Below are 57,671 nucleotides of genomic sequence, written 5' to 3' on the forward strand. Positions count from 1 at the left end.
AGACATCTTAACTGTTCTACATTGATAACACCTTGTTCCAGCTTTACTCTTAACATAAAATAGAGTGTAGTGTCATCTTCATCCTGTAAATTTTTATTTTGTGTGTAGAGTCCATACCATTTAAATCTGTCAATATCCTCAGGCTCAATCTCTTTATTACCTTTGGCATACTCATAAATATCAGCCAATACAGACAAACCGTCTTTTTCAACTTTAATTCTTTCTATACGCTGCGCTGCTGTTTCTTTAGCCATAACCTTATCCTATGTGATAATTTTACTTTCCCAGTGAGGAAAGTGCTTTCTTACCAGTGCATTGAACTCTATCTCAAAATCAGAATATGGTGTCTCTTTTTTACCTTGATCTTCTGATTTGTTCCGTATCATTCCTGCACCGACAGTATTGTTCGTAATTCTGTCAATAATAATAAATGACCCCATTGCCTTATTATGATCGTAAGGGTCAAATGCTATGCTTTGTTCCAGATCCAGTTTTGCTCTTGCAATTTCATTAAGCTTGAGCATATTCGTACTCGACTCTACCAGGGTGTTTACATCTGTTTTATAGTAAAAGTGATCTATCGTACCAACGGTTTGTGTTGAGGCTCTTTTGATAAAATAGCGTTTACCCTTGATAAGAGGCTCTTCACCCATCCACACAATATCTACATCCAGACTGGATGCATTGTCAGGCTGTTCATCACTTTTTACTATTACATCTCCTCTTGATATATCTATCTCATCATTAAGTGTGAGTGTAACAGCCTGTTGTGCCTGGGCATATTCTGGGTTTCCCTCATAAGTCACTATCTCTTTTACTGTTGAGCTTTTTCCGGAGGGCAATACTGTTACTGCATCTCCTTTTTTGATAACACCGGACGCAACCGTTCCGCAAAAACCTCTAAAATCAAGATGGGGTCTGTTGACATACTGTACCGGCATTCTGAAATGCGTCAGATCCTGATCCTGGTCTATTTTGATAGTTTCAAGAATATACATGAGTGTCTCACCTGTATACCAGGGAGACTGCTCGCTCAGTGTCACGACATTGTCGCCATTAAGTGCAGAGATCGGTACGATCGTTATATCTTCAGTCAACCCTACCTCCTGTGCAAATGTCAAATAGTCTCTTGATATCTCATCATATCTCTGTTGTGAGAAATCTACCAGATCCATCTTGTTCACAGCAACCACGATATGTTTGATACCAAGCAGTTTGGCAATGAACGAGTGTCTTCTTGTCTGTGTCTGTACACCATATCTGGCATCAATAAGTATGATCGCCAGATCCGCAGTAGAGGCACCCGTTGCCATGTTCCTTGTATACTGTTCATGTCCAGGCGTATCCGCAATGATAAACTTTCGTTTATCAGTCGTAAAGTACCTATAGGCAACATCAATGGTAATGCCCTGTTCACGTTCACTCTGCAAGCCGTCCACAAGCAGTGAAAGATCAAATTCCCCGTCACTGCTGCCGGATTTTCTGCTCTCTTTTTTGATGCTTGCGAGTTGATCTTCAAAGATCATTTTGGAGTCATGCAGGAGTCTGCCAATAAGTGTAGACTTTCCATCATCAACTGATCCGCAGGTAATAAACCGCAATAACTGTTTGTTTTCATGCTCTTTTAAATAGCTTTCTATATCTGTAGCTATTTTTGTTTCTTGTTCAGACATTTTAAAAGTACCCCTCTATTTTTTTCTTTTCCATTGAACCTGCCGAGTCATTGTCTATGACCCTGCCCTGTCTCTCACTTGTTTTTGCAAGAAGCATCTCTTGAATGATCTCCGGCAATGTTGTTGCCGTTGACTCAACTGCACCGGTAAGAGGATAACACCCAAGCGTTCTGAAACGTACCATCTCCTCTCTGATGACATCCCCTTTCTCTATAGGCATTCTCTCATCATCCACCATGATCTTTACACCATCCTTTTCCACTACCGGTCTTTTTGCAGCAAAGTAGAGTGGTACAATAGGTATGCTTTCAAGATAGATGTACTGCCATATATCCAGTTCTGTCCAGTTGGAAAGAGGAAACACCCTGATAGACTCACCCTTATGTACTCTTGCATTGTAAATATTCCAAAGTTCCGGTCTCTGGTTTTTGGGGTCCCATCTATGGTTTTTGTCCCTAAAAGAGAATATTCTCTCTTTCGCTCTGGACTTCTCTTCATCTCTTCTTGCACCTCCAAATACCGCATCGAACTTATACTTGTCCAGTGCCTGTTTGAGCGCCTGTGTTTTCATCACATCTGTATGTACTGCCGAACCGTGTGTAAAGGGGCCAATATTTTTTTCTATACCTTCCGGGTTTGTATAGACTAAAAGTTCAAACCCCTCTTCTTTCGCACGTTTGTCCCTGAACTCTATCATCTCTTTAAATTTCCACTTGGTATCTACATGAAGCAGAGGAAAAGGAAGTTTTGCCGGAGCAAATGCCTTAAGTGCCAAATGCAGCATAACCGCAGAGTCTTTTCCTACAGAGTACATCATCACCGGATTGTCAAACTCTGCCACCACTTCTCTCATAATATGTATCGACTCGGCTTCAAGCAGTTTCAAATGTGTCAATCGTTCTGTACTTATCATCTTTTTCTCCTAATGTTTCGTGTGCAGTCCGCACTCTTTGTGTTCAGGGCTTTCCCACCACCATCTTCCTGATCGTATATCTTCACCCTCTTCAACGGCTCTGGTACAGGGTGCGCATCCTATGCTCGGGAAACCCTGGTCATGCAGTTTGTTATAGGGGACATTGTGTTCCTTAATATACTCCCAGACCTCTTTTTCACTCCACGCTATAAGCGGATTGACCTTGATGACTTTAAACTTCTCGTCATATTCGACCAAGGGCATCTGTTGTCTTGTAACGCTTTGTTCGCTGCGTAGACCCGTGATCCAGACATCCACATCTTTCAGTGCCCTCTTAAGGGGTTCTACCTTTCTTATGTAACAGCAGTTTTTTCGTTTCTCTATACTTTCATAATGACCATTTACACCTTGCGTTCGGTAAAGCTCCTGAACACTTGACTCTTTTGGAAAATACACAGCAATTTTGGTGTTGTATTTTAAATTTGTCGCATCCAGTACATCATAGGTTTCAGGATACAGTCTTCCGGTATCCAGAGTGAAAATATATGCATTGGGATCTATTTTCAAGATCATATCTGTCAGAACCTGTCCCGCCGTACCTGTACTCGAGGAGAGTCCGACTCTATTTTTATACTTTTGTAAAAGATATGTCAGAATTTCATGAGCAGAAGCATTTTGAAGTTGTCTGTTCAACTCATCTATCTCTTTTTGCATGCTTGTCTCCTTTGTGCAGTCCACACTCTTTGTGTTCAGGGCTTTCCCACCACCATCTTCCTGATCGTATATCTTCACCCTCTTCAACGGCTCTGGTACAGGGTGCGCATCCTATGCTCGGGAAACCCTGGTCATGCAGTTTGTTATAGGGGACATTGTGTTCCTTAATGTACTCCCAGACCTCTTTTTCACTCCACGCTATCAGCGGATTGACCTTGATGACTTTGAACTTCTCGTCATATTCGACCAAGGGCATCTGTTGTCTTGTAACGCTTTGTTCGCTGCGTAGACCCGTGATCCAGACATCCACATCTTTCAGTGCCCTCTGCAAAGGCTCTATCTTCCTTACAAAACAACAATGTTTTCTTTTTTCAATACTTTCATAATGTCCGTTGACCCCCTGCGTTCTATAGAGTGCTTCCACATTTGAAGCTTCTGGAAAATACACAGCAATTTTGGTGTTGTATTTTAAATTGGTTGCATCCATCACATCATAGGTTTCAGGATGCAGCCGCCCGGTATCAAGCGTAAATATATGCGTATCCGCATCTATATTCAATATCAGATCTGTCAAAACCTGATCTTCTGCACCAAAACTTGATGAGAGTGATACTCTATCTTTATACTTTTCCAAAAAATACTTCAGTACCTCATGCACTGAAGCATTCTGAAGTTCTTTATTAATACCTTCTATCTGTAACTGCATCTTTTCTCCTATATCACATAATCATCTTTGGTCGGCTTGTATTTACCCAGGCTGATTTTGTTCCATGCTCTTTCATGGTAATAATATAAAATCATCTTGGTAACCAACTCAATTGACCCGATCGAAGCTGCCATGGTCAGATTACCGGTAACAAGGTATGAAATAACAATTGTGTCCAATGTACCCAACGCTCTCCAGGAGACCGTTTTGACAATGGATCTATACGCTTTCTCTTTCAATGTTGACCCTTACTTATTTAATCTATATTTTAAAATTCACAATGAGACTATTTCAATTCCTTTTTTCCAGACAAACTCATATAGTTTGCAGCCAAAACAGATATTTCTGCAAACTTCAAAGCTTTTCCAGACCAACAATAAAAAAACAGACATATATCCCAGACCGGAATGACCATACAACTCCAGAATCAGAGAGAGACTTGTCAATAAAAGTGCCAGATGTGCTGCGAACTCCTTCTGCGAATCTTCACTACTGTTACTTTGATAATTTGATACATAACCTGCCATGAACTCCAAAGGGCTGAACAGAGGACTTATATACAACCGAACAAAAAAATGATAAGTCAATAATATCAACAGAGATATATAGCCAGACAACAGATAGGCCATGACAGTCATCACAACAAACACCGCAACAATTCGTGTATGACCTTTAGCTTCAAATCCGTATTCTCTATGTGTAATACTGTTCATATTAAATCCTTGAATTAAATTTAGCAGTGAATAAATAATCATTCATTATATGCCTGCTTCAATCGAATAGTAGCATGTAAATTTTTATTTGTCAAGTAAATCTATAGTTTTTATCAACATTAGATCCTGGCACACTTCTTTTTTATAGTCCATTATTCAAAAAACAGAATACTCATCCTTCTTGGGAACATTTAACAGATACACTTATGCACAGCAGAAATATCAAATCGGGTATCAGCTCCCAGAAGGTCGCAGACAGGAGGTTGGAAAAGAGACTAACGCAGGTATGGCTTGCAGTTTTTTGTCAGTGATCATACGAAAAACAGACAGAAGTTCAAATAGAGTTGCAGTTACTGTTGGTTCTATATGGAACATTCACGGATATGTGCCATGGCAGAAGAGTAGGTTTTAAAACAGAAAAGTGAGATAAAGCTGCCCATCGAACAGCAGCAGTATCATGACAACTATAAACAGCCACACGGTTCTGTGGACAGCCAACCGTCATCAAAGATCTCAGGCAGACACAATACTGCCTGATATACAGTTAAACCAAAACTTTTGGAATAAGGGAATTGTTCCCAGGAGTTGTTTTGTCCGCTCTCAGAGAACAATATGGACTGTTGTACCCTCATTTAATACAGAAGCGATATGCATTTCTCCGTTATGCAGTTCAACACTCTTCTTGACAAGAGAAAGCCCCAGTCCAAATCCTTTGATCTTTTTGTTTCTTGAACTGTCGACCCTGTAGAACCTGTCGGTTACTTTTGACACTTTTTCTTTGGAAATTCCTATGCCTTCATCCTTAATGATGAAATGTATCCTGTTGTCTTTCCTGTAAAGTGAGATCGAAACACTCTTTCGGTTTGGTGTATATTTCAGTGCATTGTCTATAAGGTTTGTGAAAATGATCGATAAAAGTATGGAACTTGCTTCTGTTGCAACCGGTTCAAGTATTTGTATGTTGAGTTCCAACTCTTTTGCTTTAAGTAGGGCATCATACTTTTCCAGTACGTTCAATACCATAGCATCAAGATGGCACAGTTCAAATGTCTGATCAATGTTCTCTTTCGTGTATTTGGTAAGCAGCAGTAAATTCTCTACAATATGCTCTATCTGCTCTGCCTCATATGCTATGCTCTGTAGACTCTGAATATATTCATCAGGCTCACGCAGTTTACGAAGGGTTATCTCTATTTCCCCTTTGATCGCGGTCAGCGGTGTTCTCAGTTCATGTGAAACATCACTGTTGAAACGGTTTAGGTTTTCAACTCCCTCTTTCAATCTGACGATCATCTCATTAAATGCTTCAACCAGTGCTTTGATCTCATCTTCTTTGTCAGGAAGGGCAATGGTTCCGGAAAAATTGTTGACACTGATCTCATTTGCTGTTTTGGTAATATGTCTGAGAGGCACCAGGATCTTGTCGATCAATTTACTTCCCAAAAACAGAAGTATTAAAAGAAGTACAGGTATCAGTGCAAGTAGCGTATCTATAATATCTTCGATCGTATTATTGATCTCATGGGTTGTTACGATCAATTTGCCAATAAAAGGTTTTGACAGTGTTAAGACATAGACTCCTTTGAGATATTTCTCAGATTTAAGCATCACAAACCGATCAGTGTAATCCAGATAGAATTCAGGGTTTTTCAGATGAAAGTTTCTACTTTTCCCAATCAGTTTACCTTCTCTGAATACCGCTGCTTCATAACCCTGCATCAACTCTTTCTGTAAGAGATGATCTATGGACTCTCCTGCTGTCAGTTTATCTTCTGCTTGAATGGCCTGCTTGTAAAGTTGATTCTGTATTTTTAATGTAATGCTCTGTTCAACAACATAATAAAAAGAAAAACTGAACAGTATTAACAATACAGCACTCACACCACCAAACCAAAACAACACCCTTCTCTTTAAGCTATTGGCTTTCAATTTTATATCCCAACCCCCTGAAACTTTTGATCAGGTGCTTCCCTATTTTTTTTCTCAAGTGATAAACCGTTACCTGTATGACATTGCTGTTGATGACTGTATCACTGCTCCAAAGCTGCTCTTCAATCATGGCATTGGTTACCATATTGTTCTTATGTTTGACAAGAAAAAGCAAGAGCTCAAACTCTTTTTGACTCAAAGTAATTGTTTCACCCTCTTTGTAAACGGTTTTTGCATCAAGATCAAGTGTTATATCCTGGATACTAATGGTATTACTGCCCTCCATAGCACTTCTTCTATACAATGCACCTACTCTTGCCAGCAGTTCTTCATAGGCAAAAGGTTTCACCAGATAATCATCTGCACCTGCTGTCAGAACTGCTACCTTCTCTTCTGTTTCACCCTTTGCAGTAAGCATAATAACCGGTGTTTTTATCTGCTTATTTCGTAAGCTATGCAAGATTTCAAGCCCATTTTTACCAGGCAGCATCCAGTCAAGTATAATGATGTCATAACGATTCGTACTCGACATATACTCACCCTCTTCACCATCCATACTGCTCTCCACAAGATGCCCGTCCTCACGAAATCCTCTTGTCAAAAAAGAAAGAATATGCTCCTCATCTTCTACGATCAATATCTTCATTTATTTTACTGTGGCCTCTATCTTATTTTCTTAATTATAACCATAAAAACATTACTATCATTTGTTTGCTGACCTGCTCTCAGAAACTTACCCCAAAGCCAGACTCAAACTATCAAATCACTACTACAAAAGGGCAAGATTAGAAATTGTTCAGCAAAGAACAGACCGTAAAGATTCTGCAAATGAATACTTTATTTTAATAAAAAAAGAGATGAGATGCCCCTGCTGTCTATCATTTAGAGAATATCTCTATCAGAACAATAGCTATCTCGGTATTTCAGATGGTTCTGAAAAGTAGTAGCCCTGAGAATACTCAATACCCAGCTCTTCAACCACTTTCTGTATTGCAGCATTGTGTACAAACTCTGCAATACAGGGTATATTACTTTGCTTTGCAAAAAAAGCAATACTTTTAGCAACATTGTAACTACGTTGATTAACATCTATATCTTTGATGTATTTTGCATCAATTTTAATAAAATCAACATCAAGTTCAAGTGTTCTTTCAAAATTGGAGTATTCAGCACCAAAATCATCTATTGCCAGGGAATACCCCTCCCTTTTAAGTTGTTCCAGCTGTCGTATATTGTCTTGTTGTCCAGTGGCACTCATCCCTTCAAGGATCTCTAAAATAACACGTTCGGGTTTAATACCATATTGTTTGGATTTCTCATTAAGATATACACATAAATAGTTTCTACTTAGATCATCTTCCGTAATGTTAATTGAAAAAGAGTAGTCGTTTTCAGCCATCATTTTAAAACTTTTGTCAATCATTACTTTGGTTATATTTGGTAAAAATCCCGATAACTGTGCTGCTTCCAAAAACTGGTTTGGAGATATTAGTTGATCATCATTTTCAATACGTGCCAGTACTTCAAATTTTGTAATTGTATTTCTTTTATTGTTCCAGATACCCTGAAAATATGGAACAATTTTATCTTTCTCCAGTGCTTCACATAACAGATTATGCATTGAGATAAAGGCTTCACGCTTCGTATAGTCAATGCTATCCCTTTTTTCATAAAAAATATAGTATCTGTCTTTTCCCCGTTCTTTTGATTTCTTTAGTGCCAACGTAGTATTTCGGATTACTTTATCCCTGTCATAGGCAGCACCGTATGAAAATGATAGATGAAGCGTAATCGTCTCAATTTGAATTGTATTATTGTGAAAATAGTTTTGAATTTGTTTTATTTTTTCTTTAAAGTCGATCTCTTCATTAAAAAGCAAAGCAAACTCATCAGAGTATAAACGATAAGCGGAGTGTGCATCAAAAGCTTCTTTTAGAATATCAGCTACTTTGACCAACAGTTTGTCTCCAATTTCAAAACCGTAAGACATATTAATATAGCTGAAGTTATTGATATCCAACATAATAATAGAAAATGATTTTTCTGTGCTTACTACTTCTTCCAAATAGGTACGGTTGAAAAGTTTGGTCAATTTGTCATGATAAGCATGATATTCGACCTGCTTTAAGAGTGCATCTTTTGCTTCTTTCTCCTGACGTAATTTTTTGTTGGTTCTATATTCACGGATAAAAGAGAGAAGGAGTACAACCATGAAGAGCAGCAAAATGAAAAAAATAACTTCTTCATTCTGCTTAACCCACTTTTGAAGAACTTCAGATTTTAAGTCTGCATAATAGCCGATTTCCAATCTCTTCATCAACTCTTTTACTTTTTGGTAATTATATGGTGCCGTCCAGTGATAGGGAGAATCTGAGTTTTTGGTAATATCACTATTTTTAGGAAGGGATAAAAGTGTAAGAACAACTTTTTTGGCAATATCGTTATGCACATGTTTTGTTCGTGCAAAAGCCCATTCCGGATATAATTCAGTGCTGCAAAGGAAAGGAAAGTTTTTATGTATAAGTTGATGTAAAACAGTGATTTTATTTAAGTCAACCTCTTTTTCTGATTGCAATTTTTCCAAAATCCCTGTTCGAACAATTCCAATATCTGCTTTATTATCAAGTATAGCTTTGACAATCTTTTCCTGTGTACCCAAAAACTCAACATCTTTTTCATTCAATGGTATATGATGATATTTTAATATCTCATAACCTATTAGCCAACCGCCAAATCCAAATGGTGCAATTGCAGCTATTCTGGTATTATTGTCTATTTGAGACAAGCTGGTTATATTAGATGATCTATGAGTAAAAATTACAGATCCAAATTGGGTAACATTGTTCTCTTTTGCCAAAGTGAGCATTTTGGAAGCACCTACTGTTAATTCCAGTTCAACATACATTGCAGGCGGAGAGATAATAAAGTCTATTGTGCCGGCCCTTACCTCTTCTTTTAACTTGGGGAACTGAGTTGGAAGAAACGGAACAAGTTGAAAATGGTGTTCTGGGATTTTTTCATTCAAGTAGGTAATGGTAGGCATCCAGTCTTTTTCTGCCTGATCTATACCGTGATGGGCAACTACGGCAATTTTTATATTCTGTGCACTTAAAAGTATTGGTAAAAACAGTAAAAAAATACGCATAAAACTCATACTTAACCCTATTTTTTATAGTAAATGAATCAAAATTCAAAATTATACTAATTTAAAACATTTTGTTTTATTAAAACTTGATCATTTGAACGTTTTACACTACTCTTTTATGCTGCTCTAGCAGTACACAAGCTACCTGGAGAGAGTATCAATAGTTAATTTGGAGATTTTCAATCTTCTACAAAATGATTTTACAACTGTTTTTATGACGAAGAAGCAGCAAGAACTTCCCTGCCATCAGCAGCAACATCAGTATGATACAAGGAAGTTTTAAATCTTTGTATCATTAAATCTGCTATAGCTTTTTCATCATCGATGACAAGAAGTCTGTTTTTTATGTGCTATTTAAAAAGTTTTTTGAAAATGAGTAAAGAGATAATCATCATTTTTTACACTCGCATGGCACGAGATACACCCCTGTGCTCCTTTAGCCCAGGGTTTGTAGCCATCCTTGGTTTTGACAAAACGGGCATAGCCCCAGTGATCACCATTGTGGTTGAATTTTTTACTATCCTTCAGCATATACTCAACTCTTTGTATTTTATCTGCTTCAAGTGCACCCGGCCATGTTGGCATTTTTTTAACACTCCATCCTATTTTAACAATTTTACTCCCCTCTGGCATAATCTTCTCATGCTGTGTAAGAGCATTATATGCAACAGGATTTGCTAAAACATATCGTATTTCATTTTTATCTGTTCTAAAATGTGTAGCTACAATTTTATAGTTTTGATACCCTTCTATCCCTTTGAAAGGCAATTTGTTATCTGGCATTTTTAAATCCGGTACCCTGGAGTTGTTTGTTAAATAGACATCAGATTGCGCGAACAAACCTGAAACTAAAACTGTTGAGAGTAAAACTTTTGTTACTGTTTTCATAAAATACTTCCTTGTTTTAAAATATATAGTATTGTACAGAACAATTATAGAGATTGTCCAAAGATCACATTAATCTTATACTATTTTCCATCAGATCTCTTTTTGGCAAACTTTTCACACTCTTCTTCCGGCTTTGGAAGTCCGGTCTCAGGAGAGAGACAAGGTGCCTGAAAAAGATATCCGCTCCACATGCCTTTCAGTGTTTTTATAAATACCAGGATCCAAAATACAGCAAGCTGAATGGCAAATAATATACCAAGCAGTTTAAACACTTCATAGTCAGTAGCCTTCCATAACTGCAGAGTTGCTGCCGTAAAGACTCCAACCGGAAATGTAAATCCCCACCATCCCATGTTAAAAGGAAGCCCCTCTTTAAAATACTTTAATGTAATGATCCATGCCATGACATACCACCACAAACCATATCCCCAAAGAAGCAACCCGACTATAAATCCAAATGAATATAAAAACTCTGCAACATTTTCCAGTCCTGTACCCATCAATACTGTCCGAGAAGCATTTCCAAGCAAAAGAAGACCTAATGCCCCTGTTCCAAGCGGCCCCAATGTTAACCAGCTGGTAACTGCCAATGCTTTTTCGGGCAGTTTATGTGATACAAGTCTCAAAAATAGAATAACCAGTACAGAGAGTGCCAACGGTACAGAAAATGCCCATAAAATATAACTGGTGACCAACATGGTTTCAGCTGTTGCAGCAGAAAAATATGGAGCAAGCATTCCACCGGCAGAAGCTGTAACCTCTGATGCCACAATAGGTAAAAGCCATACTGCTGTCATATTTTCAAGCTTATGCTCTTTTTGTATAGTAAACATAAAATAGGGAAGAAGCCAACCGACACCTGCTGCTAACAATGCATCGAACCACCACAAATAAAGAGAAATATCTAAAGCCATATCACCAAGTAAAGAAGGCCCAAAGATAGCGAATCCTTCCAGTATGGGGACAAGTGCCATAGGAATAGCCCCCAAAAACATTGATTGGACGGGGTGTTTGAACATCAATTTAACAGCTTCCGGATAAAAAACTATTCTTGCAATAAATAATACTGAAAACAACACAAAGAAAAAGATGTCAACAAGCCAAAGTATCTCACCCCAAAACATCTGAGAAGCAAATAAGTTTGCTTTTATATTGTGCAACGTTAAAAAAGCGATACCCGTACCCATATTCAAGGTAAACCAGTTTGGTGTAAAGTTTCGAACAACTTCGCTGAGACTATTGTGTGTTAATGGTTTTATCCCCATATGCATTTCTCCTCTTATCTGTTAATCCATGAAGATTCTAGTTACCGTATCAATTTAGATAAAAATATACCTCTACAGGATCTATCATAATCAAGACAGCTACTTAATGGCCAACTTTGCTGTCAAAGACCATAGCTTCTCTATACTATTTTGATACTGAATTATATAATAGAACAGTTGATTTGAAAAATATATTAAATTTAATAAAATATTTTAAATATTCAATAAGTAATAATACAGTGTGTTATCTTTAACACTATTTCTGATAGAATAAGCATAATTAATACATATGCATATGGCTCAAGGTTTGAGCTGACATAAATATTGCTATTATTTTCTGCAAAATTTATAGTCCTATTTTTATGCAAAATAGGAGATATCATCAATGAACAGACGAAACTTTATCAAAACGTCAACTGCTACTTTTTTAAGTATGTCAGCTCTACCTAACCTATTGCTCTCTGGCGAAGAGAAGCATAAAAGCAGAAGCTTTAGACTATTGTATACATTTGACATACAATCAGACCAAAAAGTGTTTCCTGCAAGACTCTGGAATCCTTTGCCTTTACATAATATGTATCAAAAAGTAAAATTTTTCAAATATAGTGGAAACTTTGATGCGAGTCATATAAATAGAAAAAATATTTATGATGCTCAAATACTTTATGCACAATGGCATGCAAGTGACACATCAAAACAGTTAACCATTGAAATGGAGATCGAGACACTTGACAGAAGTGTCTCCTTAAAGAAGATAAAAAAGGCAAGTCAAGCAAACCTTCCTGTACCAGAGGATGTCAGGCTCTATTTACAGCCAACCACACATATACCTACAGATGGAAAAGTGGCACTTAAAACCATGGAAATCACAAAAGGGATAACAGACAGGTTTCAGAAAGTTGAGGCTATTTACAATTGGATAACTGAAACAACCTTTCGAGACCCATCAATTGTGGGATGTGGTGTCGGTCATGCCGGAAAAATGATAGAAAGTGGCTATTTTGGCGGAAAATGTACAGATATCAGTTCACTTTTTGTCGCATTTTTACGCTCAGCCGGTATTCCGGCCAGAGAGGTATTTGGAATTAGAGTTGGCAAATCACATTTTTCAAAAATATTAGGCAAATCAGACAAACATGGATTTGCAGATATCTCTACATGGCAACATTGTCGCGTAGAGTACTATATTCCTGGCGCAGGATGGATACCAAGTGACCCTGCAGATATTACAAAACTGGAGTTGGGAGAGGGGTTGAAGTATAGTGATCAAAGAGTACAGGAACTCAAAAAAAGATATCTGCACTCATGGGAGATGAATTGGATCGGGTTTAATCATGGACGAGACTTTGTACTCTATCCTGAGCCTGAGCAGTATCCTCTTAATATGCTTGGATATCCTTATGGTGAAATAGAGGATGAAGTGTTGGACTACTATTCTCCCAAACATTTTTCCTATCGTATCACTTCTCAAGAACTGGGGTTGAAATGAATGAGAAAAAAACATTTTATACCCTCATAGCGGGGTCTCTCCTATCTGCTGTTTTGGCAGGAAGCTGCTGTTTGGCCCCTTTTCTCTTTTTGGTATTTGGTGTAAGTATGAGCTCTCTATCATTTCTACAAATTTTTGCACCCTATCAAAACTATTTTATCTTTTTTTCAATGATAAGTATCCTCTATCTCTGGTATGACTACTTCAAGAGAAAAAGAAGAAGTGCCATCTGTACCGATAGACTTTGCAGCCACTATCTACACTATCTGCTCATTGGATCTGTCATTGTACCTGTGTTGATAACATACCCCTACTGGGCAACTTATATTTTGGAGTAAATCATGAAAATATTGTTAGTATTCATCATCCATTTTACTCTTTTTGCTGAAGATAAAACAGCTTTAATCAAAGTGACAGGGATGACCTGTCCTATGTGTACAACAGCAATTAAAAAAAGTTTAAAAAAAGTAGATGGTGTGATTAAAGCAAAAGTAAAACTCAATACAGCAGTCGCAACCGTAACCTTTCGGGAAAAAGTCACACAAGGACAGCTGCTTAAAGCCATAGCTGATGTGGGATACAAAGGAGAATTTATCTCCGTAAAGTAGCGGTTAAACGTTTAGGATACAAAAGTAGACCCATTGCATCAATAATACTTTTACAGACAATATCTGAAGCTAAAAGTGTCTCTTTGGCACATCCCTCATCTCCTAAAATAGCGATTGAGATCACAGCAGACTTTAACATATCAACATCATTGTTTCCATTACCAAGGGCGATAGTTCTTTCCCTGTCCAAGCTTTTAAGAAATATTTCTTTCTCCTTTGTATGATTGTCACTCGTTAAAACAACCACTTCCAAATCAAAATCTTTAAGCTCTTCATGAACACTTCCAAAAGTATCGGCAGTAATGACATAGACGTTATACTGTTTGCATATCTTTTGGAGCAGGGATCTTCTTTTTTTACCTACTTTTCCATTTTTTGCCAATGTTCCATTGTAATCAAAAAGAATATTTTTAATCTCAACATTTTTGAAGTTTGGTATTTTTATCATGTGACAACTATGGGAAGTGCTTCTTTTTGACATACTTCTGCAACAATGGCACTATATCCATACCCTTCGTTTTTCAGTCTCTCTACAAGTGCATCGGCATCTTTTTCTGCCACTGCAATGAGCAGTCCACCTGAAGTTTGTGCATCAAAAAGTAAAATATCTTTTTGGGTTTGAAATACTACTCTCTCCTCCAGATACTTCTGATTACTTTTACTTCCTCCCGGGATAACTCCTTGCGCAGCAAAGGTTTTTGCTTCTTCCATAACAGGAATAGCATGATGGTTAAATTTAAGTGTGACACGATTGTCTGCCATCTCCATAGCATGCCCCATAAGACCAAACCCTGTAATATCTGTACAAGCACTTACATCAAAATCCTGCATCGCTACAGAAGCTTTGTAGTTCAGTTGTGCAAGGATGTTCACTACATTCATTATCTTCTGCTTATCTAACTTGTCTGCCTTAATAGCTGTGGTCAAAATACCCATGCCCAAAGGTTTGGTTAAAACAAGCAGGTCTCCTACTCTAGGTTTGTTGTTATGATAAATTCTGTCTGGATCCACCCTGCCCATAACACTCAGCCCATAAAGCATCTCAGGCGTTTTGATAGTATGCCCACCGACAATAGAGCCTCCACACTCCTTTATCTTACTCTCACCCCCTCGAAGTATCTCCTGGAGTACATCAGGAGTCTGGTTACACGCATCAAACCCTACAATGTTAAGTGCCGTCAGTGCTTTACCGCCCATGGCGAAGATATCACTAAGAGAGTTTGCAGCAGCAATTTGACCATAGTAGAAAGGGTCATCAACCACAGGGGTAATAATATCTACTGTTTGCACTATCGCAGTATGTTCATCTATTTTATATACAGATGCATCATCACTGCTGTTTAAATCTATCAAAACATTTTCATCGTTACAGCTCAGCTTACCAATAGCATGTGACAGCTCCCCCGGAGCCAATTTGGCAGCTCAACCGGCAGCTTGAACATATTTTGTTAGTTTTGCTTTGTTATCTAAATCTTTCAAGTTATTTCTTTATTGTTTAATGTATGGCGAGAGGGTGTAGGAATCGAACCTACCTTCAGACAGTCAACTGCCCAAACATCGGGTTTGAAGCCCGTGATGCCCACCAGGGTCATATACCCCCCGTAGAGTGTATGTTATTTTATCTAAATAAAGGTAAATGGATGTTTACCTTTATCATTTTAGACTTTGTGTATTGTGCATATCGTGTCGTTCCAGGCTTGCATACCTACTAGTGGTGCCGGATTTATAGGTATGAGAGTATTGGGGTTGAAACCATTACCCGTACCTCCTTTGCTCTTATCCCACCAGATATTTCCACGGAGATCCAAGTCTTCATAAGCAGAAAAACCGATTGTCTCTTTTTTCCTACCATTTGAAGCTTTTGGCACTCTTCCCCCGTAATTCATACCCAAAGAGTTGCTAACAGCTACTACCTTCGGATGGATTCCCTGTGTTACAAAAGCTTTTATTTTCATACTGCCTACCACCTCATTATGTAGAGATGCCCTAAACCCACTTTTGGGTCTATAGCTTGTAATCTCTACAATATCACCATTTTTTATCTTTAGTTTTTTTGCAGTTGTAGTATTTATCCAGACAGGATTGTCATGTATAATTTCACTCAAATATTTTTGAGGAGCCGTTCTGGCTTGTGTGTGAACATTCCATTTAAATGTTGTAAGAACAAACTCATGTTCAGATATTTCCTTTAAAGATTTTGGCATTTCAAAATGGGGAAAGCCATCATCTTTTATCTGAAGTGCTTTGGCTGTTTGAGAGATAGTACTTGAATAGATTTCAAATTTTCTTGAGGGTGTTTTAAAACCTCTTTTTGCCACACCATTTTGCATAATACCTATAGCTTTTCCTTTTTTACTATAGATAATTCCATCTTTTATAAAAGAGTCTTTTAGTTTTTCAGGGCTTAGTACCTTATTGTATGATTCATAATTTTTCTCTTTATCTTCCACCCAGACACCATACTTTTTCATATACTCAAACCCACTTAAACCTTCCCTTCTGGGCAAAGTATCCAGTCTAAGTTTTATAAACTCTTCATAAGAGTCAAAATCAAAATACTGTGCAACAGGTTTCCCTAGTCTCTTAGCGATCTTTATAAGTGTATCGGCAAAATTTTCACAATCGTAAGGTGGGTTGACCGCAGGCTGTCTCAATGCAAAATAAGGTACAAGTTCATAGGCATTACGACCTTCTAAAGTATACCTTTCAAAATAAGTAGCATCAGGAAGAATCAAGTCGGCATAGTGAGCCATTTCAGAATATACCACATCAGAACAGGCATGAAAACCTATCATCTCTTCATCTTTTAAAGTTTCTACAGTGAGTGTTGGTCCTTCTGGCCAGGTTTGAGGAGCAGAAATAGTATAAGAGAGATATACATCAAGTTTTTGATTTGTATTTTTCAATTTGTCAAAGACCAAATGGCTTACTCTCATTTTTTGCCATTTGTTAGCAAGAGGGTACAACCTTGGATCTTCAAGGTCAGTTGTAAATCCAGGTTTTGGCGGGATAGGTTTTGGCATAGGAAATGATGTATTCCCTTTATTTTTTGACCCACCGAAAGTATAACCTCCTTTTTGACCAATACTTCCTACCAATGCATTCAGCATAATCACAGCCCTGTCATTATTCAAACCATTTTGATGAGCTTGTGAACCTCTGTTTGTAAACGCAGCACAGGCCGGTGCACAGGAAGCAAACTCTGTGGCAATACGAATGATATCTTTTTCATCTATGCCGCTCAGTTTTGAGGCGTATTGTGGTGTATATGGTTTTAGAAATATTTGAATCTCCTCTAAAGAAGTATTACTCCATTCTTTAATAAAGTTTTCATCATAAAGCCCCTTCTTTACAATCACATGTGCCATTGCCAAGGCAACAGCTCCTTCTGTTGAGGGGAAGGGAGCAAACCATTCATCACTTCTCCCTGCTGTATTGGAGAGTCTTACATCAAAAGTGACTAATTTCGCACCATTGTTTCGTGCTTTCACAAATCGTTTAAGTAGCGGAAGTCCTCCTTGATGTGTTTCAAAGAAGTTTGAACCAAAGTTTAAAAAATATTTACAGTTTACCGCATCCACTGTCTCCCAGCTGGTATCTCCAATGGTTGTGTAGTTTGCTGCTCTTTTGTTAGAAGAGCATAGACCTCTGTGATTTAATATGACTGGAGAGCCTATGGCATTCATGAAGCGGTTGGTAATATCTCCCATTTTGTTTCGTCCAAAATGTAATGCTACCTTTTCCGGTTCACCTGCATCAAGATTTTTTTTGATACGTGTGGCAATCATAGCATAAGCCTCGTCCATACTAATCCTCTGCCATAATCCATCACCCCTTTTTCCAACCCTTTTTAAGGGGTATACAATACGTTCAGGATAATCCACAGCAGCAACACCGCCATGTGCCTTTGCACAGAGTTTCCCTTGTGAGTTTGGATCAAGAGGATTTCCCTCTACCCCTAATATTTTTCCATCTTTTACTAAAACATTCATGCCGCAGACCGTTGAACAATTCAGACAGACACTGGGTACTTTTTCTACAGATTTAATATTTTGAGCAAGTGTTTTTTCTGCTTGTAACAGTTGTATCTCAGTTGCTTCTGTTTTGGGAGATAAAGCAATAATACCACCAAGTTGCAATGTTGCCATTGAAACAGCACTTTTTTGCATAAAGGTTCTTCTATCCATGATATTCAGCCTCCCAGTTTTCTATTTCATAATTCAAGGGGGAAAAAGGATGTCCTGCTTTGAGTTTTTGTTTCATGAGCGGATTTGCACCAATATGCAGTGTATGAGGTTTATCTTTTTCATCATTTTTAAAAGGTAAAGCATTTGAAGGAATACAATGGTCACCTTCCACAAGAGTAAGTGCTTCAGAAATACACGTCTCAACACAAGCAGGCTGCATACCTGCCTCCAAACGATGAGAACACAAATTACACTTTTCGGCTATATGCGTTAAGGGGTTTAGGTAGATTGCTCCAATCGAGCAGGCTTTCACACAGTCACCACAACCATTACATTTGGATTCATCTACATGAACAATACCATTTTTACGAAAAAGTGCTTCTTGTGTACATACACTTACGCATGAAGCATCTTCACATTGTCTACACATCAAAGGTAGAAATTCTCTTTTAACTTTAGGGTACTCTCCTGTATCCAAATAGAGTGTAACCGTACGAAAAAATCCTAAAGGTGCAGAAAACTCTTGTTTACAAGCCACTTCACATGCATGGCACCCTACACATTTATTGGCATCAATAACCATACGATAATGTTTCATAGTATTATCCTGACGATATTAAAATATTTTGATTCTATAATGTGGTAAAGAAAGAAGAAATTAACACATATGCTTGATCCTCAAGCCTTTTCAATAAAAACATTATATCAAATAAGAGATAAAAAAATATTTAATAGGTAAATATGAATTTACCTATTTTTCATATTAAGAAGGTGTACTGAATGGTTTGCGGCCAAGGGATCATATACTACCCTATATAGAGCCTATTTACTTTGTCTACAGTAATAACAACTTTGAGATTTTAAACTAAACAAATTTAACTTGTCTAACAATATATTGCATTTTTAAAAACAAAAGGTAAAAAAATATTTACTTAAAATTGACAAATATATAAAATTTAACTATACTAATATGTTTAATCTGATTATAATGATATGTTGTGGGTTAGTGTGTCTAATATTATCCTTACAATATAGTATTTATAGAAGTAAAATATCCAAAACATATTTTACAAGATTACTCAAGGAGTGATTACTTCGTACTTAATATAAAATTCACAAAAGGATAAAACGATGAAAAGAAGAACCGCAATAAAACTGTCTCTGATATCATTAGCATCCAGTTATGCAATGGCGTATGACAAGAGTAAAATTGTAAACACAATAAAAATGAAGAAAAAAGACCCTGAAAAACCTGAAAAAGGTGAACTCAAACATACACCGGATATCACAGTAGGCGAGGTAGATGCAAAAGGGTATATCAGTGTAGAAGTGAATGTGGGTCAGGAGGGAATTATTCATCCCAGTACGGAAGATCACTGGATATATAAAATAGAACTTTATGCTAATGGGGAAAAGGTTGCACAGGTAGATTTGGAACCTTCGATTTCAAGAGGATACCTGGCAACAAAAGTGAAAAAAAATGGTTTAAACGAGTTAAGGGCGATTTCATGCTGTAATCTGCATGGAGATTGGGAAAACGTGCTTAAAGTATAAAAGCTATAATATGGAGTAACATCCGTTACTTCATATTATCTTCAATCCATTTGATAGCTGCTTTTGCTGTTTTAAACTTTTGAGACTTTGCTACAATGGTAGTACCTTCATAGAAGTGTATTCTAATTTCATCTTTAATCTCAGCAACTTTTACACGGGTGATTTTATCTGTGTTTAAAAACACTCTATTATTCAGTTTTACGAACATATTTTATCCTTTATTAAAATGATTTCCAATAGTAGCACACTCTGTCTTTATGTTAATTATTATGCAAAATTTACATATTTTGGGTTATCTCTGGTTGAATCGGTTATTGATAAGTCTAATGGCAAAAAAGACACTAATGGAAACCAATATCATCGATGCCGCAACAGGTGCAGAGTAACTTAATCCAAAATTTGTAAACCTATCATAGATAAGTACCGGTGCAACCATAGGATGATACGCGATGATCACAACCGCTCCAAACTCTCCAAGTCCACGACTCCACATCATTAATGCACCATTTAAAATATCATTACGTGCATTTGGAAGGACAATGGCAAAAAAAGTACTAAGACGGCTTGCTCCAAGTGTTCTAGCCATATGTTCATATTTCACATCTACTTTTTTAAACCCCTCTTTTGCACCATTGATAAGAAATGGTGCTGAGAGAAACATCATAGCAAACATAATACCTGTAGTAGTATCCATAAACTCCAACCCCAAATCAGCAAAAAATTCACCAATCTCTCCATTACCAAAGGTCACAAGCAATGCGATACCTGCAGCGGTATGAGGCACCATCACCGGTACATCCAGCAAAGACTCAATCACAGACTTTCCCCAAAAATCATATCTAGCAATCAGATAAGCCAAAGGGACTCCTGTAAACAATACAAACATAACGGCATAAAAAGATGTTTTCAGTGTCAAAAATATACTCTCATAAACCTCTTTATCCTGTAGGGTAGAAGCAATTTTAAATATGCCTACATTAAAAAAAAGCTGCACCAAAGGTACAAGCAGAAAAAGAGCAATTACTGCAGCCAAAAAAATAAAAATAGTTAAAAACCCTCTGTCTTGTATCATATGAATATTACATCCTTTTTATGCATACATAAATAACACATCAGCCCTTCTTTTAATCCCAGCTTGTCAAACATAGTTTTTGATACCTTTGCAAAAAAAGTAACATCTTGTACATGTGCAAATACTTTATAGTGATCTGTGACACCCATAACCTCATCTATACGGCAAGCAAAACAATATTCGGTAGTGGATGAAAAGTGTGAAAAAAGTATGGCACTGGGATCAATAGAAAAAAACTTTTTATCATGTTGTGGTTCTATCATCCCGGAAGGACATATGTTTTTATAGCCTAAAAATGTAGCCACCTCCATCGTTTTGGGATGGTTTAAAACTTCATAGGCATTGCCTACTTGAAGAATGGACCCATCTATCATCACAGCGATCTTATCAGCTAAATATGAAGCTTCTCTAAAGTTATGCGTGACATGAATAATAGTTGTATCATAGCGTTTAACAATCTCTTTGAGTGACTTCATAATAGTATTTCTGAATGTAGGATCTACCGCGCTGAGTGGTTCATCAAGAAGTAAAAGTTTTGGTCTGGCATAAATAGCTCTTGCTATAGCAACTCTTTGTTTTTCTCCCCCACTTAAATGTTTGATACGCCTCTTTAAGAGTGGTTTGATCTCTAAAAATGTGATTACATCTTCATAAAGTTCTGACGCATTTTCTATTTTTTTATACCGTGAAGCAAAAACAATATTTTCTTTTACCGTCATGTTTGGGAAAAGCACAAAATCCTGATAAACAAAACCAAACCCTCGTTTCTCTGGAGAAAAGTTTGTTATTTTTTTACCATCAAATACAATCTCACCTTTTATTTTTTGTATACCCGCGAGAGACTCCAATAACATGGTCTTACCACTCCCGGTTCTGCCAAGTATCACAAAGTAGGAATTCTTTTTCACCTCAAAAGAGAGATTTTTTAAAGAAAAATCTTCTTTTTTGAGATATAGCTTTTCAACATGTAACATTATCTGCCTAATATACTTGCATCACCTGTGATTACCGGAGGGGTTATAACACCTTGTCCGTTTCTCTTCATGATATCTTGTCCTTCAGGTGAGAGTACAAAGTTCACAAACTTCACAGCACCCTCTCTATTTTTTGGCAACCCCTCTTTTTCATTTTCAACTACAGTAATACCATAAACCATAGCTGAACCTTTTTTTGTAATGTAGCTTCCTGGTTTTTTACCTGTAATCTTAAATGTTGCACCTTTGTATGAATCACTAAACTTTTTATCTTGCAAACTGACTTCAGGTGGAAGTACAATATATTTCAGTCCATGTTGTTCAGCAACCGATTTGTAGATGTAAAGATAATCATATACTCCTGCTTCTATCAACCCAAGCAGGTCTGTCTCTTTTGGTCTTACAATGACTTTCTCTTTACGCTCTTCTCCATTTTCATATGACTCACCGTACCCCATAAGCTTATTGTAAAAACCATCTTGTTTATAGTACTTCTCAGCTATCTTTGTGACCAAGATACTTCTATATCCACAAGGATCCATATTTGGATTGGAGTGCCCTACTTTGACACCTTCTCTTAAAAAAATATCTGTCCAGTTCTTCTCGTTGATCTCATTGGCATACTTTGATTTTGGAGTGTAGGCTATTGCCATCTCATTGGTAACAAAGTGCACATTAAACTTTGCATAATTTGGAATTAGCAAATTGTCAATCACTTTATATGCTGCACTTGCCATCACATCAGCAGGCTTGTGGATATCTGTGATTTTTCTGGCACACGCCCTGCTGCCTGCTGCTTCTCTTACCACATCATACTGAGGGTATTTTGCCTCAAATGCTTTTTCCATATCTGAAAAAGGAACTGCCAAACTTCCGGCATGAAGGACCACTACTTTCTCTTTTGCCAACCCTATGTTGGCAACCAGACTTAATGCTAATAGTACTTTTTTCATATTTCTCTCCTAAAACTGGTAGTTAACTTCAAAACGCGTATCAAGTCCATCTGCATCAACCTTTTCTGTATCCTGATACCCGATTCTAAAACGTACTTGCATGCTGTCTAAACTCGGAAAGTTTTTAACAAACCCTGCATAATAGTACATTTCATCAAAATATCCTTTACTCTCATCCGCATCAGTATAGAGTACAGACATTTGCGTGTACAAATTGTTGTAAATTCCTTTAGAGTTCCCATTACGAACAACTTCCAAACGATAACTTTTTGTATTTGCCATCCAGTTATATCGTGCCATAGAACGTGTATATCCTAATGCTAATAGTACTTTTTTCATATTTCTCTCCTAAAACTGGTAGTTAACTTCAAAACGCGTATCAAGTCCATCTGCATCAACCTTTTCTGTATCCTGATACCCGATTCTAAAACGTACTTGCATGCTGTCTAAACTCGGAAAGTTTTTAACAAACCCTGCATAATAGTACATTTCATCAAAATATCCTTTACTCTCATCCGCATCAGTATAGAGTACAGACATTTGCGTGTACAAATTGTTGTAAATTCCTTTAGAGTTCCCATTACGAACAACTTCCAAACGATAACTTTTTGTATTTGCCATCCAGTTATATCGTGCCATAGAACGTGTATATCCTGATGTTGGAAATGCTCTCCAGGGAGTAATAAGGTCAGCTTCATCCAAGACATAGGAGTAACCAAGATTGACCTTATAGTTATCTATCTTTGTTACGATTCTCGCTGCAATCATTTGTGATTCAAGTGAGGAAGCATCCTTATATCCTTGGTATGCACCTGTATGTCCGGCAAGTTGACCTCTATAGGCAGCACCACCTATCTCTCCTGCACCATTATCAAACTGTTTAATATATCGAACACCCGGAGTAATAGAAAAACCATCCAGTTGTATTTTATAATTGGCTTCAGTCATAACAGAAGAGAGCAGATCAGGTACTGCATAAAAAGAGGCATTGAGTTTTAGATTGGCTATAGATTTGTTTTGAATATCTCCAAGAATGAGTGGCGCATCTGGATCTACACCCGCAGCTTTAAGTCTACTGTAGGTCAATCCTTTATGCATAGCCGTGTCATCATTTTCACTCCACTGTGGGTTGTCTGATGTTGTTGAATTTGCATCACCTACTGCCAATACGGAATGGGCAGTACTGTGATCACGTAACTTTTGTTCATACAAATAACCCAAACGGATTTTGGTATCCGGTAGTACCTTTGTATCCATCACTACCCCATCAAAAGTATTTGGAATCATTTTTGTATCATTTGATTTTGCAAAAAAGCTTTCTACTATTTGGCGCCCTATCTTAATATTTGTCTTCTCTATCCCTGTATATCTTAAATAGGCTTGACCAAGAACAGCTAGATTTTTACTTCCTGTATTGGTATAGTCAAAACGGCTCAAAACATCTTTCCCGGCTTTTAGTCTGTTTACAGGATCGCTATCTTCATCAAAAAATCCTCTGCTGTAATAACCGGCTAAAGTAAAATCGAAATTGGCAAAATTAGCACTTTTGAAAACCAGTGATCCTCCCAAACCAGAGACTAAATGAGAGTTTTGCTTTGGTGTTTCTGCTTCCCATTTAAAATAGAAGGTATTTGAACGTAAACGTCCATAAAACATTCCTTTACTAAAGATCTCTGAAAACCTATCTACCTTTCCCGGTAGTTGATTGTAGACTACCTGATAGTTACTTTTTAATGTATGTTTTGGCACAGTACGTTCAATCTCTTTTACTGTTATTGATTCCGCAGGTTTTATATTACCCCCTGCCATCATCATTGTTCCTGTTATGGTTGACAACACTATTATTTTTTTCATTCTTCTTCCTTTTTAATATGTGTGAAATTTGCATATTTATTTTGACTGATACATTGGTTTTTCATAAGAACACTACATCCCTACCCCTTTTTTATGTATTGGTATTCATACTGTCATATGTTGCAGCTGCAGGAAAACTGTCAAACAAAATAATTTTGATCATTTGATTTTCTTCTACTACTGAAACACTTTGATCAAAAACAGCCAAAGCATTACTCTCTACAATAGGCGTAAGCATACCTGAGCCATATTTGTTGTTTCTTGTTACGGTAAAGACTCCCTCATGAAGATGACCTAACACCACATTGGCTCTACCTGGTCTTGTTTGAAAGGTTTTACAGTTTTTTGCATAGACATAAGAGTGGTGATACCTGTTATTCCCTTGCATTTTAGCAAGGATCGGTACAGAGAGAAGGATCGTATTGACCATTGCAGTCAATGGATTACCGGGCATTGCCATTACAAAGGTATTGTCCATCAGTCCCATCATGGTTGGACGACCAGGTTTTACATCGATACCATGAAAAAGCTCTCGATTTCCATTTTTAGAAAATGCTTCTGATAAAAAATCAGCATCCCCCATACTGATACCGCCTGTTGTTATAATGACGTCATAAGATTTTAGCTTGGATATAAAAGAGATGCTCTTTTCCAGACTGTCTGGCACAGAACCGACATAAGAGGCACTAAAACCATACCCTTTAAGCAATGAGGTAACAGCAAAAGCATTGGCATTATAGATCTCATCTTCACTTGCCTCCTCCCAAGGCTCTTTTATCTCATCTCCTGATGAAACCACAGCTATTTGCAGTGGCTTATAGACTGTAGTGGCAATGATTCCCTGTGCTGAAAGCAATGCAATATGCCCGGCAGTAACTCGTTCACCTTTTTTAAACAGAATATTACCTGCTTTTTGCTCTTCACCTTTGGGTCGGAAAGCATTGCCCTCTTTTATATTTTCCGGAATCGTAACGCTATTCTCTGTTACTTTAGTACAATCTTCAATAGGTACAACAGTATCTGCATCGCCAGGCACCTGGGCTCCTGTCATGATCTTGTAGCACTCGCCTTTTTTCAGTATGGGCGAGGGTACATCTCCTGCAAAAATAGTACCGGCAATGTTAAGCGTTTTACCTCGTTCACAGTGTTTAAAAGCAAAACCATCCATAGCAGAGTTATCAAATGAGGGCAGATTCTTTTTAACGATAATATCTTCAGCCAAAACAGCATGTAGTGTCTGACCTAACGTAATAACTTGTGTACTTTGCTGTACCGGTGCATTTTTGAGTGCAAGGTCATAGGCCTTGGTTAAGGACAGAAAAGTAAATTTTTTCATTTTTTTGCTCCCCTGTCTTTTAGAAACAACTCTTTAAAACGTTCATTTGCATACGCTTCTATATCATCCTGCAACTGTTTGTACTTGCTGATATACTCATCTGCTTTGGGCGTTAGATGGGTTCCTCCTTCTTCACCTCTTCCTTTATGACTCTCTACAAGGACATCATCAAGGTTTTTTTGCAGTATCTTAATGTGTGTCCACGCCTTTTTATAGCTCATACCAAGTATTTCGGCCGCTTTCGAGATAGAGCCATGCTCTTTGATAAGCTCAAGTATTTCTGTTTTTCCTTTACCAAAAAGAAGATCTTTATTTTGATTTTCTATCCATGTTTTGGTTTTTACATACAAACGTGTTCTTTTCTTTTCTGCAAAACATCCAAGCTCACAATAAATCACATCCAGTCCACCTTTTAAAATAGCTGTACGGACAGACTTAAGATTGGATTTTCTGGCCAACTCCCTTGCATCTTTACAATAGACTCTGTCTCGATCATCTGCTATAAATTTAAGATCTTCAAAGACAACATCTTTAAACTCTCCTAGAGGCTGATTTCCAAACTGACCTAAGTCACATGCGGAAATACGCACATCCAAATCTTTTGCTCTGGTACCTACTTCCATTGCTGTCAAACGAAGTTTTGAAGCAACTTTAAAGGCATTGGCACAGGTAAGCTTTCCATCATCACCCCTGTACTTCTCTATCATTTCATCCAATTGACTAGACATTGATCCTCCTTGGGTTTCTATAGATATTCATTCTTTCACCTCTGACAAAACCTATAAGCGTTAAGCCAAACTTGTCTGCTATATTCACACCTCTACAGGTTGAGGCTGTCCTTGAAGCAAGAATAGGGATTTGGTGCATCACTGCTTTTGCAACCATTTCTGAACTAAGTCGTCCACTTACCATCAAGAAACACTTACTTACATCAATGCCCGCAAGCCTGGCTTTTCCTACTGCTTTGTCTATGGTATTATGTTGGGCTATATCTTCTCCTATAAAGTAAGTCTCTTCATCAAAATAAACTTTGGCAGTATGTACACAACCTGTCTGTTCATAAAGAGGGCATTGCCCATAAAACTTGCTCATCTCTTTAAAAAGCAAACTTGCCTCTATACTGAAATCGTCTCGCATGACCTGAGCATCAATAGCTACAGGTGATATATGCGTACTTGCACCTCTTCCGCAGCCACTAACGATAACACCTTCCAGGTCCAATCTATCCAAACTCTCATCAATGACCTCTGCCTGAACTATTGCTTCAAAATTTTTCTGTTCACCATCTTTATCAATAATCTCTAGCTTTGATATATCCTGTACATCTGTGATAATGTTTTCACTGATCAGATAACCAACTGTCAATTCTTTTAGATCAACAGGTACGGACATCATTGCACCGATTCTTTTTTGATTGACAAAAATTGTGAGTTTGACTTCGCGGATCACTTCATCTTTGGAAGTAAACTTTTTGCCATCTTTTATCTTTGTTACTTCGGTCTCAAAAATTGTCCACATTTTTCATTCTCCAGTTTCAATAAATATGTAAAATTAGCATATTTGGTAAATATTGACATTTGATAATTTAAATATGTTTGCATAACAAAATATCATATATTTGTCATAGTATAGGGGAATATTTATAAATAAAATCTTAAAAGGTAAAATATTTTTTACCAAAAAAATATATTTTTTTAATGAGGCTTTTGAAAGTTTGTAGTATTTTTATATAATGCCACCCTCTCGAAAGGGGTAGACATTACTTCTTTTCGTTTTTAATCTCTTCCAAGACATCCGGACGAAACTCTTCCAGATATTCTCTTGGTACTCTTCCTGTAATCACACCCGGTAAATAACCCTTAACCGATACCACATAGGAGTAAATCGTCTCAAATATAAAAAATGAGATGATCGCACTTCCCATAAAATGTTGAAAGAGTACAAGTCTTTTAAACTGAATGACTTGTGCATGTGTTTTGGGATCAGGAAATAGATACCAGAGTATAAAACCACTCAAAACCAATAAAAAACCAAAAGCTACATAGGCTAGATAGTTTATTCTATACATTGGCTTATAAGTACCTCTAAGAAAAATCTTATTCCAAAATTTTGAACTTGGACGAATAAAAAACTTGTGATCTTTAAACGCAATAATGGTCAATATTAGCCAAACTGGAATCCATGCAAGACCGACTACTTCATGTGTCCATCTCATAAACCTTGCTATACTTCCACCACCTGTTATATTTCCAAACGTAATTGAAAAACCTGTAATAAACAGATATATCATAATCAAAATATTCAGTAGTATAACAAACCGTTGAAACAGAGAGTATACCTGAACAGTATCTTCCGGTCTGGTTATATTGGCCTTCTTTCTGCCACCCATTGCAAAAAATGCGATCGTAAAAGCAGTAAACTCAACCATGAAAACATATGGCAGCAAAACCTGTCGCTCTTCATATGCTCTAATGACTTCAGGGGCAATGGTATTGTATGGTCCCCCAAAAACACCTGCTTCCATCTGCTGATACTTTGTCATAGACTCAAGAGGAACAAGCTGGCCAGAAATATCCCCTTGCAATATACGAAGTGTAAACTTGTATACATAGTCCAAATCAGCAATAGTTGCCAGCCAAAAATACCAATAGGTAAGTGCCATAAAGCCCAGGCCTACAAGAATGTAGGCCTTATTTTGACTAAAAAAACTTTTATTTGTTTCCATAAGCTGTATCCCAACCATATGGGGCAGATTGAACACCATGTCCTCTTGACATAACTCTTTCTCTATAGACTTTCGCTACATCTTCTGAATCACCTACAAGAAGTGCTTTGGTTGAACACATAGCCGCACAAACTGGTACTTTGCCCTCTGCAATTCTATTTTGTCCGTACAGTTCTCTCTCTTTAACAGAGTTTGTTTCTTCCGGTCCACCGGCACACATGGTACATTTGTCCATCGCACCCTTGGTTCCAAATGCTCCGTCTTGTGGAAACTGTGGTGCACCAAACGGACATGCAAAAAGACAATATCCACATCCGATACAAATATCTTTATCGTGAAGCACGATACCATCTTCCCTTATATAGAAACAATCCACAGGACACACTTGTTCACAAGGTGCATCTGTACAGTGCATACAAGCTACAGACATAGAAAACTCTTTGCCTTCAACACCTTCATTTAAAGTTACAACTTTTCTTCTACTGATCCCTACAGGAAGTTCATGTGCTTCTGCACATGAGACTGTACATCCGTCACACTGGATACATCTGCTTTCATCACAATAGAATTTCATTCTTGCATAATAATCACTCATCTCTCACCTCCTACGCTTTTTCTATGCGGCATAATCCGCCTTTAGTTTCAGGGATTTGAGTGATAATATCGTAACCATAGTTGGTTACAGTGTTTGCACTTTCTCCATTAGCATATGGCTTGGTCCCTTCCGGAAAGTTCCCCGTTCTATCTTCACCCTGGAAATATCCTGCAAAGTGCATCGGTATAAAGATATGATCTTCACTCACGGAGTGAGAATATTTTGCTTTTACTTTAATCTTCGTACCTTCTGGAGAATGTATCCACATCATTTCACCATCTCTAATACCATAAGTTGCAGCAAGACCCGGATTGATGTCACAGAACATTTCCGGTGTTAATTTCGCCAGGTATTTGGATGCTCTGGTTTCTACCCCTGCACCATTCATATTAACCAGACGCCCGGTAATAAGGTTGACAGGGAACTCTTTACTCCAGTTTTTCTCTGTTTGCTTGGAAATATACTGTGTATCAACCCTGTAATGGTTTGGTTTATCTGCATACGTCGGATACTCTTTCACCAAATCTTCTCTAGGAGAGTGCAATGGTTCTCTATGCATAGGTATTTGATCCGGGAATGTCCATACTTTTGCTCTGGCTTTTGCATTTCCATAAGGTGCGACACCTGCTTCCATTGCTTTTTGTGCAATGATACCACTCGTGTCCACTTTCCAGTTTTTACCAATACGCTTCTTCTCTTCCGCTGTAAGTGTAATACCTAAAACCTTTTCGATATTCTCAGCAGTAAGTTCAGGATATCCACCTTCAACTTTGGAACCTTTTACTGTAATGCCTGCAAGCTGACTTACACCATCATGCTCAAGACCGAACCTGTTTCTAAAGCCCATTCCACCTTCAGCGACAGACCTGTTTGTATTGTAAAGTATAGGACTTCCACAATGCTCTTCTGTCCAACAAGGCCAAGGCAACCCATAGTATTCACCCTTCATTGGACCATGTCCTCTACCACTTACAGGATCAAACATATGCCAATTTTCAGAATGTTTCTTAATACGTTTTGCGGTCCAACCGGTCAATCCGATCGTTTTAATAATTCTTGCTATCTCATCGGTAGCATCTTCAGGCCATTGGAATTTGTCTTTTACCTGTACCGGTTTTGCGGTTTTTGGATCATCTTTTAAAAGCATCCCTTTGGTAAACTCATCATAGAAACCTAGTCTTTTAGCTAGTTCAAACATAATATCATGGTCTGTTTTACTCTCGTAAAGGGGGTCAACCACTTTGTTTCTCCATTGGGCTGAACGGTTTGTAGCCGTCACCGAACCACTGGTTTCAAATTGGGTTGCCGCAGGTAATATAAAGACATCATTCTGCTTATCCGTCAATACTGCTGCTTCATTCACAAATGGATCAGCCAATACAATTAATTCCAGATTATCTAATGCCTCTTTAACTTTTGCCTGCTGTGCAATAGCAGTAATACCATTACCCATTACAACAAGCGCTTTAAGATTGGTACCGCCATTTTTGATTTTATCTTCACCTGGCTTGCCTGCCAATACACCGGCATACCATCTTGCCAATGTAAATCCTTTGGCACCCATCATCTCTTCAGATTTAAAACGACCTTTAAGCCAGTCATAGTCAACACCCCATGATCTTGCAAAGTATTGCCACGAACCTTTACTAAGTCCGTAATATCCCGGTAATGTATGTGATAGACAACACATATCTGTTGCACCCTGAACATTATCATGACCTCTCAGAATATTACATCCACCACCTTCTACCCCCATATTGCCAAGAGCAAGTTGAAGTATTGGTGCCATTCTGGTATTTGATGATCCAATAGAGTGCTGTGTAAGTCCCATCGCCCAAATAAGTGTACCTGGTGTTGACCTTGCATACGCTCTTGTAATCTGAATAAGTGTATCAGCAGGCACACCTGTAACATCTGCCACTTTTTCTGGAGTCCACTTTTTGGCCTCTTCCATCACTTCATCCATACCATAGACACGATTATCGACAAAACCTTGATCATGCCATCCATTCTTAAAAATGAGATGTAACATACCGTACATGAACGGAATATCGGTACCTGGTCTGATCTGTGCATACAAATCTGCTTTTGCAGCTGTTTTGGTATAACGTGGGTCCACTACAATAATTTGTGCGTTATTACGCTCTTTTGCCTTTAAAAAGTGTTGAAAACCAACTGGGTGATTGACCGCGGGATTTGCACCGAATATAATAATAGCTTTCGCATTCTGAATATCTCCAAGTGAGTTTGTCATAGCTCCATAACCCCATGTATTCGCCACACCGGCGACTGTTGAGCTGTGTCAAATTCTAGCTTGGTGATCTATATTGTTTGTTCCATACATTGCAGCAAATTTTCTAAAGTAATATGACTGCTCCGTACCAAATTTTGCTGAACCCAAAAACATTGTAGAGTCTGGTCCTGCTGTTGTTCTTAAATTTTCCAACTTTTTAGAAATTCTGTCAAGTGCAGTATCCCAACTGATACGTTTCCATTGACCATTTTCTTTTACCATCGGGTATTTAAGTCTTCTTTCTGATCTGACCAAATCAATCATATCAGCACCTTTACAACAGTGTCCACCCAAACTTACAGGATGGTCCTGTGCTACCTCTTGTCTGACCCATACGCCATTTTGAACCTCTGCAATAACACCACAACCTACTGAACATGATGTACAGATAGTTTTGACTTGCTTAGATCCAGGAAAAGGGTTTTTAATCTCTTCTTCCGTCGCTTTTCTTGTTACATTGGATGTTGCAAATGCGCTTGTAGCACCAAATGCACCAGCGATTGCCGCCATTCTAAGGAATGAACGTCTACCAATTTTTGACGAAAGAGCATTTTGAGTATTTGTTTCCATACTAAAATCTCCTATTATGTATTCATTTTATTTGGCTGAATTCAAGTATTCATTCCAGATTGCTGTTTTGTGATAGATAATCTCTTTTTTCTTTGATTTACCTATGACTACACCATTACTGTCTGCAGTATAGCTGCGTTTATGTCCACTATTGGCAAATGCTACTGTGGTACCTGCTACTGCGGCGGCCGCACCTGCTTTACCAAGTCTCTTTAAAAAACCTCTACGCTCTTCAATCATATTATCCTCCTTTCATAAATTACCACTTTATCCAAGTGGCTAAACAAATAAATTACTATTTACTTGCCTAGCCACTTCATCATGGCTTAGTCTGTATGATATTTTTCGAAATATTCATCTTCCAGTGCACAACTTTGCTGCAGGGATGCTACAGATTTTTCAATTCTGTTTCGCATTCTTCTTTCAGCCTCTTCATCACTGACAGACTCACAGCTTATCGCTTCCTCTTTCACACGTGGCTGAGGCTTTTTAACATCAAAATAGAGTCTTTCAAATGCGATAAAAGCATTCAGTACCACTGCCACAGACTTATAGATGTTAGAGTGTTCTGTTGCATATAAATCTTCAATGAACTCATCTATGAATTCATTAATCACTTCTACATAAAGACAATGTTGTACCGTACTGTAAGACTCTTCTCCCATGATAATAAGTTCAATGAGCTCATACATGAAGGTCATTAAAAAACCTACACTGTCTTCAGGCTCTTTGAAGGTCGCTTCATTTCTTCGTATTTTTGTTTTAGCTAAGAAATTTCTTACCTCAAGTGTTTTTTTACCACTCTCTACTCCATCACAATAGATAGAGGCTGTTGTTCTTACCACGTCCCCTACAGGATCATTGAAAATTACATCATACTCTTTTATAAATGCTTCTTCTCCACCTGTGTTATAGAAGTCCAATATCTCTTTTAGTGCCTCCCCGGAATTATTGTCCATAGGATTTTCTATCAAGATCTTTAATATCTCGTCCAACCCTTCATATCTGTTTTCGTTTGTAGTAAAAACAAACAACTTGCTAAATAGTCCATAATAAAGTGCTCTTGCCGGGTTCAATTCTCTTTTATTCATACGTTCTCTCTTTTATTTTTTAGATCCATAAATGCTTGCATAGTCACTTTGGGCTTACAGTCTGCACAACAATATAAAGATTTTTTCTTTGCCTCGTCACTTCCAAATACAGGCAGCATCATTGCAGCTATTTTCTCAATAGATTTTGTTGTTGCAAATTCTATACCACACTCTACACAGGCGAACAGAGTATCTGTCGCCATAATATTTCTTTTAAAATAGTTTTGATCTAAAGCCATCTCATCATATACTACTTCCAAACAATCTTTCTCCGGACAGACAAATTCACAATAACCACAGTTCGTACACATAGAAGGGTTAAACCTTAAACTATTATCTTCAGCGTGAGCGGTCAATGCCTTCACATTACACGCACCTACACAACTCAAACAGAGCGTACAGGTATCTTGGTTGATGATCAAATTTCCATAATGAATGTGTTCTTTGGTCTTCACTACACCCAAATCATCTTCTCCAACCAGGTGTGCAAGTCGATATGTAAATATCTCTCTTTTCATCATCCCCTCATCTACCATGTTGAACTTACACTCCGGTATAGAGACTGCTTCTTTAAAAGCAGACAATAATGCTTCACGGTTTTCACAAATAAAAATAGCCTGTTTATTGTATTTTCTTTTAAAAATATCATTAAGCAGATCTATAGCATCCCCTGTACCCTTGGAGATAAAATCGGTATAAAAAATAATAGGGTTTCCACTCTTTTGCAACAGAGTTAAAAGGTGAACTTCATGAAGATATTTCTCTCCCTCTATAGGGAAAGGAAGAACATTTTCCCTAAGTGCAAGATCTAACTTTTCAAGTTGCATCTTACGAGGGATAATAAGTGGTATTCTGTCTGCATAAAAAGAAGCAATTTCAGAAAATGAGTCTCTGTTCATTTGGGTATAATCCAATGCACCTGATGGACATACAGAAATACACCCGCCACAGCCATGACAGTCAATATCTGAAAACCCTAAATGTTTTTTGTCATCTATCTTGACTATAGCCACAGAAGGACATACTTCTGCACATTTTCCACAGATTTCAGTTTGTCGTTCATGGTACTGACAAATGGTAGAGTCATATTTAATAAAATTTTTATAATTAAATTCTCCACAATTATCTTTGACTCTTTTGCAGGCCTCCTCAAAACCTATATCATTTGGATCATACACACCACTCTGTTTTATAGCAAAATATGGAGCATCGAACCATAATATCTGATCTGTTTCAACCTTGACTTTCGTATTACCTTTTTTACCTGAAACGATAAGCTTTCCTATATGTCCGTTGACATCGATTATTTGTGACGGATGTAGTGCAATGGCTGTAAATCCTTCACTTTCAAACTTCTCGACCAATGCCTCCTCTTTTTTGTCAGAGACAATAATCAGTTTACTTCCTACAGGTGCTGTATAGTCAAAATCTTCAGCTGCTTCATACGCAGTCAACCTGATATCATAAAGTGTTTTTACATTTTTAATTTTATCAGCCAATGAATCATTACTGTGATTTATATAAAAATTTATTTCAGGTGCATATACTTCTGCATAAGGTGTTTCAATATTTGAAACAATATAATTTCCACTTTCTACCTTCGTAACAGTTTCAATACTTTCATCCAAAGGAAATTCCATTGCATCACTATAACCAAACAGATACTCTTTTTCCATGCGTACTACTCCAAAGTGTTAAAATATATTTTACCAATTTTAACTGTCTAATCTTAATTTATCTTGAAATAAATTATAAAAGAAATATTCGTTTTTTGCACATTTGTTATTATAGGGGCTTTAGTAACATTATATAAAAGAGTTATGCGTAACGATATAATTAGCTTCTTGTTTTAATTTTGTTATAATAGTATTGGTTAAACAATATTAACTGGTGTAATAGAACTATATTGATTTTACCACTTAGTGTAACATGCAAAAGGAGTTATATGATTAAGCTTGTTCTGTCTCTGTTCGCTGCATTGGGCTTAGTCATTTCATACTATACCTTTGAACATAAAACCTATAACGAAAAGGTCATAAAACTTGGACTTTCTCTTCCAAAAAGTGGTATTATGCGTGCCTGGGGTCAAGGTGTCTATGCCGGGGCAAATGCTTATTTTACATATGCCAACGAAAATCACCTGCTTGACAAAAAAATAAAACTTATTATTTATGATGACAAATATGAACCTGAACTAACACTTGATAATACAAAAAAGCTTATCAAAGAGAATGTCTTTTCTTTTTTCGGATATGTAGGGACACCAACAACTAAAAAAATATTACCTCTATTACAGGAAAGCAATATTCCACTCATTGCACCTTTTACAGGAGCATCGTTTTTACGTAAAAATACAAATATTATCAATTTCAGATCCTCTTACAAGGAAGAGATAGAAACTATTGTTGACTATCTCTATCGAACAAAAGGTATCATAAAGTTTGCCGTTTTTTATCAAAATGATGATTATGGTGAAGAGGGTTACATAGCTTTGCTTGAAGCACTCAAAAAAAGAAAATTGACCCTTTATGGTGAAGGAACGTATAAAAGAAATACACTCTCTATAAAACATGCTTTTCATGAAATAAAAAATGCTGATCCTGATGCGATTTTAATGATAGGTGCATACCAGGCAAATGCTCTTTTTATAAATAGAGCAAGAAAAAACAATGATTTCACAAATACAGTTTTTTGTAATATATCTTTTAGCAATGCCGATGAAATCATCAAAGAACTTGACCATCATACAGAGAACCTGCTCTTTTCGCAAGTTGTACCTAATTATCAAGACTCTCAAAAACCAGTTGTACTGGAATACAAAAAAATCATGCGCCAATATGCTCCAAATCAACCTTTAGGGTTTATTTCATTGGAATCTTTTCTGGCAGCAAAAACCGTCGTTGCCGCATTACAGAGGATAAAAGGTTCCACTACACAAGAAAACTTTATTAAAACACTTACTACTCTTCCTCATAATACCCTGCATGGTCTAAAACTGCAGTTTAAAAACAGACAACTACACAATCATATTTATCTTTTTACCTATAAAAACAATGCCTTTGAAGAGATTAACTATGAATATTAAAAAAATGTTACAGACGATCGATCAGATATCATTTGCTTATAAAAGTGCTTTTTTACTTTTCATCATTATGGGAGGAATGATCTCTATCATCGTTTTATCCCAACTTTCAAACTATATCATCAAAAATGACTTTGAACTTCTTTTTGAAAAAAGAACAAAGTCTATTATTAAACTTGAAACGATTAAGGATATCTATATTGTAAATATCAAAGATACGCTTCAAGATATTTATCATAATGATATATCACAAAAACAGGCCAAAGAGGTTATTTTACTTGCAAAACAATTAATTAAAAAAGAGTGGTCCAACTACTTGAATATTATATCTTCAAAAGACTATCACACATCATTTATAAATAACTTTATAAAAAAAAATTTTATCGCCAATGAGCAAATACCCAATACTTTATTACAAAAAAGAATCATCGAGAACATCAAGAGAAGAAAAAATAAAATTGATACTCTTTTAAATAAAATTTTTAATCAATTAAAAAATAATTACAAGAATACCTCCACACTTCTTGATGAAATAAATTATGAAATTGACTCCATCACCATTTATCTCACCAACTTGACAAATTATGACTTGAATTTGGCGATTCAAGAAAAACGTGATACAGATAAAGAAATTCGTATTCTTTCACTTATTCTTAATGCATCCATTGTTTTGGTATTTGTCTTTTCTGCACTACTTTCCTTTCTCATTATTTCAAACTTTAAAAAACTGCACTTTGCCCTTAAAGGTGATATATTGGAAAAAACTGAAGCCCTGCAACGCTTAAATAAATCTCTGGAGCTCCGCATAAAAAAAGAGGTGGCCAATACAAAGAAAAAAGAGCTCATCATGTTTCAACAAGCCAGACTTGCCAGTATGGGAGAGATGATTGCCAATATTGCACACCAGTGGAGACAACCGCTGGGATCTATTATGATCATAGTACAGGGCTTACAAGCTAAAATGGAACTGGGTAAACTCTCCCCTGATATCCTTAAAGAAAAAGTAGAAGACGCTTTACTTTTAGGTGAAAATATGTCTGACACACTTGAAAACTTTCAAAATTTTTTTAGGCCAACTACAGCCAAAGAGTCTTTCTTGCTAAAAGAGTGTATAGAACACTCTTTTAGACTATCCAAATACATATTAGACAAACATCACATACAGATACGTATAAAAGTTTCAGACAAGATAAGGTTGCACAGTTACTATAATGAACTTTCACATGTCTTTTTAAATATCATTTCAAATGCTGAAGATGCATTAGCCACTGTTTCCGGTGAAAAATTTATTGAAATCATTGCAAAAGAACTGAAAGAGAAGATCTATATTTATATAGTCGACAGCGGCGGAGGCATTAAGGAAGAAATCCTGCCTCATATCTTCGAACCATATTTTACTACCAAATATAAAAGTTCCGGTACAGGGCTAGGACTGTACATGTCTCAACAGATCATTGAAAAACATATCGGTGGCACAATTAGATGCAAGAATGTCTGTTATACAATAGGGGATAAAAAATTTAAACATTGCACCCTGTTTACTATTATCATACCAAATAAAAAGAGCGAACAACATGTTAACTGAAAACTTAGATATACTTCATGACTTCAACATACTCTACATCGAAGATGATCCTTCTTTACTTAAACAAACCAAAGATGTACTTGATGACTTTATGCAACATACTTTTATAGCAACAAACTCCAAAGAAGCACTGGAAGTTTTAAATACCCACAAGGTTGATCTTATTCTTTCGGACATTTTACTGGAAGATGAAAACGGTATTGATTTTCTTAAATCGCTGAAGGAGAGTCATTATGGAAAGATTCCAACCATTTTAATCACTGCACATACAGATACGCCATATTTATTGGAAGCAATAAAACTAAAGGTAGAAAGCTACATTGTCAAGCCTATCAATCTAAAAGAGTTACTGACATCCATTCATAACATAGTCTTACCCATCAGCCAACAGAAAGAAGCAAAAAAAGCCTCTAATCTCATCAAACTTATTTCCGAAGTAAGTGAGGGGAAACAGATAGATGTGATTAAATATATCATACAGAACCTTGATAACGAAAATAAAATCCATACTTCTTACACGGAGATTATGTCACAAATAGATATATCAAAGCCGACCCTTGTAAAACTGTTTAAAAAACTGAGCGATAAAAACATTTTAACCAATATATCGCATAAAGTGTACCAATTTAATCAAGAGGTCTTAGACAGTCTATAGGCGATCACCAAATTAAAACAGAGTTCACTCAACATCATAAGTTCCCACAACGAGATAACTTCTAAAAATGGTGTATTGTTATTTAGGTTTTGAAAATTGATTGTACATTTAAAACCATACTCCGGTGCAGGTGACTGTATCTCCTCCAAATCCCTGCTATAGAGAAAATCAAAATGAACATTGGGATCTCGCCTGCATCTCAGTATACGCTTTAAAGTACCTTCATAATCTTTTTCGTCCAGATAAATATCTGCATGTATGTTATGAGACAACACATTTCTTACAAATGATATGATGTCAACAAAACTATCAAATTGATGGGCCAGTTTTTCTTGCAAAAAATGTTTAAACCCTCTCTCAAGTTTCAAAGCTTCTACCATCGCCATACATATACCCCTAAAGGCATTCATCTCGACAAAGTATTCAAAAAGTATCGTCTCTTCTTTAGATGATTCTTTTGCATTCTCCAATACCTGTCTAATGATATTTTCATTAAACCTGTACACTTGTGCTTTATCAAACTCTTTAATAATTTGGAGGTTGCAACTGTGACTGAGATTGTACTCTTTGGAAAGTGTTGTAAAAAACGCACCCGTTTGAAGAAAATAAAAATTTTGCTCTACTAACAGCAGCGCATCCTCTTCTAAATATTTTTCTCTCATATAAACACTCTTTTGAGTCCTTCTTTTCTTATTGTGGGATAAGTATCCAGATACTCCAAATAGGCAATCAGATATTTACGGCTGAGATTTGGATAATATACCTTAAATAAAGCTATGTCAATATAGCCTTCGTTTTTTATGATCTGTTGTAAATGTGTCATAAGTTGTATCAGGCTCTCAAAAGGCACAAAAAGATTGTGTTGTAACCTTTTTACCTTTTTGGCACTTGTTAATTTTTTAAGTACTCTATCTCCCATTTTTCTATCTATATCCAATGCATCATAAATATTATACGGTGCTTTAGGTGTCACACCTTCATCTAAAAGCATACTAAAGATTTTCGTCTGTATCACTGTTTGTACATCTTTTACATCAATATTTGGATCTCTGTAAATACCATTGTCCAAAAGAAGCCTGTTTTCTTTGGAGAGTTTTTCCAATATGTCAGAAATCAGTGTTTCACTTGCCCAGGTTTCTTTAAGACAGAGTGATTTGGCTGAAAGCATGGCATATTTGTTTTTTTTATAAATATCCATGATCTTCTCTTCCAACTCCCTTTTGACGCTTATGTCATAAAGAACCAAACCCTTCTCATCTATAAAAATATGCTCCATCTCCTTGGCTAACAGCAGTGCCTTTTCATGCCCTATTCCAAATCTTTGATTTGAGGAGATAAGGCCAAAGCCTCTTTTATGCATCGTAACCAATATCTTAAATGCTGCAGAAAAATCGCTCTTTGCTAGACTCTTTAAAAGTGGAAGCTTTAGCCTCTTTTTTATAGGATCATTCACAGGATTCAGCACCATGCCTCCTGCTACAACTCTACCCGAAAGGCTTAAAATAAAGGGTTCATTAAATACCGTATATATCTTCTGCCCAAATTGCAACTTGGCAAAACCGCGTATTTGTGCATCTTCTTCATACAGTAATACCTTTACTTCTATCTGTTTTGTACCTATAAATATCATCATCTGGGTATTATGCTCTATCTTTTGTCCAGAAATAGAGTCAAACCATACATCGATTTGTGTAAATCCTTTGATATATCCTTTTGTTGTCAAGAGCAAGCCGCGGGAGAGTGTCTGTTTTGGATTTTGTAAATTGAGTGCAGCTCTTTGTGAAGTGTAGGCACAAGGGACATCTTTTTCATGCACCTGTATATTTCTGACGATAAGTTCTTGGTTCTGCTCTGCAACAAATACTTTATCCCCTGCTTTTACCTCTCCATCCAATATCGTACCAGTGACTACAGTACCGATTCCCGGAAGAGAAAAAGCTCTGTCAACATAATAACGGAAAAGTCCGTTACTTTTTTTTTGAACAATGGGGAGTCCAAACAGTTCCTCTTTAAGCAAAGCTATACTTTTGGGCAAATAGATACTTACAGGAACAATCGCTTTAAGTTTTAGATGCGCAAAAGTATCTATATAAGTTTTTATCTCTGATACTCTATCATTTATTTTCTCTTGACTGACCAAATCACACTTGGTTAGCGCAATAATAATATAAGGGACCTTTAATAGATTAAGTATCTCTAAGTGCTCATTGGTTTGAGGCATCACACCCTCTCTGGCATCGATCACAACTAAAGTCGCATCAAAACCAAATGCACCTGCTATCATGTTTTTAATCAGCTTTTCATGCCCCGGAACATCCACAAATGCGATATTCGTATTCTGGTCCTGCATATGAGAAAAACTCAAATCAATGGTGATTCCTCTTTTTTTCTCTTCTCCTAGTGTATCCCCTTCAAATCCGTTAAGTGCTTTAATAAGTGCTGTTTTCCCATGGTCTACATGCCCTGCTGTCCCTACTACCAGATGTCTCATTTATACTACTATCTCTTTTATAATTTGGCAGAGTTCATTCTCCAGCTCTTCCTGTACGGTTCTAAAATCAAGTAAAAAACAATTTTCCTCAATTCTACCGATAACACCTTTTTCTCTAAAAGCTTTTTCCAGTCTTGTTGCTTTTCCTTTAATGTACAACGCAATTGAAGGGAACTCTTTATTGGGTAAAGTACCTCCACCCATAACCGTTTTTGTCTCGATTACCTCACACTTATCGCAACCTACTTTTTCTCTCATCTCTTCTGCTCTTTGTTTTAGGACCTCTACATCTACAAAAAGCATTTTAAGTGTGGGGATCAGATCATACTTCTCTTCAAGGTAGGCTTTTATAGTCTCTTCCAATATGCTTAAAGTTATTTTATCAACCCTCAACATTCTTAATAACTGGTTTTTTTTCAGTCTTGCTATGAGTTCACGTTTACCTGCGATAATCCCTGCTTGCACAGATCCAAAAAGTTTATCTCCACTGAAACTAATAAGAGATGGATTTAACTCTAAGATTTTACCTAAAGGCAGCTCCCTGTTTGCAAGATTATACGGTAATGGTGCGATATACCCACTCCCTAAATCATAATAGTCCAAAAGTTCATGCTCCTCTGCCAATGCGCGAATATCCGCAAAATCCACATCTTCACTGAAACCTTCTATCGTAAAGTTGGATTGATGTACTTTCATCAGCATGGCGCTGTTATCACAAATAGCATTTTTATAGTCACTAAGCTTTGTCTTGTTTGTTGCACCCACCTCTTTAAGAAGAGCACCACTCTGGCTCATCACTTCAGGTATACGAAAACTTCCTCCTATCTCTACAAGCTCACCGCGTGAGACAATGACTTCTTTGTTTTTTGCAAAGGTGTTCAGAACTAAAAAAACTGCCGAGGCATTATTGTTCACTACAATGACATCTTCAACTCCCAATAGTCTTTTAAGGTGTCCGCTCACATGTTCATACCGTTCTCCACGGCATCCTTTTTCTTGATCATATTCCAAGTTGGAGTAGTTACAAATCACATAAGATGCACGTTCTAAAATCTCTTTAGAGATAAGACTTCTACCCATATTTGTATGTAAAATAACTCCTGTAGCATTAATAAGAGGTCTTAATGAAGGGCTCAAGGCTGCAGCATACCCCTCTTTAATTTCTTTGATTAAAACAGACTCATCAACACGCTCTATCTCTTTATTAAGTATTTTTTTTCTTAACGTATCTATATGATCTCTAATAATGCTCGTAAGAAGCGTATGGTTCAATCCAGTAAATGTATCATGAAAAATAAGTTTATCAACTTTGGGTATCTGTTGTAATAATTGCATTGTTTACCTTTAAAGGCTTTATTTTATCAAAAGATTCGTTTATCTCTATTAATGCAATAGAAGTATTTCAGCCTCCTGCTTCATAAAAAGCAAAACTTGAAATACACTCTTTGCCAGCTCTCTCTTCACTCCAACAATTTTCTTTTCACAGTGTATACATTACTTCAAACTTTGCTACTATTAAAATGAATATCCAGTACATCATATTGATTTTGAAGTAAATAGGCGAAGGCTTCACATTTCTATTTATCCTCATCTTCTATCGTATAGACGAGAGGAAGAATCGTAATGAAAGCCTGCCTTCTTTTTTTAACACATACCACATACTGGCAACTACAGAATTTCAATTCACTTTTCCATTGTAAGTATTTTGTTTAACTTATCAGGTATACTTACCTTGGTTTCTGTCGATACTAAACCAACCGGTCCTAAAAACTCTATTTTGGCCACCTGTCATCCATGCGCTTTCTGTCTATAATTTTTAAAACTTGTAGTTTACGATAAAGCGATACTCTTTCCAATCCAGTCCTGGAGCGAAATCTGTAGGAAAGTTTCCTCTCAGTCTTAAATTAAGTGCTTTTGTTGCCTGATACTTGATATCAAATCCTGCTTCTTTTGCCGTCCAGGATTGTCCAGGCTTATATGTATTGGTTGCACCAATATCAAAATTTACATAGTATCCTGTCGCTTTTAACTTCAAACCTGTCATATTTTCCAGATTATAGGTTGATGCCACTTTCCATGTATCAGTACCTGCAAAGAACATATGTCTGGTGACCATACCCTGTGTAAAGGCTGGCATACCGCCCCATGGTGTTAAGACACCGCCATTCATTGCTGATCCCGAATTATCCGAGGTTTGAGAATATGCCACATATCCACTTAGGTCACCAAAACTTGTTCCTGCTTTTACTGCCCAGTAACTGCTGTCTACATTACCTGCAAGCCTACCTCCTACATCACTCTCATTAATATACTGTGCTGAAAGTTTTACCGCTGATAATTTATAGTCTGCCTGAAGATATAGTGCATTGAGAATGTCATGCGCAAAGTAGTCCCATACTTGTAGTGAAAGATTATCAATCCCTTTATAGATTACGGCTCCTGCTGTCACACCACTAGTATCTGTACCCGCTCCAAGAGCGATTACTCCCATATCTGCAAACTTTCCACTAGTACCCTCTTTGAACCCAAGTCCATAACCGCTTTGTAATGAAAGTGCACCAGGGGTATAAACATTACCAAATGTTCCTACTGACTCCTTTGTCACATGTGCAAGAATGAGTGTTGTATCTGCAATGTCAGTATTACTCAAGACTGCTGCTTCAAAAAGACTTGGAAGCATTCTTGCGTCATCTGCCCCAGCCAAAGGAGTATCAAGCCTTTGTCGACCTACTTTTAGATTTGTATTACCCATTTTATAGTTTAAATAAGCTTCACCTATAAAACCATAGCTTTCAAAGTTATCACCATATAACGAAGGATCATAACTCGCTGTGCTATAGGGATCAGAATGTATTTTTACACCTTCTGTTACATAAAATTTCGTACCAAAGCTTAAACCGTTCCATTCAGGACTGTCATATCCAATCCATCCACCAACATTCAATGAATTACGATTATTATTTATCGTACCGGAATATGTACGATCTATATAAAAAGCTCTAAGTTGTCCAGACACTTCACCTTCTGATTCAACCACTACAGGTGTAGGTTCGGATACTTCTGGTTCTACAGCCTTAATATCACCCCCCGCCATAATTGCTACGGATGCAGCAATTGATAAAATTACAGTCTTTTTCATTTTTTTCTCCTTGTATTAAAATAGTCTGCACTTTTAATTATACATAAATATATAGATATACAATAAATATGGTAAAAATAAATTTACCGTATTTTAATATGTTACCAATTGTGTCATATGGGCATATAATATGCATATATCGCATATTACTTGCTTTAATTTTATATTAATTTAATTTTCTATTTCAATAAATTTATATGGGTAAATATTTATTTACTATTTTTTAGAAAAATTGATCGACACTTACAATGTAATACAAACCCAGAGTGAGACTATAGTATCAAGACAATATAGGGTGTCGGAGAAAGCAAATACTCCTAAAGAGAGACCATTCATATATACAATATCTGTGGGCATATATAAAGAGAAACCGTACTTATAAAGGTTTCAGACAGAAAGAATAGTGTCTGAAATGCAATTAACCCCAATTCTGACAATAAAACTTTTTTGGGCAAGGTTATGAAGAGTATAAATCATAAATAAAACTATAGTATATTTGAGAGAAGAGCAGTATACTATCTGTTATAGCATACTTAGGCGGGGTTATGGTTATTCACAGGCAATAGTATAAAATAGAAAATGATGTCAGACAGATATGCATATCTTTTTTTTGAAGAAAAGTCCTTAAGCACTTTTTGGACTTATCTTCTCAGCTTCAGGCTATAAATGCGGTATAGCTGATACTATTGTAGAAGGTGTTTGAAACTTGAACTTATTTATGACATGCAATGTGGAATCATTGATCATTTTTGATTGCCTGCTAATCAATTCTTCTGTATAGACAATACGGTCAGCCATTACACCGATACGATCAGCCATGATACCTATATCATCACTCAATCGCAGGGTTGTATCCGTTAAAGTTTTCAATGTTCTCAAATAAGAGCCATTGGAATTAGTCGATGTCTTATCTACCAATAATATAACGGCACCGGTAAGGTCCAAAGTACCCTGAGACAGTGCTTCTGCTTTGTTTAGAAATGCTTTAACCTCAACGGGCTCACTGCTTTTAAGCTCCGTAGACTTGATAAAGGACGCTAGCTCTTTTTCATAAGATTCAAGCTTGGCCTACAATTGATTAAGATAAGCATCCGATTCCAATCCTTTGATTGTCTTCTCTTTAAGAACTGTTTCCACCTCTTTTGCATCCGAGATCAGATCATTCATTTCAGAAAGATAAGTATCAGCCCCTGCAAAAGTGATAGAACACCCGAGTATTACAGATAATAGTTTTTTTTCATAAATCTCCTTTAAATTTTTTGTTAGTATTATAACTACTGCATCACCAGATAACCGTATGATAGATAGTTAACTCTGTTATTAATAAACAAAGTCACTTTTTACTATAACACTTTTCTGCATAAAATGCACCAAATTTATGATCTCTTCCCTCTTTATACTCCTCTCCTGAATAATTTTGTAAAATATATAAAAACTGATATAATCATTTATATTATCAATATGTGAGGCAGCTATGACACTGAAGGAACTGGAGTTGTTCTATTACTTATCAGAGAATCCACATATTTCACAACTGGCAAAACAGATCGGAATGAGCCAGTCTGCCATCTCACTGGCTATCAAGTCACTGGAAAAAAAACTCTCAGAGCCACTTTTTGACAGAGTTGGCAAAAAACTTGTATTAAATGAACGAGGGAGACTCTTTAAAGAGAAAACCCATCCATACTTTTTGGCACTTAAAGATGCAGAAAACTTTTTTCAAAAAGATAAGTTGTCAGGTATATTGCATGTTGCTTCGAGTAAAACCATCGGTGACTTTATCATGCCTCAAATCATGTTTGATTTTCTATCCTTGTATCCCAGTGTTACAATAGAAAAAGAGATCAGAAACTCTTCAGAGATTATTCAAAAAATTTTGGATGGTACCATAGATATTGGATTTGTTGAATCAGTGTGCAACGAGCCCAGTATAATAAAAGAGACCATAGGCTGTGATCAATTGATAGTTGTTTCAAGCAACAAAGAACTATCCAAAAAAATATTTTATATTGATCAACTATTTTCAAAAAAATGGCTTCTAAGAGAAAAAGGGTCGGGTACAAGAGAAGTTTTTTTAAACAAACTTGGAGATCTGGCAAAAGAAGTCAATATTTTTATGGAGTTTTCAGAGTTTGAGGAGGTCAAAATGCTTCTTGAAAAAAATCCGGAAGTAATTACCTGTGTTTCCAGAGTTTCTGTCAAAAAAGAGTTACAAAGAGAGGAGTTGTTTGAAGTGAAATTAAAAAACTTCATATTTGAAAGAGAACTTCACCTTGTATATCATAAAAATAAATACAAAAGTAAACTCTTTGAAGAGTTCAAAGCATTTTCAAAACAGTTTTTTGAAAATATTTTAGGGAAATAGTCGACCAATATAATTACCTGAATCCCATACTCTCTTTTCATTTTCATTTCATTTTCATTATTCATAATAAAGGAAAACCCTACAAGGATTCTTATTATGAAAGAGAGATATCTTCTCTTACACTTGACTATTTTACTGTTTTTATCGACCAATTCACCTCATCGAGCACTTCAACGAATAAGCTGCGAGAAAGAAGCAAAAGAAGGATACGAGAAGAGTTTTAAGCATAACAGGAAACAGAAATGACAGGTAAGTTTTTTTTCCTGGTATCTGTATTACTAACCCTGACAAATGCCGATAACAGTATTATCCCCTTCTACAAAGAAGCCCTCAAAACACTCTCTTATCAAAATATATATATCCTGCAGCAAAAGTCCAGAACATTAAGTATAGAGGCAAAAAAGAAACAACAGTATCTCAATCTTGATACAGGGATCATGTACGGTTCAACCAGTGCAAAGCTTTTGAACCATCACTTCAACAATACAGATATAGGTATAACAGATACTATTGATCTTTTTGGGAAAAGTGTAGAAGAGATTCGCCTGATACAGCTTCAGATGAAAGAGGACAGACTCCTGTTACAGGTGCAAAAAGAGAAACTATTTCTCTCCCTGCTCAGCATGATCACTGCCTACAGAGCCAGTGAAGAAAAACTGCATATCTACAGAAAGCTCTATCAGACACAATATACTCTGCTTAATGCTGTAAGATCTGCTGTCAAAGCAGGTGATATGAGTATGATTGAACTTACCAGACTGGAAAATACTATCGCTTTGGCAAAATCCCAAATGGATCAGGAGAAAGAAACTGTGACTGTCATGAAAGAACAACTGAAACTTTTCAGCCCCCATCATACTATACCCCGGCCTGTTTCTTCCACACTCCATAGCAGTCTCCATCGTTTTATTGCCAATAGCCCGCAACTCAAGCTCAATGATAACCGGGCAAAGCAGAGCTTACAAAAAATAAAGCGCCTTGAACAGAGCTGGATACCTGATGCCGTCATCAGTGCCAATCAGCAATTTAACGATGACCCTACCGCCTATGGTAACAACTATACTTTGAGTATGGGGCTAAATATGCACTTTGACGGAAGTATATCTTCTATTGTAGAGAAGCAAAAAGTCGAAGCACTGAAAATAAAGAGTCAGAAAAAATCTTTGGAGATAGAGAGAAAAATACAGTATATAACATGGAAAAACCAATATGAAACAGCCAAAAAGTCATTTACTTCACTCTCAAAAACCCTCAAAGAAGCCAATATTACATTAAAAAATATGCGGACTGCCTACCTTAAACACTATATTGACCTCAATACTTATCTGCAGACCATCGAAGGAAGCCTTGCTGTTCATGAGGCACAGATAAATGCCAAATACAAAATGATACGTAATGCTCTGATTTTAAATACGCTTTCGAATGGAGTTATTTATGAGTAGGCATTTTTTTTTGATCTTGAGTTTTTTACTGCTTTTTAGCTCTTCTCTTTTCTCTTTCTTTGAGGATAATGGTAAAGAGATAGCAAAAACACTTCAGTATCCCAAACAGAAACATTATGTGAAGGTAAGTGTCATCAATCCGAAACTTGCAAATATACCTATAAGTCAAACCGTAACCGGTATTACAGAGCTACATCGGAAGATCACGGTCAACACACTATCAGAAGGTATTCTGCATGTAAAAAGTTTTAATGGGCAATTGATTAAAAAAGATGATATTATCGCAACTGTCAGTAACGCCCAACGAAAGAATACCATTACCATGCTAAAGTCAAATATCGGGCTTTTACACAAACAGGTTTTGGCTCAAAAAAGTAAATTTAAAAGTGCTAAAGAGATGATGCAACTCGGTATCCTCTCAAAAAACCGGCTTTTGGATCAACAAAATCTTTTGGAGGAAACAAACATTGCCCTCAATAAGGCAAAAAGAGAACTGGGTAAACTGGAACTTCAAGAGAGTTCTTCCCTTGTAAAAGCACCGGTAGATGGATATGTTGACTCCCTGATTCCGGACGGAAGTTATGTTGCCTATGGACAAACTCTTTGCAGGATCATAGATACCCATGTACAAATACGGCTTTTTGTCCCACCTTTGTTTGCAAAAGAGCTCTATATCGGTCAAAAAGTAAAACTAAAAGAGCAAGGAAGTGTAACTGATGCCAAAATTGTAGCCATACTGCCTCAAAGCAGTGACAATCTGCTGAATGTCATAGCTCTTCCTTCACAAACTCTACCGATTGGGATGCATATAGAAGCCCAGATACAAACGGCTCAGACCAGAGGCTGGATTGTTCCCAAAGATGCTGTTGTCATAGTACAAAACCATCCGGCAGTATATATCATAAAAAAGAACAAAGCTACACTTCACTTTATTACTGTAGAAAAAGATATGATAGACAAAGTTCTGCTCACAGATCATCTGCAGGCAGAAGACCATATTGTTTTTAAAAATGCCTATATGCTTCATGACGGAGCCATCGTAGAGGTTCTGAAATGAAAGATCAGAAAGGTTTTTTTCTCTATGTTCTAAAAAATAAATTAGCAATTTTTATCGTTGTTTTTTTACTGGCTGCTGTCGGATATAAACTATCGTTTTCTATTCCAAAAGGTGTTTTTCCAAATGTCTTTTTTCCCCGTATTGAGGTAAGTATTGAGAATGGCTATGCACCTATAGAACAGATGCTTTTTTCCATAACGAAACCTAGTGAAGAGGCTCTTAAAACTGTACAGGATGTAGAAAAGATAGTCTCTTCTACCTCTATTGGCTCTACAGACATCAGTCTCTATTTCAACTGGAATGTAGACCCCTATTTGGCATACCAACTCGTTCAGGCACGTATAGCAGATATCAAAAATCAAATCCCTGCCTCCGCTTCCATCACCATTCGTCAGGCTACTCCGAGTATATATCCTGTCTCTATCTATGCTATTGGTTCCAACTCCTTGTCTCGCGCAAAACTTACAGAGAAGCTTTACTATGAACTTAAACCTGTACTTCTTTCCATTCCCGGAGTATACGATATAGAGATAAAAGCACCGGCATGGAGTGAATATAAGCTACTGCTCAATGCCAAAAAAGTAAGAGCTTACGGGTTGGATCTACAGAAGATCATCAACCAGCTCAAAGCCCAGAATATGATCAGGTTTATGGGGCTTATAGAAGACTACCATAAACAGTATGTTCTTTCTCTCTACCAAAAAAGTGAAGATGCTTCAAAGTTATTGGATATTGATATCGCACTGCCAGATAATAAGTCCGTAAAGATAGGGGATATCGCGTTACTCATAGAAAGGGAAAATCCTGTCAAAGCCACAAGTGCTGCTACAGGATTTAAAAATGCTGTTGTTTTCAACCTCTTAAGACAACCCAATGCCAATGCCATCGATGTCGCAAAAAAGTTTAATGAAAAATTAAAGGAACTGGCACCTGCACTTCAAAAAGAAAATATCCAAATCGTTAACTACTATGACGGTACCGATTTTATCAAAGAAGCAGTCAACAGCGTAAGGGATGCTATCATTCTCGGTGGCATTATCGCTGTTTTGGTAATATTTTTCTTTTTGAGGCAAGTAACACTTTCACTGATCTCTTTACTTGTCATTCCTGTTACATTTCTTATTACCATGGTAGGTATGAAGCTTGGAGGTATTGATTTCAATATCTTTTCACTTGGAGGTATGGCTGCGGCACTTGGCGGTTTGATAGATCAGATGATCATCGTAATTGAAAACATTGAAAGACACTTTAAAAAAGGGGTTTCCAAACAAGAAGCCGTGATCCGAGGTGCCAGAGAGATCTTGCCTATCATGGCAACAGCAACACTGCTTGCTACATTGATATTTGTACCCCTTTTAATGGTAAGCGGTGTCGTAGGACTCTTTTTTAAGCAGCTGGCTTTTGTACTGGTAATCACCTATGTGATTTCTCAGATAATCGCTGTTTTCCTTACACCTATCATTGCCTTTGTAGCACTTCCGAATGAACCAAAAAAAAGAAAAGATTTTATGGAGCCTATAGTAGAGAAATACAAACGCTTTTTGACAAAGATGATGAACCATGCCTGGATATCTTTACCTATCTTACTCTCTGCCTTTGCTTTGAGTTTTTTTCTTTACAAAACCATTCCTTCTACTTTTCTGCCTAAATGGGATGAAGGAAATATCGTTGTAGATATAGTCCTGCCTCCTGGAACTTCACTGAAACAGAGCAGAGATGAGTTTATGTCCGTAGGCAGGATCCTTGATAATACTCCTGAAGTCAAAGGATGGACACTCCGTATCGGAACCTCTTTAGGGCAAGTCTCTACACAATCCAATCAGGGAGACTTTTTAGTTACACTCAAAAAGAAACGAAGCAGAAGTGCTTTTGAAGTAATCGAAAAGCTACGTCACGAGATAGAGACAGCTGTACCAAACATGGAAGAACTTGGACTTTCCCAGGTCCTTGAGGACAGACTTGGAGACATTATGGGTGCAGATGCACCTATATCGATACATCTTTTTGGCCCCAACCCTGATGATCTGATACAACACGGGTATCGTCTTAAAAAGATGCTTAAATCTATCAAAGATATAGAAGAAGTCAATGTCCTTACTTCGTATGCTTCACCTGCCATCAATGTACGACTTAAAAATAATGCCTATGCATTATATGGTATTGATGAACAGACGCTGTCCACACAGATTAGAACTATGTATTATGGCAGTGTGGTAGCATCTGTAGCACAGGGGGAAAAACTTATAGATATTCGTCTCTTTATGGAACGCCCAAGGGTTGATCCTATTGACTATCTTAAAAAAGAGTTATCTGTTTTTTCACCCAAACTCAATAAAAACATACCGTTAAGTTATGTTGCTACAATCACCTATAAAAGCAAAGTAGCTGAGATTACACACTACAACCTCTCTCCTGTCTGTATCCTTGGGATTAGATTTTCAGGCAATAATATGTCCGCTGTAGTCAGTCACATCAAAGACACCCTTGTTTCAGCCAAACTGCCAAACAATATTACCGCAGATATCAGCGGTTTCTATAAAGAGCAACAGCAATCGTTTAAAGAGATGGGATATGTTATTTTATTTGCTGTTATCATTATTTTCACCGGTTTGCTTTTTAATTTCAGCTCCATTCGTATTTCATTTTCCATACTTATAGCACTTTTAATGACATTGACAGGCGTTTTCCTTGCACTGAAACTTACCGGAAAACCTCTGGATATTACTGCATTTATGGGTATGCTCATAGTACTTAGTATTGTAATCAACAATAATGTACTGATTTATGATTTCTATCATATGAACGTAACCGGTAATAGCAATGAGAAAAAACGCATAGTCGATGCCATTGCTGTGAGAATGCGTCCTGTCCTGATGACCATGTTTTCAAATGCCTTTGCCCTGCTGCCTATCGCATTGGCAATAGGCAGCGGTACACAGATCATTCAGGATATGGCAATCGCGATCATGGGTGGACTCTTTTTTGCTATTGGCGTAAATCTGTTTGTAATACCGTTGTTTTTTTATTGGCTATACAAATTACAGGACAAAAGCTTGATAGCCTCCAAAAAATAAAAATAGACAGTTTTGATTCTTTTCAGATCGTCTATTCTGTAATAGGTACAGCCAGTGGAGGAAAAACATATATTATTGAGCAACAATATACTCTTTTTCCTTACAGCTTATCTCAACTTCTCTCTTAGCAGATTATGCTTGTAGAGATAACTTGCGCTCTGATAGTAGGTAACCGTGTCCTTGACATCTGCCTCTGACGGTTTTTCTTCTGTATATTCCACACGGTAGAGTGTCTGCTTCTTTACCTTATAGTTTTGTACACTTTTATCCGGAGAGAGCACTGTAAGTGTATTGTTTCTGAAAAGGCCGAGTTTTTGATAGTTCCCTATGAATGCTCTCTCCTGATGGTCTTCTTTCAAGATATCATCTCCATAGAATTTAGCTTCATAACTCTGACCAATGATCCCCAAAAGTGTAGGCACAATATCTACCTGTGAGGCAAGTTTACTGACAACCTTTGGCTCGATAAGTTTTGGTGCATAAATGAAAAGGGGTATTCTGTAACGCCAGACCGGCAAAGCAGTTTTTCCTGCACTTCCGCCGTTATGGTCTGCAACAATCACAAAGAGCGTGTTGTCAAACCACGGTTTTTTGGAAGCTTCTTTAAGAAATTTGTCGATGGCGTAATCTGTATATTTCACCCCGCCGTTGCGTCCTGTATGGGAAGGAATATCGATCTTGCCATCCGGATAAGTGTAGGGTCTGTGGTTGGAGGTGGTCATGACAAAACTGAAGAAGGGTTTCTCTTTCGCATAAGATTTATCAGCCTCTTTGCTGACCTTGTTTAAGAGATCTTCATCACAAACACCCCACACATTGGAAAATGTCACTTCGTCATCTTTAAAATCAAACCTGTCCACCACTTCAAATCCGTTGTTGGAAAAAAAGTAGTTCATATTGTCGAAATATCCATGACCGGCATAGATGAATTTACTCTCATAGCCTAATTTCCCGAACACGAAACCTGCCGAGTTCATGTTCTGGCAGTCAGGTCTTTTCACAATGCTTCTGCCGGGTGTCGGGGGTAGAGAAAGCGTGACCGCTTCCATACCTCTGACCGTTCTTGTACCTGTCGCATAGAGATTGTTGAAAAAGAGAGATCTTTTTGCCAGTTCATCCAGATGAGGGGTCAATCCGCGCTTGTCACCGAATACTCCCATATATTCTGCACTGAGACTCTCCACCATGATCAATACAATATTATACCGGTGTGCCGGTCCGTCATTTTTGACCACTCTGGTAATATCATGAATATCATTCGTCTTAAAAGTTGTACTCTCCCTCTTCAAAAGCATACGCAGTCTTTTAAAGACACTGGTTTCATCAAGTGTTTTATAAAACTCATCATACTCCAGCTCATTATGTCTGAAGGCACTGAAAAGAGAATAAAAACCGTTCTTTGCCAACTCCTGATCGAACTTGTTGGGGCAATTCTCAGTCAGGGTCTGCTTATCCAGAAATATAAAGAAGAGCAGAGGCAAGGCAAGATAGATACTTCCGATCTTCAACCGTTTTGAAAACGGCATGTCACAGTTGAACGCGTCACAGTGAAACGTAGTCTTTTTATGATTGTAGAAAAAAATGAAACCCGTAATTACCAGTATGATCCCCACAAGAAGAGGTATAGGGTAGGACTCAAGGATGTTATGTACCACTTCATGCGTGTAGACCAGGTAATCAACAGCAATAAAATTGAAGCGTTTTCCAAACTCTTCCCAGAAAAAGTACTCACTGAAACCGTTAAATACCACCGAATAGATCACCGCAAAATAGATCAGAAGGCTGACGATCTTGTGTATGACCGAGTTGAATATCTTTCTTGGAATAAGAATAAGATAGATGATAAACGGTATCAGGTAATACGATACCGCTACAAAGTCATAGAACATTCCGATGAAAAAGACCTTCAGCAATTCAATGATACCCGTATCGGCCTGATCATATGTCATTACCAGCAAAACAATCCTTGTGATAAAGCTCACAACGATGAAAATACCGATAAAATTGGTAGCGAATTTAAATCTTCCTGTATTCATTTAGAGGGTGTCCTTAGTTATTTGCCCCATTATATATTTTGAAAATGAAAATATGCTGAATGGGCCATCATGTCACTATCCCCGGCAAAGAGTGGATGCATCTAAGGCTCTACCGCTGTATACTTCGTCTCAACCTCATCCTTACAAAAAGTCACCTTTGATCGACAGAATACCCTTTTGGATCATTCGTGCCATAAACGATGATATATTATTGTCTTGGGTAGGCGCGATCGTATTGAGCAGTGCAAAATCTTCTGTCATTGTATTAAGGAAGTTTGTAGTGAAACAACCTTTTTGAAACTCTTCATTGCCAAGAACAGCTTTGTGCAGTGCAATATTCGTTTTTATCCCATCAATGTAGTACTCATCCAGCGCCCTCTGTGCTTTTTTTATTACACCTTCCCAATCCAATGCCCATACAATCAGCTTGGCAACCATTGAGTCATAGTGCGGCGGTATCGTATAACCGCTGTAAATACCACTGTCAAGTCTTACACCTGGACCACCAGGGGTCAAATACTCACCTATCGTACCAAAAGAGGGCATAAACTCTTTTTGCGGATCTTCGGCATTAATACGGAACTCGATCGCATACCCTCTGAAAGATATCTCCTCCTGCAGAAACTGCAGCTTATCACCCTCTGCAATCTGTATCATCCGCTGAATCAAGTCTACTCCTGTAGTGATCTCCGTTACCGGATGCTCCACCTGTATACGTGTGTTCATCTCAATGAAATAGATCTCATCATCCTCATCTACGAGAAACTCTATGGTTCCAACACTCTCATACCCAAGCTTGTAGATCGCTTTTTGTGCTATACGGAAAAGCTCTTTGCGTGTCTCCTGGTTGAGACGGGGAGAAGGAGAGATCTCGATCACCTTCTGATGCCGTCTCTGGATAGAGCAGTCCCTCTCTCCAAGATGTACGACATTGCCATATTTGTCAGCAATGATCTGCACTTCGATATGTCTAGGATTCCTGATATATTTTTCGACGAACAGATCACCGTTGCCAAAATACTTTTCCGCTTCAGCTCTGGCATTCTCGAATGCAGAGGCAAACCCCTCTTCACTCTCTACGATACGCATCCCTCTCCCACCGCCTCCATAGGCAGCTTTAATAATAACAGGATAGCCTATTCGTTGTGCAACCTCCATAGCCTCCTGAACATCATATACCGGTGTGGTCGTACCCTCTATCACCGGTACACCGATCTCCTTCATCTTCTCTTTGGAAGCGATCTTGTCACCAAAGAGTGCAATATGCTCCGCTTTTGGACCGACAAAGGTCAGACCGTTCTTCTCACATGCTTTTGCAAACTCGGCATTTTCAGAGAGAAAGCCGTAACCCGGGTGTACAGCATCACATCTATGCTGTTTTGCAACTACAATGATATTCTCATAATCAAGATATACCTGTACAGGATGTCCTTTCATTTCTATGGACTGATCAGCTTTTTTAACCCATACCCCATCCTTGTCTGCCTCCGAATGTACTACGACACTTATAATGCCAAGTTCCTTACACGCACGTATCAATCTCAGTGCGATCTCTCCGCGATTTGCGATCAAAAGTTTATGAATTTTCTTTTTCATGTTCGGTGCTCCTTTTTTAGTACCGCCATTATAAAACAGTTACCAAGATAGTTCTACACCTTTTTTGACTTATAAATTATCCTTTTTTGTAAAAAAAATTATCTAAAACAGATATAATTACTATCATGAAGAAAGAAACCTACTGGAAAAATGTCCGTATCGCCAACGATCTGATGTTTTACATCTACACCCATATCGATACACAGATCAATCTTGACGAGATTGCAAAGAATTTTCATATAGACAAATACTATCTTCACAAGATATTTAAAAGTATCTTTGGCAGAAACATCTATGAAAGTATTAAATCGATCCGTTTGCAAAAGGCCTCCAATCTTCTTTTGACCAACCGTCACTCAACCATATCACAAATTGCCAATGCCTGCGGATACAGTTCGCAAACTTCATTTATAAGAGCCTTCAAAGCACGTTTCGGCATGACACCCAAAGCGTGGCGGAACGGTGGTTACCTAAACTACTCCGATGCACTGCTCTCCTTACCAAACGACCAGAATGCACCGGATACACTCTCTGTCAGCGAACCGACCATTATCAAACGGGATCCTATGGAGGGTTATTATCTCAGAGATAACGGCTATGGAGAGCACATCAAATACTCCTGGCAAAAACTTCAGACACTCATCTATACACTTGATCTAAAAGAGTACAAGCTCATCTCACTGTTCCATGACAACCCTGCAATCACACAACTTGCCTCATGCCAGCATGTCTCAGCGATCAGTTTTAATGATGACGGTCTTACCGTCAATCTGCCTAAATTCAAAATCGCAGGAGGTGTCTATGCATGCTTTAACGTTAGCGGGAAAAGAGAGGATCTTCTGAAATTCATTCGCTGGGTCTACCATACCTGGCTTCCCAAAAGCGGTTATGAGACAACCACGAAGCCTCCCTATGCAATCTACTGTAAAAACCATCACCTTGACAGATACGGAAGATTTGAAATGGATTTTTATCTCTCAATAACCTTATAGATGGGAATTTCTCCAAAGCGATCCTGATCGGAAAAACATCCCTGCCCGAACAAGGTACCCAAAAGAAGCAAAAAAAAGAGTAGCCCGGCATATCTGATACTCTGCCCGATTGAGCGGAGTTTATGATGGACAAAGCAAAATGGAAATCTATTTCATCCTCATTTCATTTTCATCGTTTATGCTTTGAATATGGCAGAATATCACAAAAGAAACAGAGTACTTCACTGTACAGATATTGTAAAAACATTCAGTTCCGGAGAGACAGAGGTCAAAGCACTGCAAAGTGTAAATCTTGATGTCTACCAGGGTGAACTGCTAATGCTGGTAGGACCCTCCGGGTGCGGCAAAACTACATTTGTATCGGTCATTACCGCTCTGCTTGGGTTTGACAGCGGCAGATGTATTGTTCTTGGATACGACCTGTCCACAATGAGTGATCAAAAAAAAACCGCTTGGAGAGGCAGGGAGATCGGCTTTGTATTTCAGGCCTTCAATCTTATTCCCGCATTGAGTGCAGCTGAAAATACAGCCCTGCCCCTTACAATTTCCGGAATCAATAAAACAACAGCCATTTCCCGTGCAAAAGAGATGTTAAAAGCTGTAGGTCTGGAATCAAAAAAGTATGTTCTGCCAGGTAACCTGAGTGGTGGACAACAGCAACGGGTTGCCATTGCCAGAGCATTGGTGCATAGACCAAAACTCGTGATCTGTGATGAACCTACAAGCAGTCTCGATCACGAATCAGGGCAGATGGTTATGGAGCTTTTAAAAAAATTGACCAAAGAGCACGGTGTAACCATGATCGTAGTCACTCATGACAATCGCATTTATCGATACGCGGACAGGATAGCGCATATGGAAGACGGGAGGATCATAAAAGTGGAAGAGAACAGATGAAAAAGTTTTATAT

Annotated in this window: 51 protein-coding genes, 1 tRNA gene and 1 pseudogene (2 of these 53 running past the window's edge); 15 read left to right on the top strand and 38 right to left on the bottom strand. The window is 37.4% G+C overall.

Translation table 11 applies throughout. From position 1 onward, the window contains the following. The 12 genes from IMZ28_RS07180 to IMZ28_RS07235 form a co-directional block, all read right to left on the bottom strand. A protein-coding gene (locus IMZ28_RS07180) for a nitrite/sulfite reductase (protein ID WP_197547908.1) crosses the window boundary here: on the bottom strand, positions 1–254 show its start. 1,336 nt of this gene lie to the left of the window's left edge; the window shows 254 of its 1,590 coding nt (coding positions 1–254); the start codon lies at positions 252–254; its stop codon lies beyond the left edge, outside the window. A 9-nt stretch (positions 255–263) separates the two neighbouring features. Beyond that, positions 264–1,673, bottom strand: coding sequence for a sulfate adenylyltransferase subunit CysN (cysN, locus tag IMZ28_RS07185; protein WP_197547909.1), 1,410 nt, complete (start codon positions 1,671–1,673; stop codon positions 264–266). A gap of 1 nt (position 1,674) precedes the next feature. Then, positions 1,675–2,586, bottom strand: a complete 912-nt coding sequence (gene cysD / locus IMZ28_RS07190) for a sulfate adenylyltransferase subunit CysD (protein ID WP_197547910.1) — start codon at positions 2,584–2,586, stop codon at positions 1,675–1,677. Positions 2,587–2,595: 9 nt separating this feature from the next. Next, a complete protein-coding gene (locus tag IMZ28_RS07195; RefSeq protein ID WP_197547911.1) occupies positions 2,596–3,300 on the bottom strand; it encodes a phosphoadenylyl-sulfate reductase in 705 nt (234 codons plus the stop codon). After that, complete coding sequence (locus IMZ28_RS07200) at positions 3,281–4,006, bottom strand: phosphoadenylyl-sulfate reductase (protein ID WP_197547912.1); 726 nt, start codon at positions 4,004–4,006, stop codon at positions 3,281–3,283. Before IMZ28_RS07200 ends, IMZ28_RS07195 begins: the two co-directional genes overlap by 20 nt. A gap of 8 nt (positions 4,007–4,014) precedes the next feature. Continuing rightward, complete coding sequence (locus tag IMZ28_RS07205) at positions 4,015–4,245, bottom strand: DUF2061 domain-containing protein (RefSeq protein WP_197547913.1); 231 nt, start codon at positions 4,243–4,245, stop codon at positions 4,015–4,017. A 36-nt stretch (positions 4,246–4,281) separates the two neighbouring features. Beyond that, positions 4,282–4,719 carry a DUF4395 family protein gene (locus IMZ28_RS07210; protein ID WP_197547914.1) on the bottom strand — a complete coding sequence of 146 codons (438 nt, stop codon included), beginning with the start codon at positions 4,717–4,719 and terminating at the stop codon, positions 4,282–4,284. Positions 4,720–5,319: 600 nt separating this feature from the next. After that, positions 5,320–6,621, bottom strand: coding sequence for a sensor histidine kinase (locus IMZ28_RS07215; protein WP_197547915.1), 1,302 nt, complete (start codon positions 6,619–6,621; stop codon positions 5,320–5,322). 13 nt (positions 6,622–6,634) lie between these two features. Next, a complete protein-coding gene (locus tag IMZ28_RS07220; RefSeq protein WP_197547916.1) occupies positions 6,635–7,294 on the bottom strand; it encodes a response regulator transcription factor in 660 nt (219 codons plus the stop codon). A 264-nt stretch (positions 7,295–7,558) separates the two neighbouring features. Further along, the gene (locus IMZ28_RS07225; RefSeq protein ID WP_197547917.1) at positions 7,559–9,802 is read right to left on the bottom strand and encodes an EAL domain-containing protein; all 2,244 of its coding nucleotides are present in this window, start codon (positions 9,800–9,802) and stop codon (positions 7,559–7,561) included. 345 nt (positions 9,803–10,147) lie between these two features. Next, positions 10,148–10,681, bottom strand: a complete 534-nt coding sequence (locus tag IMZ28_RS07230; RefSeq protein ID WP_197547918.1) for a cytochrome P460 family protein — start codon at positions 10,679–10,681, stop codon at positions 10,148–10,150. A gap of 80 nt (positions 10,682–10,761) precedes the next feature. Next, the gene (locus tag IMZ28_RS07235) at positions 10,762–11,946 is read right to left on the bottom strand and encodes a TDT family transporter (protein ID WP_197547919.1); all 1,185 of its coding nucleotides are present in this window, start codon (positions 11,944–11,946) and stop codon (positions 10,762–10,764) included. A 559-nt stretch (positions 11,947–12,505) separates the two neighbouring features. Here IMZ28_RS07235 and IMZ28_RS07240 point away from each other — a divergent pair. Genes IMZ28_RS07240 through IMZ28_RS07250 form a run of 3 tightly spaced genes read left to right on the top strand, consistent with a single transcriptional unit; the run spans position 12,506 to position 14,043 of the window. After that, positions 12,506–13,435, top strand: coding sequence for a transglutaminase-like domain-containing protein (locus tag IMZ28_RS07240; RefSeq protein ID WP_232087436.1), 930 nt, complete (start codon positions 12,506–12,508; stop codon positions 13,433–13,435). Continuing rightward, positions 13,432–13,773 (top strand): mercuric transporter MerT family protein, encoded by a 342-nt coding sequence (locus IMZ28_RS07245; protein ID WP_197547921.1) that lies wholly within the window; start codon positions 13,432–13,434, stop codon positions 13,771–13,773. The genes IMZ28_RS07240 and IMZ28_RS07245 overlap by 4 nt, the downstream gene beginning before the upstream one ends. A 3-nt stretch (positions 13,774–13,776) precedes the next feature. Further along, a complete protein-coding gene (locus tag IMZ28_RS07250; protein WP_197547922.1) occupies positions 13,777–14,043 on the top strand; it encodes a heavy-metal-associated domain-containing protein in 267 nt (88 codons plus the stop codon). Here IMZ28_RS07250 and IMZ28_RS07255 read toward each other — a convergent pair. The 5 genes from IMZ28_RS07255 to IMZ28_RS07275 all read right to left on the bottom strand — a co-directional run bounded on the left by IMZ28_RS07255 (position 14,027) and on the right by IMZ28_RS07275 (position 18,828). Further along, positions 14,027–14,491: an HAD family hydrolase gene (locus IMZ28_RS07255; protein ID WP_197547923.1), complete on the bottom strand. Its 465-nt coding sequence runs from the start codon at positions 14,489–14,491 to the stop codon at positions 14,027–14,029. The two genes, IMZ28_RS07250 and IMZ28_RS07255, sit on opposite strands and share 17 nt — an antisense overlap. Then, on the bottom strand, positions 14,488–15,522 hold the full coding sequence (gene selD, locus IMZ28_RS07260; protein ID WP_197547924.1) for a selenide, water dikinase SelD: 1,035 nt from the start codon (positions 15,520–15,522) through the stop codon (positions 14,488–14,490). Before selD ends, IMZ28_RS07255 begins: the two co-directional genes overlap by 4 nt. 24 nt (positions 15,523–15,546) lie before the next feature. After that, positions 15,547–15,644: transfer RNA gene (locus IMZ28_RS07265), tRNA-Sec, on the bottom strand. 57 nt (positions 15,645–15,701) lie between these two features. Next, positions 15,702–18,230, bottom strand: coding sequence for a molybdopterin-containing oxidoreductase family protein (locus IMZ28_RS07270; RefSeq protein WP_197547925.1), 2,529 nt, complete (start codon positions 18,228–18,230; stop codon positions 15,702–15,704). Continuing rightward, on the bottom strand, positions 18,223–18,828 hold the full coding sequence (locus IMZ28_RS07275) for a 4Fe-4S dicluster domain-containing protein (RefSeq protein WP_197549821.1): 606 nt from the start codon (positions 18,826–18,828) through the stop codon (positions 18,223–18,225). The genes IMZ28_RS07270 and IMZ28_RS07275 overlap by 8 nt, the downstream gene beginning before the upstream one ends. 533 nt (positions 18,829–19,361) lie before the next feature. Here IMZ28_RS07275 and IMZ28_RS07280 point away from each other — a divergent pair. Beyond that, positions 19,362–19,784: a desulfoferrodoxin family protein gene (locus tag IMZ28_RS07280; RefSeq protein WP_197547926.1), complete on the top strand. Its 423-nt coding sequence runs from the start codon at positions 19,362–19,364 to the stop codon at positions 19,782–19,784. Between the two features lie 25 nt (positions 19,785–19,809). Here the strand turns inward: IMZ28_RS07280 and IMZ28_RS07285 are convergent, their stop codons facing one another. The 15 genes from IMZ28_RS07285 to IMZ28_RS07355 all read right to left on the bottom strand — a co-directional run bounded on the left by IMZ28_RS07285 (position 19,810) and on the right by IMZ28_RS07355 (position 34,923). Then, positions 19,810–19,992, bottom strand: a complete 183-nt coding sequence (locus tag IMZ28_RS07285) for a sodium-dependent tyrosine transporter (protein ID WP_197547927.1) — start codon at positions 19,990–19,992, stop codon at positions 19,810–19,812. A gap of 84 nt (positions 19,993–20,076) precedes the next feature. Beyond that, on the bottom strand, positions 20,077–20,856 hold the full coding sequence (locus IMZ28_RS07290; RefSeq protein ID WP_197547928.1) for an ABC transporter permease: 780 nt from the start codon (positions 20,854–20,856) through the stop codon (positions 20,077–20,079). Then, positions 20,853–21,830, bottom strand: coding sequence for an ATP-binding cassette domain-containing protein (locus IMZ28_RS07295; RefSeq protein WP_197547929.1), 978 nt, complete (start codon positions 21,828–21,830; stop codon positions 20,853–20,855). Before IMZ28_RS07295 ends, IMZ28_RS07290 begins: the two co-directional genes overlap by 4 nt. Further along, complete coding sequence (gene wtpA, locus IMZ28_RS07300; RefSeq protein ID WP_197547930.1) at positions 21,830–22,783, bottom strand: tungstate ABC transporter substrate-binding protein WtpA; 954 nt, start codon at positions 22,781–22,783, stop codon at positions 21,830–21,832. Before wtpA ends, IMZ28_RS07295 begins: the two co-directional genes overlap by 1 nt. 9 nt (positions 22,784–22,792) lie before the next feature. Beyond that, positions 22,793–23,122 (bottom strand): hypothetical protein, encoded by a 330-nt coding sequence (locus IMZ28_RS07305; RefSeq protein WP_232087437.1) that lies wholly within the window; start codon positions 23,120–23,122, stop codon positions 22,793–22,795. 9 nt (positions 23,123–23,131) lie between these two features. Then, positions 23,132–24,637: an OprD family outer membrane porin gene (locus tag IMZ28_RS07310; RefSeq protein WP_232087438.1), complete on the bottom strand. Its 1,506-nt coding sequence runs from the start codon at positions 24,635–24,637 to the stop codon at positions 23,132–23,134. A 91-nt stretch (positions 24,638–24,728) separates the two neighbouring features. Beyond that, entirely contained in the window at positions 24,729–25,973 is a 1,245-nt protein-coding gene (locus IMZ28_RS07315; RefSeq protein ID WP_197547931.1) for a molybdopterin molybdotransferase MoeA, read from the bottom strand. Continuing rightward, positions 25,970–26,701, bottom strand: a complete 732-nt coding sequence (locus tag IMZ28_RS07320; RefSeq protein ID WP_197547932.1) for a winged helix-turn-helix domain-containing protein — start codon at positions 26,699–26,701, stop codon at positions 25,970–25,972. The genes IMZ28_RS07315 and IMZ28_RS07320 overlap by 4 nt, the downstream gene beginning before the upstream one ends. Next, on the bottom strand, positions 26,694–27,491 hold the full coding sequence (fdhD, locus tag IMZ28_RS07325; protein ID WP_197547933.1) for a formate dehydrogenase accessory sulfurtransferase FdhD: 798 nt from the start codon (positions 27,489–27,491) through the stop codon (positions 26,694–26,696). The genes IMZ28_RS07320 and fdhD overlap by 8 nt, the downstream gene beginning before the upstream one ends. 241 nt (positions 27,492–27,732) lie before the next feature. Beyond that, the gene (locus tag IMZ28_RS07330) at positions 27,733–28,698 is read right to left on the bottom strand and encodes a cytochrome b/b6 domain-containing protein (RefSeq protein ID WP_232087439.1); all 966 of its coding nucleotides are present in this window, start codon (positions 28,696–28,698) and stop codon (positions 27,733–27,735) included. Continuing rightward, a complete protein-coding gene (gene fdh3B / locus IMZ28_RS07335; protein WP_197547934.1) occupies positions 28,685–29,293 on the bottom strand; it encodes a formate dehydrogenase FDH3 subunit beta in 609 nt (202 codons plus the stop codon). Before fdh3B ends, IMZ28_RS07330 begins: the two co-directional genes overlap by 14 nt. 10 nt (positions 29,294–29,303) lie before the next feature. After that, the gene (locus tag IMZ28_RS07340; protein ID WP_197547935.1) at positions 29,304–32,156 is read right to left on the bottom strand and encodes a formate dehydrogenase subunit alpha; all 2,853 of its coding nucleotides are present in this window, start codon (positions 32,154–32,156) and stop codon (positions 29,304–29,306) included. A 27-nt stretch (positions 32,157–32,183) separates the two neighbouring features. After that, positions 32,184–32,396: a twin-arginine translocation signal domain-containing protein gene (locus IMZ28_RS07345; RefSeq protein WP_197547936.1), complete on the bottom strand. Its 213-nt coding sequence runs from the start codon at positions 32,394–32,396 to the stop codon at positions 32,184–32,186. Positions 32,397–32,482: 86 nt separating this feature from the next. Continuing rightward, a complete protein-coding gene (locus IMZ28_RS07350) occupies positions 32,483–33,247 on the bottom strand; it encodes a TorD/DmsD family molecular chaperone (protein ID WP_197547937.1) in 765 nt (254 codons plus the stop codon). Next, positions 33,244–34,923 (bottom strand): 4Fe-4S binding protein, encoded by a 1,680-nt coding sequence (locus tag IMZ28_RS07355; protein WP_197547938.1) that lies wholly within the window; start codon positions 34,921–34,923, stop codon positions 33,244–33,246. Before IMZ28_RS07355 ends, IMZ28_RS07350 begins: the two co-directional genes overlap by 4 nt. A gap of 269 nt (positions 34,924–35,192) precedes the next feature. On the opposite strand from IMZ28_RS07355, the gene IMZ28_RS07360 reads away from it, so the two are divergent. From IMZ28_RS07360 to IMZ28_RS07370, 3 genes are read left to right on the top strand one after another with little or no spacing between them, the layout of a single operon-like run. Beyond that, complete coding sequence (locus IMZ28_RS07360) at positions 35,193–36,332, top strand: ABC transporter substrate-binding protein (RefSeq protein WP_197547939.1); 1,140 nt, start codon at positions 35,193–35,195, stop codon at positions 36,330–36,332. A 4-nt stretch (positions 36,333–36,336) separates the two neighbouring features. Then, entirely contained in the window at positions 36,337–37,914 is a 1,578-nt protein-coding gene (locus tag IMZ28_RS07365) for an ATP-binding protein (RefSeq protein WP_232087440.1), read from the top strand. Further along, positions 37,904–38,569, top strand: coding sequence for a response regulator (locus tag IMZ28_RS07370; RefSeq protein ID WP_197547941.1), 666 nt, complete (start codon positions 37,904–37,906; stop codon positions 38,567–38,569). The genes IMZ28_RS07365 and IMZ28_RS07370 overlap by 11 nt, the downstream gene beginning before the upstream one ends. On the opposite strand, the gene IMZ28_RS07375 is transcribed toward IMZ28_RS07370, so the two are convergent. The 4 genes from IMZ28_RS07375 to IMZ28_RS07390 all read right to left on the bottom strand — a co-directional run bounded on the left by IMZ28_RS07375 (position 38,545) and on the right by IMZ28_RS07390 (position 44,199). After that, entirely contained in the window at positions 38,545–39,231 is a 687-nt protein-coding gene (locus IMZ28_RS07375; protein WP_197547942.1) for a hypothetical protein, read from the bottom strand. The genes IMZ28_RS07370 and IMZ28_RS07375 overlap by 25 nt on opposite strands. Continuing rightward, complete coding sequence (gene selB / locus IMZ28_RS07380) at positions 39,228–41,060, bottom strand: selenocysteine-specific translation elongation factor (protein ID WP_197547943.1); 1,833 nt, start codon at positions 41,058–41,060, stop codon at positions 39,228–39,230. Before selB ends, IMZ28_RS07375 begins: the two co-directional genes overlap by 4 nt. Further along, complete coding sequence (gene selA / locus IMZ28_RS07385; protein WP_197547944.1) at positions 41,061–42,395, bottom strand: L-seryl-tRNA(Sec) selenium transferase; 1,335 nt, start codon at positions 42,393–42,395, stop codon at positions 41,061–41,063. A 481-nt stretch (positions 42,396–42,876) separates the two neighbouring features. Then, entirely contained in the window at positions 42,877–44,199 is a 1,323-nt protein-coding gene (locus IMZ28_RS07390; protein ID WP_197547945.1) for an OprD family outer membrane porin, read from the bottom strand. A gap of 1,474 nt (positions 44,200–45,673) precedes the next feature. On the opposite strand from IMZ28_RS07390, the pseudogene IMZ28_RS10990 reads away from it, so the two are divergent. The 5 genes and pseudogenes from IMZ28_RS10990 to IMZ28_RS07410 all read left to right on the top strand — a co-directional run. Continuing rightward, positions 45,674–45,847: pseudogene (locus IMZ28_RS10990) on the top strand (helix-turn-helix domain-containing protein); the annotation flags it as partial. A gap of 42 nt (positions 45,848–45,889) precedes the next feature. Beyond that, positions 45,890–46,564 carry a LysR substrate-binding domain-containing protein gene (locus IMZ28_RS07395; protein ID WP_232087534.1) on the top strand — a complete coding sequence of 225 codons (675 nt, stop codon included), beginning with the start codon at positions 45,890–45,892 and terminating at the stop codon, positions 46,562–46,564. Between the two features lie 242 nt (positions 46,565–46,806). Continuing rightward, on the top strand, positions 46,807–48,006 hold the full coding sequence (locus tag IMZ28_RS07400) for a TolC family protein (protein WP_197547947.1): 1,200 nt from the start codon (positions 46,807–46,809) through the stop codon (positions 48,004–48,006). Continuing rightward, a complete protein-coding gene (locus IMZ28_RS07405) occupies positions 47,999–49,063 on the top strand; it encodes an efflux RND transporter periplasmic adaptor subunit (protein ID WP_197547948.1) in 1,065 nt (354 codons plus the stop codon). Before IMZ28_RS07400 ends, IMZ28_RS07405 begins: the two co-directional genes overlap by 8 nt. Further along, the gene (locus tag IMZ28_RS07410) at positions 49,060–52,137 is read left to right on the top strand and encodes an efflux RND transporter permease subunit (protein WP_197547949.1); all 3,078 of its coding nucleotides are present in this window, start codon (positions 49,060–49,062) and stop codon (positions 52,135–52,137) included. Before IMZ28_RS07405 ends, IMZ28_RS07410 begins: the two co-directional genes overlap by 4 nt. Positions 52,138–52,244: 107 nt before the next feature. On the opposite strand, the gene IMZ28_RS07415 is transcribed toward IMZ28_RS07410, so the two are convergent. Both IMZ28_RS07415 and accC read right to left on the bottom strand, forming a co-directional pair. After that, positions 52,245–54,173, bottom strand: coding sequence for an LTA synthase family protein (locus IMZ28_RS07415; RefSeq protein WP_197547950.1), 1,929 nt, complete (start codon positions 54,171–54,173; stop codon positions 52,245–52,247). 141 nt (positions 54,174–54,314) lie between these two features. Further along, complete coding sequence (gene accC / locus IMZ28_RS07420) at positions 54,315–55,769, bottom strand: acetyl-CoA carboxylase biotin carboxylase subunit (RefSeq protein ID WP_197547951.1); 1,455 nt, start codon at positions 55,767–55,769, stop codon at positions 54,315–54,317. A 125-nt stretch (positions 55,770–55,894) separates the two neighbouring features. On the opposite strand from accC, the gene IMZ28_RS07425 reads away from it, so the two are divergent. The 3 genes from IMZ28_RS07425 to IMZ28_RS07435 all read left to right on the top strand — a co-directional run. Beyond that, positions 55,895–56,761, top strand: a complete 867-nt coding sequence (locus IMZ28_RS07425; RefSeq protein WP_197547952.1) for an AraC family transcriptional regulator — start codon at positions 55,895–55,897, stop codon at positions 56,759–56,761. A gap of 189 nt (positions 56,762–56,950) precedes the next feature. After that, positions 56,951–57,658, top strand: a complete 708-nt coding sequence (locus IMZ28_RS07430; RefSeq protein ID WP_197547953.1) for an ABC transporter ATP-binding protein — start codon at positions 56,951–56,953, stop codon at positions 57,656–57,658. Then, positions 57,655–57,671, top strand: partial view of an efflux RND transporter periplasmic adaptor subunit gene (locus IMZ28_RS07435; protein WP_197547954.1) — the beginning only. The gene runs 880 nt beyond the window's last position; the window shows 17 of its 897 coding nt (coding positions 1–17); the start codon lies at positions 57,655–57,657; its stop codon lies off the right edge, out of view. Before IMZ28_RS07430 ends, IMZ28_RS07435 begins: the two co-directional genes overlap by 4 nt.

The organism is Sulfurovum indicum, from assembly GCF_014931715.1.
Classification (GTDB): domain Bacteria; phylum Campylobacterota; class Campylobacteria; order Campylobacterales; family Sulfurovaceae; genus Sulfurovum; species Sulfurovum indicum.

Coding starts and splice junctions, on each gene's coding strand:
- IMZ28_RS07255 (WP_197547923.1), bottom strand. CDS start 14,491: ATGATAAAAATACCAAACTTCAAAAATGTTGAGATTAAAAATATTCTT.
- IMZ28_RS07320 (WP_197547932.1), bottom strand. CDS start 26,701: ATGTCTAGTCAATTGGATGAAATGATAGAGAAGTACAGGGGTGATGAT.
- IMZ28_RS07405 (WP_197547948.1), top strand. CDS start 47,999: ATGAGTAGGCATTTTTTTTTGATCTTGAGTTTTTTACTGCTTTTTAGC.
- IMZ28_RS07400 (WP_197547947.1), top strand. CDS start 46,807: ATGACAGGTAAGTTTTTTTTCCTGGTATCTGTATTACTAACCCTGACA.
- IMZ28_RS07355 (WP_197547938.1), bottom strand. CDS start 34,923: ATGGAAAAAGAGTATCTGTTTGGTTATAGTGATGCAATGGAATTTCCT.
- IMZ28_RS07375 (WP_197547942.1), bottom strand. CDS start 39,231: ATGAGAGAAAAATATTTAGAAGAGGATGCGCTGCTGTTAGTAGAGCAA.
- IMZ28_RS07295 (WP_197547929.1), bottom strand. CDS start 21,830: ATGTTACATGTTGAAAAGCTATATCTCAAAAAAGAAGATTTTTCTTTA.
- fdhD (WP_197547933.1), bottom strand. CDS start 27,491: ATGTGGACAATTTTTGAGACCGAAGTAACAAAGATAAAAGATGGCAAA.
- IMZ28_RS07270 (WP_197547925.1), bottom strand. CDS start 18,230: ATGGATAGAAGAACCTTTATGCAAAAAAGTGCTGTTTCAATGGCAACA.
- IMZ28_RS07285 (WP_197547927.1), bottom strand. CDS start 19,992: ATGTTCGTAAAACTGAATAATAGAGTGTTTTTAAACACAGATAAAATC.
- selB (WP_197547943.1), bottom strand. CDS start 41,060: ATGAGACATCTGGTAGTAGGGACAGCAGGGCATGTAGACCATGGGAAA.
- IMZ28_RS07370 (WP_197547941.1), top strand. CDS start 37,904: ATGTTAACTGAAAACTTAGATATACTTCATGACTTCAACATACTCTAC.
- IMZ28_RS07305 (WP_232087437.1), bottom strand. CDS start 23,122: ATGAAAAAAGTACTATTAGCATTAGGATATACACGTTCTATGGCACGA.
- IMZ28_RS07415 (WP_197547950.1), bottom strand. CDS start 54,173: ATGAATACAGGAAGATTTAAATTCGCTACCAATTTTATCGGTATTTTC.
- cysN (WP_197547909.1), bottom strand. CDS start 1,673: ATGTCTGAACAAGAAACAAAAATAGCTACAGATATAGAAAGCTATTTA.
- IMZ28_RS07350 (WP_197547937.1), bottom strand. CDS start 33,247: ATGAATAAAAGAGAATTGAACCCGGCAAGAGCACTTTATTATGGACTA.
- IMZ28_RS07360 (WP_197547939.1), top strand. CDS start 35,193: ATGATTAAGCTTGTTCTGTCTCTGTTCGCTGCATTGGGCTTAGTCATT.
- IMZ28_RS07430 (WP_197547953.1), top strand. CDS start 56,951: ATGGCAGAATATCACAAAAGAAACAGAGTACTTCACTGTACAGATATT.
- IMZ28_RS07225 (WP_197547917.1), bottom strand. CDS start 9,802: ATGAGTTTTATGCGTATTTTTTTACTGTTTTTACCAATACTTTTAAGT.
- IMZ28_RS07210 (WP_197547914.1), bottom strand. CDS start 4,719: ATGAACAGTATTACACATAGAGAATACGGATTTGAAGCTAAAGGTCAT.
- IMZ28_RS07220 (WP_197547916.1), bottom strand. CDS start 7,294: ATGAAGATATTGATCGTAGAAGATGAGGAGCATATTCTTTCTTTTTTG.
- accC (WP_197547951.1), bottom strand. CDS start 55,769: ATGAAAAAGAAAATTCATAAACTTTTGATCGCAAATCGCGGAGAGATC.
- IMZ28_RS07275 (WP_197549821.1), bottom strand. CDS start 18,828: ATGAAACATTATCGTATGGTTATTGATGCCAATAAATGTGTAGGGTGC.
- IMZ28_RS07425 (WP_197547952.1), top strand. CDS start 55,895: ATGAAGAAAGAAACCTACTGGAAAAATGTCCGTATCGCCAACGATCTG.
- IMZ28_RS07345 (WP_197547936.1), bottom strand. CDS start 32,396: ATGATTGAAGAGCGTAGAGGTTTTTTAAAGAGACTTGGTAAAGCAGGT.
- IMZ28_RS07365 (WP_232087440.1), top strand. CDS start 36,337: ATGTTACAGACGATCGATCAGATATCATTTGCTTATAAAAGTGCTTTT.
- wtpA (WP_197547930.1), bottom strand. CDS start 22,783: ATGAAAAAAGTACTATTAGCATTAAGTCTGGTTGCCAACATAGGGTTG.
- IMZ28_RS07195 (WP_197547911.1), bottom strand. CDS start 3,300: ATGCAAAAAGAGATAGATGAGTTGAACAGACAACTTCAAAATGCTTCT.
- IMZ28_RS07250 (WP_197547922.1), top strand. CDS start 13,777: ATGAAAATATTGTTAGTATTCATCATCCATTTTACTCTTTTTGCTGAA.
- IMZ28_RS07280 (WP_197547926.1), top strand. CDS start 19,362: ATGAAAAGAAGAACCGCAATAAAACTGTCTCTGATATCATTAGCATCC.
- IMZ28_RS07235 (WP_197547919.1), bottom strand. CDS start 11,946: ATGGGGATAAAACCATTAACACACAATAGTCTCAGCGAAGTTGTTCGA.
- IMZ28_RS07315 (WP_197547931.1), bottom strand. CDS start 25,973: ATGAAAAAATTTACTTTTCTGTCCTTAACCAAGGCCTATGACCTTGCA.
- IMZ28_RS07200 (WP_197547912.1), bottom strand. CDS start 4,006: ATGCAGTTACAGATAGAAGGTATTAATAAAGAACTTCAGAATGCTTCA.
- selA (WP_197547944.1), bottom strand. CDS start 42,395: ATGCAATTATTACAACAGATACCCAAAGTTGATAAACTTATTTTTCAT.
- fdh3B (WP_197547934.1), bottom strand. CDS start 29,293: ATGAGTGATTATTATGCAAGAATGAAATTCTATTGTGATGAAAGCAGA.
- cysD (WP_197547910.1), bottom strand. CDS start 2,586: ATGATAAGTACAGAACGATTGACACATTTGAAACTGCTTGAAGCCGAG.
- IMZ28_RS07410 (WP_197547949.1), top strand. CDS start 49,060: ATGAAAGATCAGAAAGGTTTTTTTCTCTATGTTCTAAAAAATAAATTA.
- IMZ28_RS07245 (WP_197547921.1), top strand. CDS start 13,432: ATGAATGAGAAAAAAACATTTTATACCCTCATAGCGGGGTCTCTCCTA.
- IMZ28_RS07230 (WP_197547918.1), bottom strand. CDS start 10,681: ATGAAAACAGTAACAAAAGTTTTACTCTCAACAGTTTTAGTTTCAGGT.
- IMZ28_RS07390 (WP_197547945.1), bottom strand. CDS start 44,199: ATGAAAAAGACTGTAATTTTATCAATTGCTGCATCCGTAGCAATTATG.
- IMZ28_RS07310 (WP_232087438.1), bottom strand. CDS start 24,637: ATGAAAAAAATAATAGTGTTGTCAACCATAACAGGAACAATGATGATG.
- IMZ28_RS07290 (WP_197547928.1), bottom strand. CDS start 20,856: ATGATACAAGACAGAGGGTTTTTAACTATTTTTATTTTTTTGGCTGCA.
- IMZ28_RS07330 (WP_232087439.1), bottom strand. CDS start 28,698: ATGGAAACAAATAAAAGTTTTTTTAGTCAAAATAAGGCCTACATTCTT.